At 64.0% G+C, this 56784-nt stretch carries 51 protein-coding genes and 1 tRNA gene (1 of these 52 only partly in view); 32 read left to right on the top strand and 20 right to left on the bottom strand.

The window, feature by feature from the left end; all coding sequences use genetic code 11:
* Positions 1 to 100: 100 nt before the first annotated feature.
* The gene (locus LDB26_RS10495) at positions 101 to 1486 is read left to right on the top strand and encodes a M20/M25/M40 family metallo-hydrolase (protein WP_257538341.1); all 1386 of its coding nucleotides are present in this window, start codon (positions 101 to 103) and stop codon (positions 1484 to 1486) included.
* Positions 1487 to 1563: 77 nt separating this feature from the next.
* On the opposite strand, the gene leuA is transcribed toward LDB26_RS10495, so the two are convergent.
* The 8 genes from leuA to miaA form a co-directional block, all read right to left on the bottom strand.
* Positions 1564 to 3237 (bottom strand): 2-isopropylmalate synthase, encoded by a 1674-nt coding sequence (gene leuA / locus LDB26_RS10490; RefSeq protein WP_257538340.1) that lies wholly within the window; start codon positions 3235 to 3237, stop codon positions 1564 to 1566.
* A gap of 256 nt (positions 3238 to 3493) precedes the next feature.
* Positions 3494 to 4105: a YceI family protein gene (locus LDB26_RS10485; RefSeq protein WP_257538339.1), complete on the bottom strand. Its 612-nt coding sequence runs from the start codon at positions 4103 to 4105 to the stop codon at positions 3494 to 3496.
* A 6-nt stretch (positions 4106 to 4111) separates the two neighbouring features.
* Complete coding sequence (locus LDB26_RS10480) at positions 4112 to 4732, bottom strand: YceI family protein (RefSeq protein ID WP_062066339.1); 621 nt, start codon at positions 4730 to 4732, stop codon at positions 4112 to 4114.
* A gap of 103 nt (positions 4733 to 4835) precedes the next feature.
* Positions 4836 to 5855: a ketol-acid reductoisomerase gene (gene ilvC, locus LDB26_RS10475; protein WP_257538338.1), complete on the bottom strand. Its 1020-nt coding sequence runs from the start codon at positions 5853 to 5855 to the stop codon at positions 4836 to 4838.
* Between the two features lie 134 nt (positions 5856 to 5989).
* Positions 5990 to 6505, bottom strand: a complete 516-nt coding sequence (ilvN, locus tag LDB26_RS10470) for an acetolactate synthase small subunit (protein WP_257538337.1) — start codon at positions 6503 to 6505, stop codon at positions 5990 to 5992.
* A complete protein-coding gene (locus LDB26_RS10465; protein ID WP_062066328.1) occupies positions 6505 to 6855 on the bottom strand; it encodes a hypothetical protein in 351 nt (116 codons plus the stop codon). Before LDB26_RS10465 ends, ilvN begins: the two co-directional genes overlap by 1 nt.
* Complete coding sequence (locus tag LDB26_RS10460; protein ID WP_257538336.1) at positions 6852 to 8600, bottom strand: acetolactate synthase 3 large subunit; 1749 nt, start codon at positions 8598 to 8600, stop codon at positions 6852 to 6854. Before LDB26_RS10460 ends, LDB26_RS10465 begins: the two co-directional genes overlap by 4 nt.
* Positions 8601 to 8700: 100 nt before the next feature.
* Positions 8701 to 9645, bottom strand: a complete 945-nt coding sequence (gene miaA / locus LDB26_RS10455) for a tRNA (adenosine(37)-N6)-dimethylallyltransferase MiaA (protein WP_257538335.1) — start codon at positions 9643 to 9645, stop codon at positions 8701 to 8703.
* On the opposite strand from miaA, the gene serB reads away from it, so the two are divergent.
* The 3 genes from serB (at position 9644) to LDB26_RS10440 (ending at position 12504) form a co-directional block, all read left to right on the top strand.
* Positions 9644 to 10519, top strand: a complete 876-nt coding sequence (gene serB / locus LDB26_RS10450) for a phosphoserine phosphatase SerB (protein WP_257538334.1) — start codon at positions 9644 to 9646, stop codon at positions 10517 to 10519. The genes miaA and serB overlap by 2 nt on opposite strands.
* A 165-nt stretch (positions 10520 to 10684) precedes the next feature.
* Entirely contained in the window at positions 10685 to 10942 is a 258-nt protein-coding gene (locus tag LDB26_RS10445) for a hypothetical protein (RefSeq protein ID WP_062066317.1), read from the top strand.
* Positions 10943 to 11013: 71 nt separating this feature from the next.
* Positions 11014 to 12504, top strand: coding sequence for a murein L,D-transpeptidase (locus tag LDB26_RS10440; protein ID WP_373886199.1), 1491 nt, complete (start codon positions 11014 to 11016; stop codon positions 12502 to 12504).
* A 76-nt stretch (positions 12505 to 12580) separates the two neighbouring features.
* Here LDB26_RS10440 and LDB26_RS10435 read toward each other — a convergent pair whose 3' ends face one another.
* On the bottom strand, positions 12581 to 13327 hold the full coding sequence (locus tag LDB26_RS10435; protein WP_257538332.1) for a glutaredoxin: 747 nt from the start codon (positions 13325 to 13327) through the stop codon (positions 12581 to 12583).
* Between the two features lie 72 nt (positions 13328 to 13399).
* Between LDB26_RS10435 and LDB26_RS10430 the strand changes: the two genes are divergently transcribed.
* A complete protein-coding gene (locus LDB26_RS10430; protein WP_062066314.1) occupies positions 13400 to 13780 on the top strand; it encodes a MerR family transcriptional regulator in 381 nt (126 codons plus the stop codon).
* Between the two features lie 93 nt (positions 13781 to 13873).
* Here the strand turns inward: LDB26_RS10430 and ruvX are convergent, their stop codons facing one another.
* Positions 13874 to 14350 carry a Holliday junction resolvase RuvX gene (ruvX, locus tag LDB26_RS10425; RefSeq protein WP_021246739.1) on the bottom strand — a complete coding sequence of 159 codons (477 nt, stop codon included), beginning with the start codon at positions 14348 to 14350 and terminating at the stop codon, positions 13874 to 13876.
* A complete protein-coding gene (locus LDB26_RS10420) occupies positions 14347 to 15462 on the bottom strand; it encodes a DUF3089 domain-containing protein (RefSeq protein WP_257538331.1) in 1116 nt (371 codons plus the stop codon). Before LDB26_RS10420 ends, ruvX begins: the two co-directional genes overlap by 4 nt.
* Positions 15463 to 15585: 123 nt before the next feature.
* Between LDB26_RS10420 and gatC the strand changes: the two genes are divergently transcribed.
* Genes gatC through gatB form a run of 4 tightly spaced genes read left to right on the top strand, consistent with a single transcriptional unit; the run spans position 15586 to position 19226 of the window.
* Complete coding sequence (gene gatC / locus LDB26_RS10415; RefSeq protein WP_021246737.1) at positions 15586 to 15873, top strand: Asp-tRNA(Asn)/Glu-tRNA(Gln) amidotransferase subunit GatC; 288 nt, start codon at positions 15586 to 15588, stop codon at positions 15871 to 15873.
* Positions 15873 to 17375: an Asp-tRNA(Asn)/Glu-tRNA(Gln) amidotransferase subunit GatA gene (gene gatA, locus LDB26_RS10410; protein ID WP_257538330.1), complete on the top strand. Its 1503-nt coding sequence runs from the start codon at positions 15873 to 15875 to the stop codon at positions 17373 to 17375. Before gatC ends, gatA begins: the two co-directional genes overlap by 1 nt.
* 1 nt (position 17376) lies before the next feature.
* Positions 17377 to 17730 (top strand): trypco2 family protein, encoded by a 354-nt coding sequence (locus tag LDB26_RS10405; protein WP_257538329.1) that lies wholly within the window; start codon positions 17377 to 17379, stop codon positions 17728 to 17730.
* Entirely contained in the window at positions 17730 to 19226 is a 1497-nt protein-coding gene (gatB, locus tag LDB26_RS10400) for an Asp-tRNA(Asn)/Glu-tRNA(Gln) amidotransferase subunit GatB (RefSeq protein WP_257538328.1), read from the top strand. The genes LDB26_RS10405 and gatB overlap by 1 nt, the downstream gene beginning before the upstream one ends.
* Before the next feature lie 430 nt (positions 19227 to 19656).
* Here gatB and LDB26_RS10395 read toward each other — a convergent pair whose 3' ends face one another.
* The 4 genes from LDB26_RS10395 to LDB26_RS10380 all read right to left on the bottom strand — a co-directional run bounded on the left by LDB26_RS10395 (position 19657) and on the right by LDB26_RS10380 (position 26897).
* Complete coding sequence (locus tag LDB26_RS10395; protein WP_257538327.1) at positions 19657 to 22878, bottom strand: autotransporter domain-containing protein; 3222 nt, start codon at positions 22876 to 22878, stop codon at positions 19657 to 19659.
* Positions 22879 to 22974: 96 nt separating this feature from the next.
* Entirely contained in the window at positions 22975 to 25407 is a 2433-nt protein-coding gene (locus LDB26_RS10390) for a TonB-dependent receptor (protein ID WP_257538326.1), read from the bottom strand.
* Positions 25391 to 26329 (bottom strand): FecR domain-containing protein, encoded by a 939-nt coding sequence (locus LDB26_RS10385; RefSeq protein WP_062068880.1) that lies wholly within the window; start codon positions 26327 to 26329, stop codon positions 25391 to 25393. Before LDB26_RS10385 ends, LDB26_RS10390 begins: the two co-directional genes overlap by 17 nt.
* A 55-nt stretch (positions 26330 to 26384) precedes the next feature.
* Positions 26385 to 26897: an RNA polymerase sigma factor gene (locus tag LDB26_RS10380; RefSeq protein ID WP_257542066.1), complete on the bottom strand. Its 513-nt coding sequence runs from the start codon at positions 26895 to 26897 to the stop codon at positions 26385 to 26387.
* Between the two features lie 116 nt (positions 26898 to 27013).
* Here LDB26_RS10380 and LDB26_RS10375 point away from each other — a divergent pair, with 116 nt between their 5' ends.
* Complete coding sequence (locus LDB26_RS10375) at positions 27014 to 28210, top strand: serine hydrolase (RefSeq protein WP_257538325.1); 1197 nt, start codon at positions 27014 to 27016, stop codon at positions 28208 to 28210.
* Positions 28211 to 28265: 55 nt separating this feature from the next.
* Here LDB26_RS10375 and LDB26_RS10370 read toward each other — a convergent pair whose 3' ends face one another.
* Positions 28266 to 28850 (bottom strand): outer membrane protein, encoded by a 585-nt coding sequence (locus LDB26_RS10370; protein WP_062066288.1) that lies wholly within the window; start codon positions 28848 to 28850, stop codon positions 28266 to 28268.
* Between the two features lie 255 nt (positions 28851 to 29105).
* Here LDB26_RS10370 and LDB26_RS10365 point away from each other — a divergent pair, with 255 nt between their 5' ends.
* Complete coding sequence (locus LDB26_RS10365) at positions 29106 to 29468, top strand: hypothetical protein (protein ID WP_062066285.1); 363 nt, start codon at positions 29106 to 29108, stop codon at positions 29466 to 29468.
* 15 nt (positions 29469 to 29483) lie between these two features.
* Here LDB26_RS10365 and LDB26_RS10360 read toward each other — a convergent pair.
* Both LDB26_RS10360 and LDB26_RS10355 read right to left on the bottom strand, forming a co-directional pair.
* A tRNA-Met gene (locus LDB26_RS10360) sits at positions 29484 to 29560 on the bottom strand.
* Between the two features lie 102 nt (positions 29561 to 29662).
* Entirely contained in the window at positions 29663 to 30508 is an 846-nt protein-coding gene (locus LDB26_RS10355) for an alpha/beta hydrolase (RefSeq protein ID WP_062066282.1), read from the bottom strand.
* A gap of 133 nt (positions 30509 to 30641) precedes the next feature.
* On the opposite strand from LDB26_RS10355, the gene LDB26_RS10350 reads away from it, so the two are divergent.
* The 5 genes from LDB26_RS10350 to trxB all read left to right on the top strand — a co-directional run bounded on the left by LDB26_RS10350 (position 30642) and on the right by trxB (position 35727).
* Positions 30642 to 32051, top strand: coding sequence for a circularly permuted type 2 ATP-grasp protein (locus LDB26_RS10350; RefSeq protein ID WP_062066278.1), 1410 nt, complete (start codon positions 30642 to 30644; stop codon positions 32049 to 32051).
* A 4-nt stretch (positions 32052 to 32055) separates the two neighbouring features.
* Positions 32056 to 32988 (top strand): alpha-E domain-containing protein, encoded by a 933-nt coding sequence (locus LDB26_RS10345; RefSeq protein WP_062066275.1) that lies wholly within the window; start codon positions 32056 to 32058, stop codon positions 32986 to 32988.
* A 20-nt stretch (positions 32989 to 33008) separates the two neighbouring features.
* On the top strand, positions 33009 to 33881 hold the full coding sequence (locus tag LDB26_RS10340; protein ID WP_257538323.1) for a transglutaminase family protein: 873 nt from the start codon (positions 33009 to 33011) through the stop codon (positions 33879 to 33881).
* Positions 33882 to 33907: 26 nt separating this feature from the next.
* Entirely contained in the window at positions 33908 to 34645 is a 738-nt protein-coding gene (locus LDB26_RS10335; protein ID WP_062066269.1) for a peptidase, read from the top strand.
* 119 nt (positions 34646 to 34764) lie between these two features.
* Positions 34765 to 35727: a thioredoxin-disulfide reductase gene (gene trxB / locus LDB26_RS10330; RefSeq protein WP_062066267.1), complete on the top strand. Its 963-nt coding sequence runs from the start codon at positions 34765 to 34767 to the stop codon at positions 35725 to 35727.
* A gap of 193 nt (positions 35728 to 35920) precedes the next feature.
* Here trxB and LDB26_RS10325 read toward each other — a convergent pair whose 3' ends face one another.
* A complete protein-coding gene (locus LDB26_RS10325) occupies positions 35921 to 36211 on the bottom strand; it encodes an acyl carrier protein (RefSeq protein ID WP_062066264.1) in 291 nt (96 codons plus the stop codon).
* A gap of 27 nt (positions 36212 to 36238) precedes the next feature.
* The gene (locus tag LDB26_RS10320) at positions 36239 to 37246 is read right to left on the bottom strand and encodes a GNAT family N-acetyltransferase (RefSeq protein WP_062066260.1); all 1008 of its coding nucleotides are present in this window, start codon (positions 37244 to 37246) and stop codon (positions 36239 to 36241) included.
* 49 nt (positions 37247 to 37295) lie between these two features.
* Between LDB26_RS10320 and LDB26_RS10315 the strand changes: the two genes are divergently transcribed.
* The 16 genes from LDB26_RS10315 to LDB26_RS10240 form a co-directional block, all read left to right on the top strand.
* Entirely contained in the window at positions 37296 to 38837 is a 1542-nt protein-coding gene (locus LDB26_RS10315; RefSeq protein ID WP_062066257.1) for an acyl-CoA ligase (AMP-forming), exosortase A system-associated, read from the top strand.
* A complete protein-coding gene (locus tag LDB26_RS10310; protein WP_257538322.1) occupies positions 38834 to 40066 on the top strand; it encodes a pyridoxal-dependent decarboxylase, exosortase A system-associated in 1233 nt (410 codons plus the stop codon). The genes LDB26_RS10315 and LDB26_RS10310 overlap by 4 nt, the downstream gene beginning before the upstream one ends.
* 132 nt (positions 40067 to 40198) lie before the next feature.
* Positions 40199 to 40843, top strand: coding sequence for an XrtA/PEP-CTERM system exopolysaccharide export protein (locus LDB26_RS10305; RefSeq protein ID WP_062066251.1), 645 nt, complete (start codon positions 40199 to 40201; stop codon positions 40841 to 40843).
* A gap of 1 nt (position 40844) precedes the next feature.
* Positions 40845 to 42362: an XrtA system polysaccharide chain length determinant gene (locus LDB26_RS10300; protein WP_257538321.1), complete on the top strand. Its 1518-nt coding sequence runs from the start codon at positions 40845 to 40847 to the stop codon at positions 42360 to 42362.
* A gap of 13 nt (positions 42363 to 42375) precedes the next feature.
* A complete protein-coding gene (locus LDB26_RS10295; protein ID WP_257538320.1) occupies positions 42376 to 43305 on the top strand; it encodes an exopolysaccharide biosynthesis protein in 930 nt (309 codons plus the stop codon).
* A complete protein-coding gene (locus tag LDB26_RS10290) occupies positions 43302 to 44918 on the top strand; it encodes a hypothetical protein (protein WP_257538319.1) in 1617 nt (538 codons plus the stop codon). The genes LDB26_RS10295 and LDB26_RS10290 overlap by 4 nt, the downstream gene beginning before the upstream one ends.
* Positions 44919 to 44963: 45 nt before the next feature.
* Positions 44964 to 46208 (top strand): XrtA/PEP-CTERM system-associated ATPase, encoded by a 1245-nt coding sequence (locus LDB26_RS10285; protein WP_257538318.1) that lies wholly within the window; start codon positions 44964 to 44966, stop codon positions 46206 to 46208.
* Positions 46209 to 46250: 42 nt separating this feature from the next.
* Positions 46251 to 47099: an XrtA system polysaccharide deacetylase gene (locus LDB26_RS10280; RefSeq protein ID WP_257538317.1), complete on the top strand. Its 849-nt coding sequence runs from the start codon at positions 46251 to 46253 to the stop codon at positions 47097 to 47099.
* On the top strand, positions 47096 to 48166 hold the full coding sequence (locus LDB26_RS10275) for a FemAB family XrtA/PEP-CTERM system-associated protein (protein WP_062066233.1): 1071 nt from the start codon (positions 47096 to 47098) through the stop codon (positions 48164 to 48166). Before LDB26_RS10280 ends, LDB26_RS10275 begins: the two co-directional genes overlap by 4 nt.
* Positions 48163 to 49389, top strand: a complete 1227-nt coding sequence (locus tag LDB26_RS10270) for a TIGR03087 family PEP-CTERM/XrtA system glycosyltransferase (RefSeq protein WP_257538316.1) — start codon at positions 48163 to 48165, stop codon at positions 49387 to 49389. Before LDB26_RS10275 ends, LDB26_RS10270 begins: the two co-directional genes overlap by 4 nt.
* Positions 49386 to 50921: an exosortase A gene (xrtA, locus tag LDB26_RS10265; RefSeq protein WP_062066228.1), complete on the top strand. Its 1536-nt coding sequence runs from the start codon at positions 49386 to 49388 to the stop codon at positions 50919 to 50921. The genes LDB26_RS10270 and xrtA overlap by 4 nt, the downstream gene beginning before the upstream one ends.
* A gap of 11 nt (positions 50922 to 50932) precedes the next feature.
* On the top strand, positions 50933 to 52828 hold the full coding sequence (locus LDB26_RS10260) for an XrtA/PEP-CTERM system amidotransferase (protein WP_062066225.1): 1896 nt from the start codon (positions 50933 to 50935) through the stop codon (positions 52826 to 52828).
* A gap of 289 nt (positions 52829 to 53117) precedes the next feature.
* Positions 53118 to 54467, top strand: coding sequence for a sugar transferase (locus LDB26_RS10255; protein WP_062066222.1), 1350 nt, complete (start codon positions 53118 to 53120; stop codon positions 54465 to 54467).
* A 10-nt stretch (positions 54468 to 54477) separates the two neighbouring features.
* The gene (locus tag LDB26_RS10250) at positions 54478 to 55605 is read left to right on the top strand and encodes a glycosyltransferase (RefSeq protein WP_257538315.1); all 1128 of its coding nucleotides are present in this window, start codon (positions 54478 to 54480) and stop codon (positions 55603 to 55605) included.
* A 63-nt stretch (positions 55606 to 55668) separates the two neighbouring features.
* Complete coding sequence (locus LDB26_RS10245) at positions 55669 to 56421, top strand: class I SAM-dependent methyltransferase (protein ID WP_257538314.1); 753 nt, start codon at positions 55669 to 55671, stop codon at positions 56419 to 56421.
* 32 nt (positions 56422 to 56453) lie between these two features.
* A protein-coding gene (locus LDB26_RS10240; protein ID WP_257542064.1) for a hypothetical protein crosses the window boundary here: on the top strand, positions 56454 to 56784 show its 5' portion. The gene runs 962 nt beyond the window's last position; the window shows 331 of its 1293 coding nt (coding positions 1-331); it begins with the start codon at positions 56454 to 56456; its stop codon lies beyond the right edge, outside the window.

The raw sequence follows: 56784 nt of genomic DNA, 5'->3' as shown, positions 1-56784 counted from the left end.
ATGATTACGCGCAAACAATTCTTTCAAGGGCTTCAAAGAGCATTGGCGTCCCTGCTTCACCGTGCCACATGAGTAATACAGGTTGGCAAGGGAGAGAGACATGATGGACAAGGGACGCGTGGGGATCGGCTTGCTGGCACTCACGGGCAGTGTGGCTGCGGCGGCACCTGCCGCCTTGGCTGCGCCGGACATTGCCCTTGCAAAGGCCGTGCTCATGAAATCCGTCGCCTTCCGCACGGTGGAGGGCGCAGGGGAGGTGCCGAAGCTGGCGGCCTATTATGCCTCCGTCCTCAAGGATGCGGGTTTTGCCGACATGGATATAGAGATCACGCCGATCGGCGAAACAGCGACCTTCGCGGCGACATGGCGGGGCACGGACCCGGCGCTGAAGCCGCTGCTGATGATCGGGCATATGGACGTGGTGGCGGCGAACCGGGCGGACTGGACGCGCGATCCTTTCGTGCCGGTCGAGGAAAATGGCTATATTTTCGGGCGGGGTACGGAGGATAATAAATATGACGTCGCCATGATGGTGACCACGCTTGCGGGCCTTAAGAAAGAAGGATGGAAACCGCGCCGGACGATCATCCTGCTGCTGTCGGGAGATGAGGAAACCGATATGCGGACGACGCGGGCGCTGGCGGTGAAATATAAGGACGCCGAACTGCTGCTGAATGGCGATGGCGGCGGCGGATTGCTGGATGAGGAAGGAAAGCCCGTTCTGTATCAATTGCAGGCGGGTGAGAAGACCTATGCGGATTTCCAGATCGGATTCACCGATCCGGGTGGGCATTCCAGCGCGCCGACGCCGGGCAATCCCATCTATCGCATGGCCAAAGCCATTGACCGGATTGCGGCCTACAAATTCGCGCCGATGCGAAACGAACTGACTGAGGCGTCGATGCGGCTATCGGCGGACCGGATCGGCGGCGATATGGGGGCGGCGATGAAGCGCTTTGCCGAGACGGGCGACAAGGACGCGGCGGAGATATTGTCGACGCGGCCGGAATTTGTGGGGCAGGTGCGAACGACATGCGTGGCGACCATGGCGCAGGCGGGCCATGCGCTGAACGCCCTGCCGCAGAGCGCGAAGGTCAGCGTCAATTGCCGCATCTTTCCAGGTGTCGGTGTCGATGCCGTGAAGGCGGAACTGGTGAAGGCTGTCAATGATCCGGGCGCGACCTTTACGACGCTGGGCGATCCGGTGGCGAGCGACGCTTCCCCCCTGCGGGTCGATGTGGTGAAGGCGGTGACAGCGGCGGTCACGGCGCGCGATCCGGGGATACCGGTGATGCCGAGCATGTCGGCGGGCGCGACGGACAGCCTGCATTTCCGGGCGCTGGGCGTACCGAGTTATGGCGTGGGTAGCCTGTTCATGCGGGCGGAGGACGGCTTTGCCCATGGGCTGAACGAGCGCGCGCCGGTGGGCGGGATTCCTTCTGCTCTGCGGCAGTGGGAGAGCGTTTTGAAGGCGCTGGCGAAATGAGAGGCATTCGATTCCATGAACGAAATAGCGAAGGGAAAGCACTTTCCCATCGCTATTTCATTTCGGATCAGTAACGATCAGGCGCCCCCCGCGACGCTGTTGGCGGCGGAGAGGACGGCCTGGACCGATGCGGTCGCGACGTCCGTGTCCGTGCCGATCCCGAAGACCGTGCGACCGTCGGACGTGCGGCATTCGACATAGGCGGCGGCGGCCACGTCCGTCCCCGCGCCGATGGCATGTTCGCTGTAATCGGCGATGTCCAGATCGACACCCAGTTCGTCGCGCAGCGCCGCCAGCACGGACGAAAGCAGGCCGTTGCCGCGCCCGGAAATCGACCGCTCGCCGCCCTGATAGGCGATCTTGCCGGTGAAGATGCGATCGCCCGCCGCGCCGCCTTCATGATAGTCGATCAGCCGATAGGGCTGGTCGCCGGACAGGCGGTAATGATCCTCGAACGCCCCCCATATATCGGCGGCATTGAGTTCGCGGCTGCTTTGGTCGGCCAGAGCCTGCACAACTCGCGAGAAATCCGCCTGCATCCGCTTGGGCAGCTTCAGCCCCTTGTCCTGCTGCAAGACCCAGGCGACGCCGCCCTTGCCGGATTGCGAATTGACGCGGATGACCGCTTCGTAATTGCGGCCCAGATCGGCGGGATCGATGGGCAGATAGGGCACGTCCCAGATTTCGTCGTTGCGAACCTCCTGCGCGGCGAAACCCTTTTTGATCGCATCCTGATGGCTGCCCGAAAAGGCCGTGAAGACCAGTTCGCCGCCATAGGGATGGCGCGGATGGACGGACAGCTGGTTGCAATATTCGACCGTCTGGATGACCTCGTCTATGTCGGAGAAGTCGAGGCCGGGATTGATCCCCTGCGAATACATGTTGAGCGCGACCGTCACGATGTCGCAATTGCCGGTGCGCTCGCCATTGCCGAACATGCAGCCTTCCACGCGATCCGCGCCCGCCATGATGCCCAGTTCGGCCGCCGCGACGCCGGTGCCCCGGTCATTATGCGTGTGCAGCGAGATGACCACGCTGTCGCGCCGCGAAATGTGGCGGCAGAACCATTCGATCTGGTCGGCATAGATGTTGGGCGTTGCCGCTTCGACCGTGGCGGGCAGGTTCAGGATCAGCGGACGGTCCGGCGTCGGCTGGAGAATGTCGATTACGGCCTCGCAGCATTCCAGGCTGAAATCCAGTTCCGCGGTGGAGAAGGTTTCGGGGCTATATTCGAAATACCAGTCGGTATCCGGCTGCCTGGCGGCATTGTCGCGCAGGAGTTTGGCGGCGTGGACCGCGATCGCCTTGATCTCTGGCTGTTCCATGCCAAAGACGATGCGGCGCCATGCGGGCGAAATCGCATTATAGACATGGACGATGGCGCGTTTCGCGCCGCGCAGGGATTCAAAGGTCGTGGCGATCAGATCTTCGCGCGCCTGGGTCAGGACTTGAGGCGTCACATCGTCGGGGATACGGTCGGAACGGACCAGATCCTGAATGAAGTCGAACTCGGTCGCCCCTGCCGAGGGGAAGCCTACTTCGATTTCCTTGACGCCGATCTTCACCAGCAGATCGAAGAAGCGGGTCTTTTTTTCCGCATTCATCGGGTCGATCAGCGACTGATTGCCATCGCGCAGATCGGTCGAGAGCCAGCGCGGCGGCGCGGTGATGATCCGGCTGGGCCACTGGCGGTCGGGCAGGTCGACCTGCGGGAAGGGGCGGTATTTGGCGGAAGGATCGGTCAGCATCATCGGAAAGGCTACTTCTCTGCTACGGGCGTGTGTCTCACATGCCCGATGGAACGACTGTTTGCTTGAAGGTGCCCTTAGGCGTCTTGCCGGCCCATGAAAATGGCGCGCAGCACAAATATCACGCCTAAGGGCGTGTAAGTCGTAGCAGGGGTAGGAGCACGCGCTGCGTCATGAACAGCGCCATAACCCCATTCGGCGGGTTGCGTCCAGTCGTTTCTTGTGCGGCGCCTGTTGCCCTTATTCCCGCCTGCCTGTCTTATAGCTGCCGGAATGTCGCGTCGATGGAGAGATCCACGCGATTGGCGACGAAAGGGCGGCCATAGCTCATGCCGAACTGGCTGCGCTTGACGGCGGCATTGCCGGTAAAGCGCAGCGCGGGCTTCGCGCCGCTCAATATATCGGGATCAAGCCCCATGAAGCGGGTGGCGATGGCGATCGGGCGGGTCTGGCCGTGCATGGTCAGTTCGCCGTGAATCGCCAGCACATTATTGTCGCCGATGGACGCATCGTTCGCAGCGAAACGAACGGTGGGATAGCGATCCATGTCGAAGAAACTCGCGCTCTTCAACATCTGGTCGGTGGAGGCGTCCCCGGTGGTGAGGCGATCGACCGGGAAGCTGATGTCGATATCCGCGTGGCCGGAACGGCGCGGGTGGATGACAACGGTGCCGCCAGGCTCGATAAAATCGCCCTGATAACTGCCAAACAGCGATTTCACCTGGAAATGGACGCGAGTGCGATGGGAGTCGACCGCATAGGTGCCGGGCGGATAGCGGTCCTGATCCAGCCCGGCCGTGGCGGCGGGCGTCGCCGGAACGAGCGGCAGCATGATGAGACATGCCGCCGCCCGCGTCGGGAGCGCCCGCATGGCCGCCTACTGCTTTTCGAAGGCGGCGACGATCTTCAACTCGATCGTATCGCCGACCATGGGGACGCCATAGCTCATGCCGAAATCGCTGCGCTTGACCGCGGTGGTGGCGGTGAAGCCGATATTCTCCTTCTTGGACATCGGATGGATGCCTGCGCCGTAGAAATCGGCATCCAGCGTTACCGGCTTCGTGATGCCCTTGATGGTGAGGTTGCCCGTGATTTCGGCATCATCGCCATCGACCTTCACGCCGGTCGACACGAAGGTCGCCTTGGGGAATTTGGCCGCATCGAAGAAATCCGCTTTCATGAGATGCGCGTCGAGCTCGGTCACACCGGTCTTGAGGTTCGCGACGGGAATATCGACCGAAACCTTTGCGGCGGCAGGATTTTTCGGGTCGAGCGTCAGCGTGCCGGTGGGCTGGGCGATGATCCCCAGATTGTTGCTGAATCCCATATGGTCATAGGCGAAAACGATCTGCGTATGAGTGGGTTCGATCACATAGTTGCCGCCGGTGACCTTTGAGACATCCTTTGTACCGGGCGCGGGGGGCATCTGCTGCGCGACGACAACGGAGCCTCCGGCAAGCGCGACCAGGGCGGCGGCGGGGATCAGATATTTCCGCATTTCGCAAACTCTCCAAAACGTTCAAGGGGCGCAGCCAGAATAGGCCACGTCCCTTGATTGTTCCAGTGCGGAAAGCGGAAACGGATCGTTCCCGCGAACAGATTTAGTTCTTGTCTTTGTCGACCAGCTTGTTCGCGCCGATCCAGGGCATCATGGCGCGGAGCTGTTCGCCGGTCTTTTCGATCGGGTGCTGGGCCTGAAGCTTCCGCTTGGCCTTCATTTCCGGATAACCGGTCTTGATGTCGGTCATGAAGCGCTGAACGAACTTGCCCTGCTGGATGTCGGCGAGGACGCGCTTCATTTCGGCCTTCGTCTCGTCGGTGATGACGCGCGGGCCGGTGTGGTAATCGCCATATTCGGCGGTGTTCGAGATCGAATAGCGCATGTTCGCGATGCCGCCTTCATACATCAGGTCGACGATCAGCTTCACTTCATGAAGGCACTCGAAATAGGCCATTTCCGGCGAGTAGCCCGCTTCGGTCAGGGTTTCGAAACCCGCCATGATGAGGTGCGTCAGGCCGCCACACAGCACCGCCTGCTCACCGAACAGGTCGGTTTCGCACTCTTCCTTGAAATCGGTCTCGATAACGCCCGACCGGCCGCCGCCGACGCCGCTGGCGTATGACAGGGCGATGTCATGGGCGTTGCCGGTCGCGTCCTGGTGGATGGCGATCAGGCAGGGCACGCCGCCGCCGCGCTGATATTCGCTGCGGACGGTGTGGCCGGGGCCCTTGGGCGCGATCATGATGACGTCGACGTCGGGGCGCGGTTCGATCAGGCCGAAATGGACATTGAGGCCGTGCGCGAAGGCGAGCGCCGCGCCGGGCTTCAAGTTCGCGTGGATGTCGGCGGCGTAGATTTCAGCCTGGAACTCGTCGGGGGCGAGGATCATGAGGACGTCGGCCCATGCGGCGGCTTCGGCGTTGGGCAGAACCTTGAAACCCGCGCCTTCGGCCTTCTTGGCGCTGGCGGAACCGGGGCGGAGCGCGATCGCGACTTCCGCGACGCCGCTGTCGCGCAGGTTCTGGGCGTGGGCGTGGCCCTGGCTGCCGTAACCGAGAATGGCTACCTTCTTGCCCTTGATGAGGCCGATGTCCGCGTCGCGATCGTAATAAACCTTCATGTGACGTTCCTTCTTTCTGTCCTTTTGCTCCCTGATGGAGCTGTGATTGCTGTGGTGAGCGGGGTGGCCCTCACCCTCCCATCGCGGTGCGATGGACCCCTCCCTCTCCCGCTCGCGGGAGAGGGGCGATAATGTCAGGCCAACTCCTTGCCGCGCGTCAGGCCGACCACGCCGGTGCGGCCGACTTCCACCAGGCCGATCTGGCGCATCAGGGCGACGAAATTGTCGATCTTGTCCGTCGTGCCCGTGATTTCGAAAATGAAGCTTTCGATGGTCGTGTCGACCACCTTGGCGCGGAACACATCGGCGAGGCGCAGCGCCTCGATCCGCTCCTCGCCCGTGCCCGCAACCTTCACCAGAGCGAGCTCGCGCTCCACGAAGGGACCGGCTTCGGTGAGGTCCGTCACCTTGTGCACCGGCACCAGCCGTTCCAGCTGAGCGATGATCTGGTCGATCACCTTGGGCGGGCCGCCGGTGACGATGGTGATGCGGCTGATCGCATGATCGGTGGTGATGTCCGCCACCGTCAGACTGTCGATATTATAGCCGCGCGCGGTGAACAGCCCGGCGATGCGGGCCAATATGCCCGCCTCGTTCGCGACCGTCAGCGACAGGACGTGCCGCTCGCTCAGTTCTTCCTGGATATGCATCAGATGCCTGTTCCGTTGTCCGGTTCTTCTGTGCGCTCATGGCGCTGTGAGATCATGCCCGCAAAGGCGTAGTGCCATGCTCCATCATCGCGATAGGCGAGGCGGACGGGAAAGCCCGCCACCGCGTCGAACATCCGCGTCAGATGCTCGCCCACATAGCGCGGCCCGGCCAGAAGGCGGCCGATGCGGCGCTCATGGAAATCGAACCCTTCGTCCAGATGCACTTCCCATTCCTCATTGTCCGGATCGATATGATCGATGGTCCAGCCCGTCAGTTCAGCCGTGCCCGCGGATCGTTCGAAATCCCAGGGCTCGCTTACATGGACGCGGAGCTTGAGATGCTGCGTCACACCAGAGCCTTCGCCTCGTCCGACAGGCTGCCCGACACCTGGCTGGGATCGAGCAGCATGTCGGTATGCGCTGCGCCCGACGGGATCATCGGGAAACAGTTGGACAGTTTCGCCACGCGGCAATCCACGATCACCGGGCCGGGCGTGTCGATCATCTGGCGGATGCCCGCCGCCAGTTCCTGCGGCCCTTCGATGCGGATGCCGGTCCAGCCATAGGCTTCGGCCAGCTTCACGAAGTCGGGCAGGCAGTCCGAATAGCTGTTGGAATAACGGCTTTCATAGGTCAGTTCCTGCCACTGGCGGACCATGCCCATATATTCGTTGTTCAGGATGAAGAGCTTGACCGGCGTGCGATACTGGCTGGCGGTGCCCATTTCCTGAATGTTCATCTGAACCGAAGCGTCGCCCGCCACGCAGATGACGAGGCTGTCGGGATTGCCGACCTGCGCGCCGATGGCGGCCGGGAAACCATAGCCCATGGTGCCCAGCCCCCCGGAAGTCAGCCATTTGTTCGGCGCGTCGAAACCGAAATGCTGGGCCGCCCACATCTGATGCTGGCCCACTTCGGTGGTGATGATCACATCCTTGGCCGAGCGCGTCGCCTTGTAGAGTTGCGCGATCGCTTCCTGCGGCATGATCTCTTCGCGGCTTTCGGGATAGGCGAGGCTTTGCTTTTCGCGCCAGCCGTCGATCTGCTTCCACCATGCGGACAGGTCCGCCCTATGATGGCCCCGCGATTTCCAGAGCGCGATCATGTCGGCCATGGCGCTGCCCACGTCGGCGACGATGGGCAGATCAACCTCGACCGTCTTGTTGATCGAGCTGCGGTCGATGTCGATATGAACCTTGCGGCTGTTGGGTGCGAAGGCGTCCAGGCGGCCGGTCACGCGATCGTCGAAGCGCGCGCCGATGCACAGGATCAGGTCCGCCTGATTCATCGCCCAATTGGCTTCATAGGTGCCGTGCATCCCCAGCATTCCGAGCCATTGCGGCGAGGAGGCGGGGAAGGCGCCCAGACCCATCAGCGTCGAAGTGACGGGCGCGCCGGTGATGGCGGCCAGTTCGCGCAGCAGACGGGTGGCTTCGGGACCGGAGTTGATGACGCCGCCGCCGGTGTAGAAGATCGGGCGCTGCGCCGCCGCCAGCATTTCGACTACCGTGTCTATGGCCTTCGCGTCCGCCTTGGTCTGCGGGCGATAGCTGGCATGGGCGATGCCTTCGGGCTTCTTATAAGGCGCGGTCGCGATCTGGACATTTTTGGGAATGTCGATGACGACCGGGCCGGGGCGGCCGGTAGTGGCGATGTGGAACGCTTCATGAATGACGCCGGCCAGCTTGCCGGGGTCTTTCACCAGATAATTATGCTTGGTGCAATGGCGCGTGATGCCGACCGTATCCGCTTCCTGAAAAGCGTCGGTGCCGATCAGCTGCGTGGGAACCTGCCCGGTGATGACGACCATCGGTATGGAATCCATCAGCGCGTCGGTGATGCCGGTGACGGCGTTGGTCGCACCGGGGCCCGAGGTGACGAGCACCACGCCGGGCTTCCCGGTCGAGCGGGCATAGCCTTCCGCCATATGGGTCGCGCCCTGTTCGTGACGGACGAGGACGTGGCGGATCTTCGGATGGTTGAAAAGCGCGTCATAAATGGGCAGCACCGCGCCGCCCGGATAACCGAACACGACTTCGACGCCCAGATCGATCAGGCATTCAACCAAAATGTCCGCGCCGCTCTTTTCGGCCACGATGAAATCCTTCCCTTGCGTGCGAGGCAGCCCTTTGCGCCCGGATGAGCGGAAAGGCAAGGTGGGTGCCTCTATTGGATATAAAATGGCAAGTCAACAGTCATTGTTGTAATTTAATTACTAATTCAGCAATTAATCCTGCATCTATATGTCCTATTTCGCGATGCCAGCCGAGCGGGGGCTGGCGGGAGAACCAGGTATATTGGCGTTTGGCATATTGGCGGGTGGCGATGCGGCCACGTTCCATCATGGTGGCGCGGTCGATTGTCCCAGCCAGCCATGCGGCGATTTCCGGCACGCCGATGGCGCGCATGACGGGGAGGTCTGGCGACAGGTTGCGGGCGAGGAGAGCTTCGACTTCCTTGACCGCGCCGGTGTCCACCATCTGCCCGAAGCGCAAGTCACAGCGGGCGATCAGCCAATCGCGCGGAGGCAGGAGGATAAGGGGGGAGAGCGTGATGCGGTGAGCGATGCCGCCGCTTTTATGCCTTTGCCATTCCGAGAGAGGCTTGCCGGTGGAGCGGATCACTTCCAACGCACGGGCGATGCGCGTGGTGTCGGCGGGGGCGAGCCGAGCGGCGGCGTCCGGGTCTTCCTGCGCGAGGGCGGCATGGGCCTGCGCCACGGGGAGGGCGCGGACGGCTTCGCGGATGGCGGGGTCGATGTCCGGCACCGGCGCCAGGCCGTCGAGCAGGGTGCGGATATACATGCCCGTTCCGCCGACGAGGATGGGGAGGCGGCCTTCGCCATGGGCGTGGTCTATTTCCGCGCGCGCCTGAGCGGCCCAGCGGGCGGCGGTGCAGGCTTCCGCCCCGTCGATATGGCCGAAGAGGCGGTGCGGAGCCTGCGCCATATCCTCCGCGCCGGGACGGGCGGAGAGGATTTGCAGGTCGGCATAGACCTGGCTGGCGTCCGCATTGATGACGGTGCCGTTTGCCGTTTGAGCGAGCGCGATGGCAAGCGCGCTCTTGCCGCTGGCGGTAGGCCCGGCAATAAGCGCGACGCGCGGGCGGGATTCGCCCGCTTCGGGATCGGGAGTGTTCATGTTCGTCGCGACCTTAGTGGCAAGTGCGTCCTTGAGTCAGGGGGATATTGCGGAAGCGGTCGGGCGGCTCTCCGTCGCCGGTTGCGCGCCGGTCGATAGCGCATGGCTGGACGAGGGCAAGGCGGCGGACATCTTCTTCGGCGCGGACCCGGTGACGGCGCGGGCTGTTCTCGCCGATCTGGGCGCGGTGGACGTGATCGTCCAGCCCGCCCAGGGGCGCGAAAAGAAGCTGCTGATCGCGGACATGGATTCCACCATGATCACCGTCGAGTGCATCGACGAACTGGCCGACTATGCCGGGATCAAGGCGCAGATCGCGGAGATCACAGAACGGGCGATGCGCGGCGAGCTGGACTTTGCGGGCGCGCTGCATGAACGGGTGGCGCTGCTGAAAGGACTGGAGGATGCGGCCATCGACCGCTGCCGGGACGAACGGGTCGTCATCATGGGCGGCGCCAAGGCACTGGTCCGAACGATGAAGGCGCGGGGGGCGCGGACGCTGCTGGTGTCGGGCGGGTTCACGCGCTTCACCGGGCCGGTCGCCGACGAGATCGGCTTCGACAACGCGGTCGCCAATGTGCTGGAGATTGCGGATGGGGCGCTGCTGGGCACGGTGACGGTGCCGATCGTGGATGCGGCGCGCAAGCGGGCGGAACTGGAAGCGGCGATCGCGGGCGGGATCGACCGGACGCTGACTCTGGCGGTGGGCGATGGCGCGAACGATATTCCGATGATCGAGGGAGCAGGGCTGGGCGTCGCCTATCATGCCAAGCCCAAGACGCGGGCGGCGGCCGATGCGGAGATCGTGCATGGCGACTTGTCAGTGCTTCTCTACGCGCAAGGCATCGCATCGGCGGAATGGGCGCAGGACTGATAGGGCGGGTTTTAACGGTTGATCTCGGTTAAGGCTCCGTTCGCCGTCATTGCGGTTCGGTAATGGAATCCTTTCCGCCTCTGGGTCGTTGGAGGTCGGCTGCGTCCTGCAGCATTGAGTAGTGTAGGGCTTCCGCCGTTGGTGCGGACGCCACAGGGAGATGCTATGAATATTCGGCAAATGGCTCTGGCCGCCGCAGGGGTGCTCGCTTTGAGCGCCTGCGCCTCCACCAAGGATGAACCCGTAGCGCCAGCGCCGCCGCTGGGGCCGGGTGCGATAGCCGGCACGGTCGCGGCAGACCGTGATGGAGACGGTATCATCGACGGATATTACACCGCCGACGGCATCTATAATGCGATCCAGGGGCCGCCTTGCCCGCCGCCTCCGCCGCCCATGCCTTCCCGCCGGGGAGAACGCGGCTGATCACCCGACCTTTCAGGGCGCGGCATATCCGCCGCGCCCCTTCCTTTGTCCCAATCCTGATCCTTGGTCTGATGGTGAGCGCGGGCGTCGCGCCGGTTGCGCGTGCCCAGGATGCCGCCGTGAAGGGAAACCCCGCGCGATCGAGCGTGGCGGCGGAAATCCGCGCGCAGGTCGGCGGCAAGCTGCGAGACTTCTACGGGCCGCGCGGATTTTGGCCGGTGTGGGTCGAGAAGGACGCCGTGGGGCCGCAGGCGGATGCGCTGCTGAAGCTGATCGACAGCGCGGAGGCCGATGGGCTGAAACCCGGCAACTACGATCCCAAAGGGTTGCGCCGCGCCATCGAGGACGCGAACGGCAGCGGCGATCCCAAGGCGCTGGCCCGCGCGGAACTGGCGCTGTCCAAGAGTTTCGCGAAGCTGGTCGCCGATATGCGGGCGCCTTCGCGGGCGGTGAAGATGCGCTATCTGGACCCCGAAGTGGAACCGCGCGATCCCGGCCCGGCGGACATATTGCGCGCCGCGGCGGTGACATCCTCATTCGAGGAATATGTGGCGCAGGCGGGCTGGATGAGCCCTTTCTACATGCAATTGCGAAAGGCGCGGGCAGGTTATGGCAAGACATGGGCAAATCTGCCCGATGTGGCGGTGCCCACGGGCCTGAAATGGAAACCGGGCGCGAAGGGGCCGGGCGTTGGCGCACTGCGCGAGCGGCTGGGGCTGTCGGCAGGCGGCGGGTATGACAAGGCGCTGGCGGCGAAGGTCAAGGCGTTTCAGGACGACCATGGCCTGACGCCCGACGGCATTGCGGGCACGCAGACGGTGACGGCGCTCAATCGCGGGCCGAAATATTATGCGCGGGCGCTGGCGCTCAATATGGAGCGGACGCGGCTGTTGCCGGGGCCATGGGTGCGGCATGTGGTGGTGGACGCCGCTTCGGCGCGGCTCTGGTATTATAGCGGCGGTAAGCTCGACGGCACGATGAAGGTCGTGGTCGGCGCGAAGGAAAGCCAGACGCCGATGATGGCGGGCATGATCCGCTATGCGACGCTCAAGCCCTATTGGAACGTGCCGCCCGATCTGGTCGAGCGCAAGATCGCGCCCAAGATACTGGACGGCGCCTCGCTCCGGAAAATGAACTATGAGGCTTTGTCGGACTGGAGCGCCAACCCGCAGAAGCTCGACCAGAGCAGCATCGATTGGCAGGCTGTGGCGTCCGGGCAGCAGGAACTGCGCGTGCGGGAACTGCCGGGGCGGGCCAATTCCATGGGGCGGATGAAGTTCATGTTCCCCAACGATCTGGGCATTTATCTGCACGACACGCCCTCGCGCGATCTGTTCGGCAAGCCCGCGCGGCAGTTCAGCAATGGCTGTGTCCGGCTGGAGGATGCGCCAAGGCTGGGCAAATGGTTCTTCGGCAAGGCGCTGACCACCGATTCCGACAAGCCGGAGCAGCACAGGCCGCTGCCCCAGCCGGTGCCGGTCTACCTCACCTATCTGACCGCTACGCCGGGGAAGGATGGCGTGGGATTCCTGCCCGATGTCTATGGCAGGGATGGGGAATAGGAGTTCATTCCGGGCGAAGTCGAGAAAGGAGAGAATGGCTCCGTCGTTTTTCGACAGGCTCAAAACGAACCGGGTCTTAAATTCCCGCCAGCATCCAGAGCGCCATCGCCACCATCATGACGTTTTCGGTGAGCGAGACGAACCCCAGCGGCACATTGCTGTTGCCGCCGACGCAGGCGCATTTGAGTTCGCGCCCGTCGATATAGACCGCCTTGAACACCGACACCGCGCCGATGCCGCCGATGAACAGGGCGACGGGGATCGACAGCCAGCTGAGCGAATGGGTGAGCATCAGCGTGCCCGCGCCCAGTTCCAGAAAGGGATAGGCTTTGCCATAGGGCGGCAGGCGGCGGGCGAGCAGGTCATAATTCAGGAACATGGTCGCGAAACGGTCCACATCCTGTAGCTTCAGCATGGCGAGCAGCATCATGGCGGCGGCGATGAAACGCTCGACCGTCAGGATGCCGATGAGCGGCGCCAGGGTCAGCCAACTGATCGACAGGGCGAGGAGCGCCGCCACCGCAAAGACCGCGAGCACGGGCACATAGCTGGTCGCGCCCGGATCGCGGACCTTTAGGCCCAGATAGCGGCGCAGGTCGTCATGGCCGCCGATCCGCCGGCCGTCGATGAAGATTTGCGGCGTCGTCTGGACGTCATGCTGCGCCTTGAACGCATCGGTTTCCTCTCGGGTGGTGAGCCAGTGATCCTCGACTGCATAGCCGCGCCGCCGGAGCAGCCAGCGCGCGTTGATGCCATAGGGGCAGATATGTTTGGGCATCACCATCCGATAGAGGACGGCCTTCTTTTGCGGGGCGCTGGTCATGAGCATCCTTTTCTTGCGCGTAATACGGATGCTTCCCATATAGGTTCCGTACCATGGTACGGAGTCAAGGGCATGACGACGATTTCCGGTTTGGCGAAGGAAGGCGGCGTCGGGGTGGAGACGGTGCGCTTCTATCAAAGGCGCGGTTTGCTGGGAACGCCGGAGCGGGCCGGTGGCGTGCGGCGATACGGCGCGCAGGACGTGCGGCGGTTGAAATTCATTCGCGGCGCGCAGGCGGCGGGCTTCACGCTGGAGCAGATCGGGGAATTGCTGACGCTGGATGCGGGACAGGACCGGGCGAGGGCGCGGGAACTGGCGGCGGAGCGGCTGGCGGCATTGGATGCGAAGATCGCGGAACTGGAGGCGGCGCGGATGTCGCTGCGGCGGCTGGCGCGGGAGTGCGGGGCCAGCGAGGAGGGGCCTTGTCCGATCATATCGGCGTTTGAGGGGTGAGGGTGGTTAATGGGGTGAGGTTTGTGTTCCAGGGGCAATGACCATTTCCGGCCACTGGCGGTCATCCACCCATAACCGCCCCCAGCGCGGACTTTAGAAGCCCGCCATCAGCCCGTCTATCGCGCCTTGCAGGATGTAGCTTGCCGCCAGCTTGTCGACCAGTTCGTCGCGGCGGGCGCGGCTGGCGTCGGCTTCCAGCAATGTGCGCGTCACCGCCTGCGTGGACCAGCGTTCGTCCCAGAGGAGGATCGGGCGGCCAAGGTCCGCTATGTTGCGGGCGAAGGCGCGGCTCGCCTGACAGCGTGGGCTTTCGCTGCCGTCGAGGTTGAGGGGGAGGCCGATGACCACGCCCTTCACCTGCTGCTGGTCCATGAAAGCGGCGAGCGCGATTTTGTCCTTGCTGAACTTCCCGCGCGAGACGGTGTGGGCGGGGCTGGCGATGGACCAGCCCGCGTCGCACAGCGCAAGGCCGATGGTCTTGGTGCCGACGTCCATGCCGATCAGGCGGCCGCCTTGCGGCAAGGCTTCACGGAAGACGGCGCGGTCGGTGGTGAGGATGGGGGCGCTCATTTCAGGAACGCCGCCAACCGCGCGCGGGCGTCTTCGCGCACATCGGCCCAGAACAGGTTGTAGTCATAGACGTGGTAATTGTTGCCGGGCAGGGTGAACGGCCCCATGTCCACCGGCTCCCCGATCAGCAGGAAGCCATTGTCCGCGCAGCGTGCGGGGACGGCGGCGGAGACGAGCAGGGCGGGCTTGTCGTCCTCCCTGCTCTGGAGCGTGCCGCGATTGGCGCTGGCGGGAGCCGCGCCGTTGCGCGTGCCGGTCAGCGGGTTGGTGCAGAGCATGTGGGTGCCTTTGCGCGGCTTTCCGGTGAGGCTCTTATGTGCGTCGAACAGGGTGAGGACGGCGGAGGGATCAGCCGGTTCGGCATAGCTTTGCCAGCTCAGGATGCAGCGCGCCTGATCCCGCTTCACGCAAGCGGGCAGGCCCAGGGCGGGCAGATCCGCTTCGACCGAGATGGGCCAGCCGACGACATAGGCGGCGACGATCCTTGCCGCGACGGGCTTGCCCGCGACCTGATCGCGCATCAGGCGGAGCAGGTGGAGCGATCCCTGACTATGCGCGGCGAGGATGATGGGGCCTGTGGGATTGGCCTTGAGGAAGGCGGCGAAGGCTTGCGAAACGTCGCGATAGGCGGCGTCGATGGCCTGATCGCCTGCGGGCTTGTCGGTCAGGAAGGCGCCGTAATTGGCCTGACGGTAGCGCGGCGCCCAGATCGCGCCTGCCGCATTGAAGGCGCTGGCCTGTTCCTTCACGAAGCGGCGGGCGGTGCTCAGCGAATCCTTGTCGTCCAGCCGCATGTTCCAATGCGCGTCGCCCAGCGCGGTGATGTAGGAGGTGGGGTGGATGAAGAAAACCGCCGCTTTTTGCGCGGTCGGCGCGTCCTTGACGCCCGCGGGGGTCCAGAGGGCCGGATTGTCCCGAGCGATGTCGGGGCGGGCGATCCACATCTTCGGATCGTCATAGGCGTTGGCGGGCAGCGGCTGGAGCGGAGCGAAGGCTTCGCGCGGGACCATGACGGCGCGGATCATCTGATTGCCCCAGAGGCGATAGGCCAGCAAAGCCGCGATCACCAGAAAGATGAGGGTCGCGACGATATAGAGGAATTTGCGGGCCACCCATGCTCTCCGTTGCGTGGGCGCGGCGGCCCTGTGCGTCGCGGCCTGTCTGGCGCAAGGGCGGGGCGCTGGCAAGTCGCGAAACGGCTTGAAGCGGGCAGGTGCGGATGCTAGCGGCGAGCCATGTCTATAGACCTTCAGACCGTCAAGAAGATCGCCAGCCTCTCACGCATTTCGGTGAGCGATGCCGAAGCGCAGGCCATGGTGCCCGAACTCAACAACATCCTGGGATGGGTGGAGCAACTGGGTGAGGTGGACGTGACCGGCGTTCAGCCGATGACCGCCGTCATCCCCAACCATCAGCGCCTGCGCGAGGACGTCGTGACTGACGGCGATGTGCGCGACAAGGTGCTGGCGAACGCGCCACAGGCCGAACATGGCTTTTTCGCGGTGCCCAAGGTGATCGAATAATGCCGAATTCCACAGATAAGAACGCTTTGACCGATCTGACGGTCGCGGAAATCCGCGACGGCTTTCGTGGCGGCGCTTTTTCGGCGCGCGAAGTGGCCGAGGCGTTCAACGCCAATGTGGCCGCGGCGAAGGCGCTCAATGCCTTTATCGTCGAGACGCCGGAAAAGGCTCTGGCAGCCGCCGATGCCGCCGACAGGGCGAAGGCGGCGGGCGAGGCTTTGAAGCCGCTGGCGGGCGTGCCCATCGGCATGAAGGATTTGTTCTGCACCAAGGGCGTGCAGACCACCGCCGCGTCGCACATGCTGGAAGGCTTTACGCCGACCTATGAATCCACCGTGTCGAAGAAGCTGTGGGATGCGGGCGCGGGGATGCTGGGGAAGCTGAACCTCGACCAGTTCGCCATGGGGTCGTCCAACGAGACGAGCTATTTCGGCAATGTGATCTCTCCCTGGAAGCGCAAGGGCGGGGATAATGCCGCGCTGGCGCCCGGCGGGTCTTCGGGCGGGTCTTCGGCCGCGATCGCGGCGCGGCTGTGCCCGGCGGCGACGGGGACCGATACGGGCGGATCGATCCGTCAGCCCGCGGCTTTCACGGGCATTTCCGGGATCAAGCCGACCTATGGCCGCTGCTCGCGCTGGGGGATCGTGGCGTTCGCTTCGTCGCTCGATCAGGCGGGGCCGATGGCGCGGACGGTGCGGGACAATGCCATCCTGCTGGAAACGATGTCGGGCTTCGATCCCAAGGATTCGACGTCGCTCGATCTGGCGGTGCCGCAGTGGGAAGCGGGGCTTTCGAGCGACCTGCGCGGCAGGAAGGTTGGCATTCCCAAGGAATATCGCCCCGACGGCCTGAATGCCGAGATTGCGGCGCTGTGGGACCGGGGCATTGAATGGCTGAAGGATGCGGGCGCGGAAGTGGTCGAGGTGTCGCTGCCGCATACGCAATATGCGCTGCCGACCTATTATATCATCGCGCCGGCGGAGGCTTCGTCCAACCTGGCGCGCTATGATGGCGTGCGCTATGGCCAGCGCGACCTGCCCGATGGGGCGGGGTTGCAGGACATGTATGCCGCGACCCGCGCCGCAGGGTTCGGGCCGGAGGTCAAGCGCCGGATCATGATCGGCACCTATGTGCTGTCGGCGGGCTTCTACGACGCTTATTACACGCAGGCGCAGAAGGTCCGGGCGCTGATCGCGCGCGATTTCGAACTGGCTTTCGAAAAGTGCGACCTGCTGCTGACGCCGACCGCGCCGAGCGCTTCCTTTGCGCTGGGCGAGAAGCAGGCCGATCCGCTCGCCATGTATCTGAACGATGTGTTCACGGTGCCGGCTTCGCTGGCGGGGCTGCCTGCCATGGCGGTGCCGGGCGGGCTGGACGCGCAGGGGTTGCCGCTGGGCTTGCAGATCATCGGCAGGGCGCTGGACGAGCAAACCGTGCTGAACGCGGGCCTCGCCATCGAGGAACGCGCGGGCTTTGCGGCGCGGCCGGAGAAGTGGTGGTAAGATGGCTGACGAGGTCAACAATACATCCGACAATGATGCGGATGCGAATGAGCTTCGCGTGTTCGTCTCGGAAACGTTGAGCGCAGTCATGGCGGGGGTGGGTGATGTAAGGACCTCGGCCTCGATTGTTTCGCCGAAAGGTAACGGACGTTACGTGTTTAAAGCTCCGACAGAGATTGAATTCGATATTGCTGTCACTGCGAAACGATCAGCCCAAGCTGGTGGAAAGTTAAAGCTACAGGTCTTTTCTGTAGGCCTTAACGGCGGTGGTGAAAGTCATTCTGAAACTTCTACTGTAAGCCGAATTCGGTTTTCTGTCCCTCGGGCCTATTTAGAAAACGGGCGTGACGAATAATGAGCACATATAGAATCCAGGGCGCAACCGGCGAGTGGGAGGTCGTGATCGGCCTGGAGGTCCACGCGCAGGTGACGAGCAACGCGAAGCTCTTTTCCGGGGCGGCGACCGCTTTCGGGGCGGAGCCGAACACGCAGGTGAGCCTGGTCGACGCGGCGATGCCGGGCATGTTGCCCGTGCCGAACCGCGAATGCATCCGACAGGCGGTGCGGACCGGCATGGCGATCAATGCCCAGATCAACAAATGGTCGCGTTTCGACCGCAAGAATTACTTCTACGCCGATCTGCCGCAGGGATATCAGATCAGCCAGCTTTATCACCCCATCGTGGGCGAGGGCGAGATCGAGATCAATCTCGATGAAAAGAACCCCGACGCGCAAACCAAGGTGATCGGCATCGAACGCATCCATGTCGAACAGGATGCAGGCAAGCTGATGCACGATCAGCATCCGACGCGCTCCTATGTCGACCTCAACCGTTCGGGCGTGGCGCTGATGGAGATTGTGTCGAAGCCGGATATGCGTTCTCCTGCCGAAGCAGGGGCTTATCTGTCGAAGCTGAGAACGATCCTGCGCTATGTCGGGTCGTGCGACGGCAATATGGATCAGGGGTCGATGCGCGCTGACGTGAACGTTTCGGTCCGCAAGCCGGGCGAGGCGTTCGGGACTCGCACAGAGACGAAGAACGTCAATTCGGTCCGCTTCGTCATGGCGGTGGTCGAATATGAAGCGAGCCGTCAGGTCGATGTGCTGGAGGCCGGGGGCACGGTGGTGCAGGAAACCCGCCTCTATGATCCGGACAAGAATGAAACGCGCTCCATGCGGTCGAAGGAAGACGCGCATGACTATCGCTATTTCCCCGATCCCGACCTGTTGCCGCTGGAACTGGAGGATGCGTTTCTGGAGGAATGCCGCCAGTCGCTGCCGGAACTGCCGGACGCCAAGCGCAAGCGTTATGAACAGGATCTGGGGCTGAGCGCCTATAATGCCGCCACGTTGACGGCCGACGCGGATACCGCGCGCTGGTTCGAGGCGCTGCTGGCGGAAGGCGCGCGCATCCAGAAGAAGAGCGAGGGCGAAGTGGCCAAGGCTTCGGCCAACTGGCTGCTGTCGGAGCTTTATGGCGCGCTCAACCGGCTTGGGCGGACGCTGGAGGACAGCCCCGTGACGCCGGAGGATGGCGCGGAACTGCTGGCGCTGGTCGCGGACGGCACGATTTCGGGCACCATCGCCAAGCAGGTGTTCGAGATCATGCTCGAAACCGGCGGGAAACCCGCGAAGATCGTCGAGGAAAAGGGCCTTAAGCAGACCAGCGACACCGGCGCGATCGAGGCAGCGGTGGCCAAGGTACTGGCCGACAATGGCGACAAGGTCGAGCAATATCGGGGCGGCAAGGAAGCGCTGTTCGGCTTCTTCGTGGGACAGACCATGAAGGCGATGCAGGGCAAGGCCAATCCGCAGGTGGTGAACGAACTGCTGAAGAAGGCGCTGGGCTGACGGAACAAGCCTTGGTTCCATGTTGGCTGGTTTGGGGCTAGTTGCGGATGTTCTTTTTCGCTTCTCCCTCTGGGGAGAAGTTGGAAGAGGGGGGAGGAAGGTGAAGCTGCGCGCTATCCAGCGAGCGGCCCATGCTCCCTTACCCAGCTACGACCAGCCAGCAAGCCGCCAAGTCTCCGCAACCTCGGCCAGAGTTACGCGCCTCTGGCCGACCCCCAAGGGCGAGGGATAAAATTATGCCCGCAATCCACCCAAGCCCACCATTCGGCACAGGTTTCAAAACGGCATAATCTGCAAAAAAAGAAAGGGCGCCGTCATGGGGGACGGCGCCCTTTCCCTTTCAAGGCCATGATCCCCGGGGGAGGGGACATGGCATGACCGGCGGATCTGGAGGGTCTGGGGTTCGATCCGCCGGTTCATCTTCAAGACGTCACAGGATGAAGTTTACCGTCGCGCGAAATGCGATGGCGACGTGGTTTTGCTGTTCCTCGGCGCTGAACTCTCCGCCCACGCGGAAGCTGTCGGTGCCGCCGATCAGGCGCGCGCGCCCGGTCCAGCCATTGGTGCGATCATCCGCGACCAGCGTGAACTGCTCGCCGCCCTTGAAATAGGCCACGGTGTCACCAAGCGATCCGCCGATTATCTGGCGGCGTCCGCCCTCCAGTTCGAAGCGGACCCAGCCTTCCTGCGGATCGAGGCTGCCGAAATCATAGCCGGCCGTGACGGTGCCGTTGGCTGTCAGTTCGTCGCTGGTGCGGCCGAGCACGGTCAGGTTGAACGCATCGCCGCCGCCGCTTTCGGCATAGCCCTTTTCCTTGAGGCGGTAATAGTCGATCCCAGCCGCCGGACGCAGCGACAGGCGGCCCATCCGTTTCTCATAAGAGACGCCCGCCGTGGCGGAATAGAGCTTGCCCGACCAGTCGCCCTCGGTTGAGCGCGATACGGTCCCGCTGGCGAAACGACGTGTGCCCGTGAAGTCGATATGCGCGGCCGAGACGCGGGCAAAGGCCTGAAGCGGACCGAAATCGCCACGCCAGTGCGCCGCCAGTTCGAACTGGTCGGAATCGACCGCAAGGTTGCTGCCGCCCTTGGAATCGCTGCCGTGGATATAGGCGAAGGAGCCGCCGAACGCGCCGATGCCCGTCAGATATTCGACGCCCGCATTCGCGCCCCAGCCGTTGATGTCATAGGATGCGGTGTTGCCCACGCTCTTGGAACTGCCGAATGCGACCTGTTGCAGCCAGAAGCCCAGCCGTCCGTCCTTGGTGCGATAGATGCCGCCCGGATCGGAGAGGATGCGCGCGGTGGCGCGGGAACCGGATGTGACCGCTTCGAACGTGCCGCCCGCATGATCCGGCAGCATCTGTTGCAGATTGGCCTTGAGCGCATCGCCGTCCGCGACCGCCAGATAGGCGTTGGCGACCGCGCTGTCATTGTCGAGCGCGTTGAAGACCGCCTGATAGGCGCGCGCCTGAGAGCCGGACAGGCCAAGCTCCGTCACGCTTTTCGCCGCGACGCTCAGGGTGACTTCGCCCGTGCCGTTGTCGGCGGTTACGCTACCCTTGAACATATAGGGAAGCAGTGTCGTGCCGGACAGCGAGGGCGAACCGTTGAGCGATCCAGCCCGGACGATGACATAATCGCCCGCCGCGCCCTTGACGTTGGTCATGGTCGCCTTGACCTGCGAGCCGTCCGCGAAGCTGGCCGCACCGGCCACGTCATAGGTGGTGTGCGTCCCGTTCGCGCCGTCGATGGTCACGCCGATGATGGAGCCGGAGCCAGCCTGAAGCGAGGCCAGCGCGATCGATCCGGTGTTGGTGGCATTGAGCGTGCCGCCGTTCAGCACCAGCGCGGTCTGGCCGCTGTTCAGCAGTTTTCCGGTGAAGCTCGCCGTGTCGGACAGCGTCATGCTGCTGCCCTGGCCCGCAAAGTCGACATCGCCCGTCACTTTCGACGTGTTGGTAAGGCTGAGCGTGCCGGTCCCCACCCCGAAAGAGATGTTGCCGCTATGGCTGGCGCTGCCCGACAGGGCCAGGCTGTCATCGCCCGCGCCCATGCTGATGTTACCGGCGACCGATCCCGCCGATACGGTCATGACGTCATTGCCCGATCCCAGCCGGACATCGCCGACGATGGACGGCGCATCAGCCTTTTCCGACGCCAGGGATTGTCCCAATGTCACGCCGCTGCTGTTGGCGCTGAGGTCGATGGCGACATTCGATCCGGCCTTGCCGCCCGTCGCGCTGATCTTGCCGCTGTTGGTCAGGGTGGAAACGGTGCCGGACGAATCGACAATGGCGACCGCCGTGCCTTTTTCATCGCTGCCCGCCTTGGCCTGCACCGTGCCGCTGACGGCAATGGTGCTGGCATGTGCGCCCGCATCGATCACGATGCCGCGGGCGGAGGTGCCGTCCTTGCTGGAGCCGTTCGCGCCCACGGTGCCGGAAATCTCCAACTTATCCGCTGTGGCCCCCGATCCAAGGCGCAGCGCGGTCGCGTTGCTGTCATAGGATGTGGCGGAAATAGACCCTGCGACGAGCACGCCTTTTGCAACGGTGACGTCGCCGCCCAGCCCGCCGATGACCAGACCATTGGCGTCGACGCCATCATAGACGCCGGCGCCGCCGATCGCGCCCTTCACGATCAGGCCGTATCCGGAACTTTCCGCAGCGACGGCGCCGATGCTGGTGTCGCGATCCGCCGCGCCGATCTGGACCGCGGCGGCCGAACCATAAGTGAGGATGGAGGCGCTGCCTTCGTTGCTGTCGGTCAGGCCGTCATCATCGATGTCGGTATCGTCCTCATCATCCTGGTCGGTGCGGGTGGGGGGAACGTCGAAGATGATGCCGCCCGTCACATTGCCCGCGATGCGAACCGCCGAACCGCCCTGAAGCAGGTCGTCGGCATCCAGCTTGCTGGTATCGCTGGGCCGAGTGGTGGAGCGATAGCCGGAACTGGCGATGGTGCCCTGAATCTTGATCGCGCCGTCGACATCCCCCAGCAACGCCGCGCCGACGCTGTTCGCGCCCTGCACGGTGGTCGATCCACGCAGCGTGACGTTGCCGGTCACGTCATTGGCAAGCACGCCATAGCTGTTGTCGCCCGCCACATTGATCGTGCCGCTGGTGGAAAGATTACCCGTCAGCGGGGCGTCCAGGCGGATGCCCGCCGATTGATTGCCCTCGATCGTGATGGTGCCGCTATGGTCGATCGCGCCGTTATGGGCAGTGCCGGACTGGACCCATATGCCCTTCTTGTTCGATCCCTTGGCGAAGGGGCCGTCCAGATCGCCGTCATCGTCGTCGTCCTTGGCGGTATAATCTTCCGTCAGCGTGATCGTGCCGCTGTTGGTGATGGCGCCCGTCGTGCCGGGGGCCACGATGATGCCGGTCACATTGTTGGCGTCGTTGATCGTCAGCGTGCCCGCATTAGTGACCTTGTTGTTGCTGTCCATCGTGATGGCCGCGCCGCTGGTCAGCTTGATGGAGCCGCCTGACGTGACATTGATGTCGTCCGCCGCGCCATTGGCGACGGTGGAAGTCTTGACCGCCGTGGTCGTGCTGGAATCGATCTTGGTTTCCGCCGAAGCAGGAGCAGCCGCCAGGGCCGCCAGAACGGGCGTGATGGCCGTGCAGGCCAAGAGATGTCGCATGATGTCTCCTCTGCGTGGGCGCGCTTTCTTTCGTGCGCCTGTGCGAGAGGGACGCTGCCGTCCGATCAAACCCGTCCTGAAATATTCACCCGGCGTTCAGAAGGCGAAATCAAGCCCGACGCGGACGGTGCGCGGCCGCAGCGGCGTATAATAATCGCTGTGCAGGTCGAAGGGCGTTCCCAGCGAAAAGCGGTTTCCGTTGCTGTCGAACAGATTGGACAGGGAAAGCGACCATTGCATGGGGCCGCGCGTCAGGCTCGCGGAAAAGGCGGTGTCGACATAATCGCCCTGGGTGCGGCCCAATATCGGGCCGACGCCCAGCCGCGATTTTCCGACATAACGTGCGGAGGCTGACAGATGGAGCGAGAGGAGGTCGCTTACCGGCGTGCGATAGTCGACCGCCAGCCGCCCGCTGAGATCAGCGACATTGGGCAGCGAAAGCCTGCGGCCGTCATAGGAGAGCGTCCGCAGGAACTGCGCGGGCTGATTGAGGCGGCTGTCATTGTAGATCATGCTGGCGTCGAGCGTGATCTTCGGCATGGGGCGCAGCACCACGCGTCCCTCTATCGTATAGATGCGGCCGTCGCCGATATTGGCCGTGGTCGGCAGCCCGATCCGGTCGGTCACGTCCGCCTGGATGTCGCGCCAGTCCGTATAGGCGATGTTGGCGGAAATCGCCACGGGATCGCGGCCCGGCACGCCTTTGCGGAAACCCGCTTCCAGCGTCGAGACGCGATCATTGCGGAAGCGTTCGATGCGCTGGTCGTCCACGGCCAGACCGCCAGGACGAAACCCCTGCTGGAACCGCGCGTAGAGCGTGATGCCGGGCAGGGCGTCGCTCAGCAGCGAGGCGGAAGGCAGGAACATGGTTTCGCTGCGGTTGGCCTGCGCTTCGGCATAGGCGATATCGGCCGCGGCGAGCAGGGAGATGGGATCGTTCGCCTCACCCGACAGGCGGCTGTTGGTCAGCCGTCCGCCCAGCGTGGCGATCAGCCCCTTGACCGGTTCGAATGAGGCTTCGGCGAAGATCGTCGCTTCCTTGATCCGGTTACGCACGCCTGTTGCCGTCGCCGCCATGCCCCGCCCGAACATGGGGACGCCGGGAATGATCTGCGGTTGGAAAGCCGCCGTGCCATAGGATGTGAGCGACCGGCGGATGTCGGACGTGCTTTCGAGATAGGATGCGCCCAATATCCAGCCCAGCCCATTGTCCAGATCGCGCACCAGCCGGTTTTCGGTCGAAAAAATCTCCACCTTGTTCCTCTGTCGGAACAGGGCGGGCGGTCCGCCGGGCTGGGTCGCGTCATAGCTTTCGGCGAGGATGTTGCGGACATAGCCGGTGGACGACACGAAGCGCATATCGTCCCATTGCCGCTCCACCCGTGCGTTGAGGAGCAGATAATCGGAATGATAGGGTTGGGCGACGCTCGAATCCCGTGTCAGGCGTCCGCTGTTCCGGCTGGCATATTGCGCGTCCCGGCCGTTGATCCGCTGGTAGAGGCCGCTGAGGTCGATGGTCCAATCCTCGTCGGGCGCAAAACGCAGCGCCGCCCGCGTGCCGTAAATGCGCGTCCGGTTAACGTCGTCGCGATCCCGTAGCCGGTCGTCGATATAGCCGCCCTCCTGCACGCCATAGCCCACGACGCGCAGCGCGATCTTCTCCGGCACGATGGGCAGGTTGAGCACCGCCGACAGGTCGCCGCCCGGATCGCCATGCTGCGTGGCGGAGACGCCCGCCGAAATCTGGCCGCCCGTTTCGCCCAGATTGGGCGGATTGGGAATGATGCGGATGATGCCGCCCAGCGATCCCGCGCCGTAAAGCGTGCCCTGCGGCCCTTCCAGCACTTCGACGCCGCGCATGTCGTAAAGGCGCAGGTCCGGGTCCGGCGCGGCGTAGTTGAGGCGCATGTCGCCCAGATATTGTCCCGTCGTTGCCTGCGTCGGCCCCGCCACGCCCGAATCCGCGATGGCGCGGATGAAGAGCTTGTTGCGGCCCGATCCGGCATGGGTGGAACTGAGGCTCGCCACGCGAGAGAGGAGCGCCGCCGATCCGCCCGCTGCTTCGCCGCTGTCGAACAGGCCGCCGCTCACCATGTCCACCAGGCCCGCATAGCGCGGCAGCGGCACGTCACGCTTGGAAGCGGTGACGATGATCTCCGCTGGCGGCGGCGCTGGCGGGAGCGCGGCGGCGCTGGCGGGACGATGAGGGATGGGCCGCGCCGGAAGATACGCGCGCACGATACGGAACGTCCGGTCGTCGATCCGGCGTATGGAGGCATGGCTACCCTTGAGCAGGCGCTTGAGCGCGGCTTCCGCAGACATCCGTCCGCGCACGGCAGGGGTGGCGATGCCTGCGAGCGACTGATCCGACATGCCGATGCTGGCGCCCGTTTGATGGCCGAGCGCGATCGCCGCCTCGCCCAGCCTGCCGGGAGTGAGGTTTATATTCTGTCTGTCCGCCGCCCGCGCAGGCGTTGCGGCCGCTATGGCGAGGGCGGTGACGAAAAGGACGTCAGCTTTGCGGACCATCCCCTTCTTTCAGCAGCCATCCGTCCCCTTGACGAACGGCGGTCAATCCCATGAGCGGCGCGGCGCCGGTGAAGAAACGGGCCGGGTCCTTGTCCAGCGCAATGGTGCCGGTGAAGCGCATCGCCGCAGCGCCGGGCGTCGCGGTCAGGCGCACGCCGATGGAGCGCGCAATATCCTCGCCGATCTCATCGATCCGGGCGTTGGCATAGACCAGCCGGCCGCTGCGCCAGCTTGCCACGGCTTCGGGCGCAATGGGCATGACGTGCAGCCCCGTGGCGTCCTGGGTCAGGGCGCGGCCTGCGGGCAGGGCGATGGCCTGCGCGGAGGGGTTGTATATTACCTTGCCTTCCGACACCCCGATACGGGTCGAAGCGCCGCTATGGACGATGTTGAAAACGGTGCCCGCATCCTCGAACACATCGTCGCCCACCATCACGCGAAAGGGATGGGTATCGTCATGCCGCACGGTGAAGGCCGCCTCGCCCTTATCGAGCGCGGCGAAGCGCGGATCCTTGCGGTCGAGCCGCAGCGTCGTGCCGCCGTTCACGTCGATCCGCGTGCCGTCGTCCAGCGCAATCATGCGGCTTTCGCCGGGAGCGGTCGTGACGGTGTAGATGTCGCTCCGGTTCACGACGCTGAGCGAAACCACCGCAACCAGCGCCGCCGCCACCGCGCCGCCGCCGATCCAGCGCATCGGCCTCCAGCGCCGTTCGCCCGGATCACCGGCGTCGTTCGCGGGCGCGGGCATGTGCACGGGATCGGCGGGGATGAGCTGTTCCAGCCCCGCATCCTGCGCCATCAGCGCGTCATAGGCCGCCGCATGGGCCGGATCGACCTCCAGCCATGCGGTGAAGCCTTCCCAATCGACAAATTCCGGATCGCGCGTGCGGATCACCCACATGAGCGCATCCTCATGGATCATGGCATCAGCCCTGTTCATTTTTCACCCCTTGCAGGCTGTGACGCCACCATCGCGCTCATTCCGTCTCCAGCCTCTGCTTGAGGGCGATCATGGCGCGATAGGCCTTCTGCAAATCCTTCTCCACGGTGGTGAGGCTTACGCCCAGTTCCTGCGCGATCTGTCGTTGGCCGACCCCCTCGATACGGAAGCGGCGGAACACCAGTTCGACACGCGGGCCAAGGTCGCGCAGCACGGCGCGCGCTTCCCCCAGCCGCTGCGTCAGGATCATCCGTTCGTCCACGGCCATATCGCTCGTCGGATCGGCCACCACGCCGCCCGCACCCTCCGCCCAGTCCTGCTCGCGCTTTGCGCGGCGGACGGTGGAGCGGTAGCGGTCCAGCATCAGATTATTGGCCATGCGATAAAGATAGGGCAGGGGATCGGCCACCGGGCCGAGATCCTTCGCCTCCAGCTTCATCCACATGTCCTGCAACATGTCCTCCGCATCGTCGCCAGCGCCGCGACCCCGCAGGAAACGCAGCAGGGCAGGGCGGTTCTGGAGGAAGATTGCGGAAAGGCCCGTGGCCATGTCCATTCAGGGTCCAGTGCTTGCCGTTCAGGCCGGTTGCAATAGAGGCGTGGGCGGGGTCTTGGCAAGGTGATGACGGTTTACCTGAGCGCGGCGCTGCTTTAGCGATCGCGGACATGGCACAAGCGCATATGACAGGATTTGCCGATCGGGATGCGGCGCGGGACGTGGGGATGGACCCGGACCGGATCGACGCGCTGGTGGCGTATTTCGACCGGACCTATGTGGCGAGCGGGAAATTGCCGCATTTGCAACTGCTGCTGTCGCGCGACGAGCGGATCGTCCTGTCGGTGAGCGGGGGACGCGCGCGGGCCAGCGGGGAGCCGCTGTCCGAGGATGCGCTGTTCCGTATCGCATCCATGACGAAGCCGGTGACGTCGGTCGCCTTCATGATGCTGGTGGAGCAGGGGCTGGTGGCGCTGGACGATCCGGTGACCGATGTGGTGCCCGAATTCGCCCGGCTGCGCGTGGGTATGGAGGAGAAGGCGCTCAAAAGGCCGATGCGGATGATCGACCTGCTGCGCCATACATCAGGCTTTACCTATGGCTTGCAGCGGCGGACAGCCATCGACGCGCGCTACCGCGAACTGGGGCTGGACGAGTTTCAGCAAAAGCGGTCATCCGACGATTTCATCGCTGCGCTGGCGGATATTCCGCTGGAATTTTCGCCGGGGGAAAACTGGAATTATTCGGTTTCGACCGATGTGCTGGGGGTCGTGGCCGAACGGCTGACGGGGATGGATCTGGAAAGCCTGTTCCGTGCCCGGATATTCGATCCGCTGGGGATGCCCGACACCTTCTTCACCGTGCCTGCCGATCGGGTGGACCGCCTGACCGATGCATGGCGTTTTGTCCCGGGCGGCGGGTTGGCGCTGGGCGATCGCGGCGCGCGGAGCGGTTGGAGCCGTCCCCTGCGATTCCGCGCGGGCGGCGGCGGGCTCGTTTCCTCGACCGGGGACTATCACCGTTTCGCGCGGATGCTGCTGCGCGGCGGAGAATTGGATGGCGTGCGGCTGCTGCGGTCCGAAACGGTCGAAGCGATGCGGACCAATCAGTTGCCGGGCGGCCGTGATCTTACCAGCATGTCGACGGGCATGTTCAGCGAAGTGGATTATGCGGGATTGGGCTTTGGCCTGGGTTTCGCCATGGAGCTGGGAACGCAGGTCTATAGCTGGGGCGGCATTTTTTCGACGCATTTCTTCATCGACCCGGTGGAACGGATGATCGCCATCCTCATGACCCAGCACCTGCCGTCGAACATCCACCCCATCCGCAATGAACTGCGCGTGGCGGCAAGGGCGGCGATAAAATGAAACAAGCCCCGCACGATGGCGGGGCTTGCAACATTGTTTTCCGATAACCGGTCGATCAGAAGCGGTAGCCGAGGATCAGCGCCGCCTGATGGCGTTCCGGCTTTACGCCCACGATATGCTCATAGCTCGAATAGCGATATTCCGCGCGCGCCGTAAAGCCATTGAAGGTGGTTTCCACACCGGCGCCCAGACGATAGCCGTCCAGATTCTTGCTGGCGCGCGAAAGGTCGACGCCATCGTCATAGACCGCCTTGACGCGGGCATTGGTGTAGCCGCCCTTTGCATAGAGCATGACGTTGTTGACTATTTCGCCGCCGATGCGGACGCCCGCATAAAGATCGCGGCCGGTCTTCAGCGAAGCGCTGTCGCCGGGGATCAGGATATTGGTTGCGCGATCTTTGGTGTCGGAATCGGCATATTCGCCCTCGATGCCGAACACGGCGCCGTTCAGGTTGATGTCATAGCCGACCACGCCGCCATAGAGCAGGCCGCTGTCATGGGTGCGGGCATCGAAATCGGTGTGGTCGAGGCCGACGACGGCGCCGATATAGGGTCCCGAGAAAGGCGTGGCGTCCTGCGCGAAAGCGGGAGCCGCGACGCCGGCGGAAAGCAGTGCGACCGCTGCGATAAGTTTCTTCATTGTTTCTACCTCATTCATCATTCCATGAAAGCGATGCGTCCTTAAGAGGAATAATGATCGAGCGTAAAGTGCTAGTGTTATGTTTATGCCTATATTGACATTTCTTATGTTGTAATTTTACATCATCCCTTGAATTCGGGGAATGTAATTCCAAGTCAGTGACATGTTTGCCATTAATCTGCCATTCATCTTTGGCTTACTGTGAAAAGTGATCCATGGCCGAAGGGGTGTATCGCAGGAGGAAAGTGGCTGCGGATGGGCTGGGCCAAATTGTCCATCCTCGCGACATATGGCGAAGCCGAAACGATCGACGATCTACTCGACGTGGCGGAGGACTGCACCGCCCACGAGTTGAAGATGTATTCCGCGATGGCAATCGATCCCGATGGCCAGACGGTCGTGTTGCACCTCGACAGCGAGCAGTACGCCCTGCTTGAACAGGCCCTGCTGGCCGAAGGCGCTAGACTGGAGCTCAAGGATGTGGGGGCAATCCTCGATAGTCACTATCTGAATCGCGATAGCGCGCTGGGGGATACGCCATTGGGAAGGTCGAAAGGGGAACAAAGACTCCCAACTGATGTGGGCGTGTCCGGCGACGATTTAGGGAAAACCGTGTAATTCAATATGTTGGAATGGTAGCGGAGGAGGGACTTGAACCCCCGACACGCGGATTATGATTCCGCTGCTCTAACCAGCTGAGCTACTCCGCCCCATGGGCCTCGCGTGGCGTGTCGCCCTGCGGTGAGGGCGCGCTATACGCAGCGGGGGCGGACCGGTCAACGGGGTTTGAAAGAGGCCGTGAAATTATCGCTTCATTTCCGGCGGACCGTCCATCCCGATGGTGGCGAAGTGGGATAAACGGTCAGCTTGCCTGTATCGATCGCCTGCACCGCCTGCGTCACGAGCGGACCGATGCGGCTCATGTCCGGTGCGTGGCCCGCGCCCGGCATCATGATTTCAACGGCCGGAGTCCGGGCGGTGGCAAAGAGCGCCGCAGCCTGGCCCAGATCGACCCGGTCATCGGCGCTCCCCTGGAACATGATGAAGGGCGCGCCGATCTTCGTCACTGCATCCAGATTGTTCCATTTGTCGGGCAGCAGCGCGCTGACGCCGCCCGGCGCCGATTCCTCCAGCTTATCGAAGGTGGAAAGCGTGACCACGCCGGCCACCCGAACCGTCGCGGCGACATGCAGCGCGACTGCGCCGCCCAGAGAGTGCCCGACCAGAAAGATGCGGGCCTTGGGCCCCACAAGCGCTTTTGCCTTGGCAACAAAAGCGCGACCGTCCGCCACAAGGCCCGCCTGCGTCGGCTTGCCCGGATTACCCCCGAACCCGCGATAGGAGGCGACGATCACATGGTCGCCATGGCCGGTCAGATGTTCCGCATAGCGTGCGCCCACGCCCTGGTTCGATCCGCGTCCATGAAAGAAGATCAGCACATCATGATCGTCGGCCGCGCCGGGCCAGTAATAGCCGGTCAATGCCAGTCCGCCTTCGCTTTGCACGGTCAGGGGCTGCGACGGCTTTTTCGTCCAGCTTTCGACGCTGATGGGGGTGTTGTCCGCCTTGTAGATCTGTTCGCGCACCGTGGCGGCGCAGGACGTCAGGGCGAAAGCGGCCAGTAATACGCCGCCGATAGCGCGATTGCGAGAAGGCATGATAATCCTTTCAGCCGGGCGGGCGAACAATGCCAATGGGATGCCTGACACATTTTTGTCTTGCAATCCCTCGCCAGCATTGCACTAATGCTGCAATGCACAATTGGCCTTTGGCCGAGGGAGGATCGACGCTTTGCCCTTCCATGAAATGTTTGAGCCTGATGGTTCCGTTCGCGCCTGTTACGACGAAGTGCAGAAATGGGTGGAGCGGACCGGTATAGCCGGGCTCAATCGTCGCATGGAGGAAGCCGAAGCGATTTTTCGCCGCATCGGCATTACTTTCGCCGTCTATGGCGAAGGCGGCGATCCGGAAAGGTTGATCCCCTTCGATCTGCTCCCCCGCATCTTCACCGCGCAGGAATGGCGGGTGTTGGACCGGGGCATCAAGCAGCGGGCGCGGGCATTGAATGCCTTCCTGCTCGACGTCTATCATCGCGGAGAGATCATCAAGGCGGGGATCATCCCGGCCGACATCATTTATCGGAACAGCGCCTATCTGGCCGAAATGGTGGGTTTTACGCCGCCGGGCAGGGTTTACAGCCATATCGTGGGCATCGACATCGTGCGGACGGGGTCGGCGCGTTTCGAGGTGTTGGAGGATAATTGCCGCACGCCTTCGGGCGTATCCTACATGCTGGAGAACCGGGAGATCATGACGCGCATGTTCCCGGAGCTGTTTGGCGAAGGACTTGTCGCGCCGGTGGATGATTATCCCGCCGAACTTCTCAAAAGCCTCAAGGAGGTCGCCCCGCCCGCCTGCAAGGGCGATCCGGTCGTGGTGGTGCTGACGCCCGGCGCGCTCAACAGCGCTTATTATGAGCATAGTTTCCTCGCCGACCTGATGGGCGTGGAACTGGTGGAACCGGCGGACCTGTTCGTGGACGATGGCCGGGTCTGGATGAAGACGACGCTGGGGCCAAAGGCGGTCGACGTGATCTATCGCCGGATCGACGACGAATATCTCGACCCATTGACCTTCCGGCCCGACAGCCAGCTCGGTATTCCCGGCATCTTTCATGTCTATCGCAGCGGCGGCGTGACGCTGGCCTCCGCGCCGGGCGCGGGGATCGCGGACGACAAGGCGGTCTATATTTACGTGCCGGAGATGATCCGCTTCTACCTGGGCGAGCAGCCGATCCTCGACAATATCCAGACATGGCAATGCTCCAGGCCGGACGAATGCGCCTATGTGCTGGAGCATCTGCACGAACTGGTGGCGAAGGAAGTCCATGGGTCGGGCGGGTATGGCATGTTGATCGGGCCAAAGGCGTCGACGGCCGAGGTCGAAGCCTATGCCGACCGGATCAGGGCCAATCCCGGCGAATTCATCGCCCAGCCGACGCTGGACCTGTCCACCGTTCCGACGCTCGGCCCCGCCAGCGTGGTGGGCCGCCATGCCGATTTCCGTCCCTATTGCCTCGTTGGCAAGCAGATCCGGCTGGTGCCCGGCGGGTTGACCCGCGTGGCGTTGACCGAAGGGTCGCTGGTCGTGAACTCCAGCCAGGGCGGCGGGGTCAAGGATACATGGGTGCTACAGGATTGATGCGATGCTGAGCCGGACCGCTGAAAACCTTTTCTGGATGGCCCGCTATATGGAGCGGGCCGAAGCCACCGCGCGCCTGCTGACGATGGGGCAGCGCATGACGATCCTGCCAGGCGCGCATCACCGCGACGAATGGCGGTCGGTTGTCCGCGCGGCGGGATGCGAGGGGCAGTTCCCCGCAGGAACGCCCGTCACCGAAAGCGATGTCGTATCCTATCTGATGCTGGACCCGGACAATCCATCCTCGATCCGGTCCTGCCTGCTCAAAGCGCGGGCCAATGCGAAGTCGGCGCGCACGATGCTGACGCAGGACATGTGGGAATCATTGAACGAGGGCTGGCGCAAGCTCGACAGCTATGACCTGGCCGAGGCGCGGCAGCAGCTTCCCGCGCTGATCGACTGGGTCAAGACACGGGTGATGACTTTCCGGGGCGCGGCCGATGCGGGACAGCTTCGCAACGAGGGCCATGATTTCCTGCGGGCCGGGGCCGCGCTAGAGCGGGCGCAGATGACGTTGCGGCTGCTGGACGTCAAATATTATGTCCTGCTCCCCGAAACGGAGGTCATCGGCGGCAACCGCGATCATTATCAATGGACATCGGTGCTTTATGCCCTGTCCGGGGTGCGGGCCTATCATCATGTCTATGGCGGCACCTATACGCCCTGGCAGATCACTGACTTCCTGATGCTCAACCGGCTGTTCCCACGCAGCGTCGCCTTTTGCGCCGATCAGCTTGCCTACCGGCTCAACCGGCTGGCGGGATGGCATGATTCGCGGGGGCCATGCCACGATACCGTGCAGGAAATGGTCGGCGTCATGGAAGGGCTGGATAGCGGAGAGATTTTCCGCCGCGGCTTGCACGAAACCGTGCAGATGGGGCTGAAGATGACCAACAAGCTGGGCCATGAAATCGCCCAGACCTATTATTTCATTTAGCAAAGGTAGAGCGTTCCGTCATGAAACTGCTCATCCGGCACCAGACTGTCTATCGCTATGCCCAGTCGGCGGGCCGCGTCGCCATGCGGCTGAAGCTGATGCCCGTCGACACGCCGCAGCAAAAGGTGCGGGAGTGGCGTGTCAGCATCAATGACGAACCGGTCACCGGCTTTCACCTCAACGGCAATGGAGAGAAGGAGGCGGTGTGGATTTGCCATGGTCAGATCGACCATGTCACCGTCGTGGCGGAGGGACTGGCGGAGACGACGGAAACCCATGGCGTCCTTGGTTGGCCGTCAGGGCAGGTCGATCCGCGTTACTTCCTGCGCGATACGCCGCTGACGCGTGCATCCGACGGGATTCGCGATCTGGCCCTTTCCGTGGGGCAGCAGGGGTCGCCGCTGGATCAGCTCCATGCCCTGTCCGCGGCAATCAGGGAAGCGGTCAGTTATCGCTCCGGCGTGACGGCGGCGGACACCGCCGCCGCCGAAGCCTTTGCCCTGGGCGCGGGCGTCTGTCAGGATCATGCCCAGATATTCATCGCCGGCGCGCGGGCGCTGGGGATGCCGGCGCGCTACGTTTCGGGCTATCTGCTGGCGGAAGAAGGCCATGCCCTGCACGAAACCCATGGCTGGGCCGAAGCGTTGGTGCCCGATCTTGGCTGGGTGGGGTTTGATCCGTCCAACCAGGTCTGCGTCACCGAAAGCTATCTGCGCGTGGCGTCGGGGCTGGACGCGGATGCCGCCGCGCCGATCCGGGGTTCGGTCACGCTGACGGGCGATATGTGGATTGACGCGGACGTCCGGATCGCGCAGGCCGAGGAAGGGCTGGAGGCGCGGCAGTTGCAGCAACAGCAGCAGCAAAGCGCGCGCTCGTCCATCCTGAAGAGATAGGCAGGCATTCGGGGAGCCGCAGGGGCATGACATATTGTGTGGCGGTGCGCGTCGACCAGGGACTGGTCATGCTGTCCGACACCCGCACCAATGCGGGCATGGACAATATCGCTCGTTTTCGGAAAACCTTCACCTATGTGAACCCCGGCGAGCGCGCCATCGCCCTCATGTGTTCCGGCAACCTGTCCATCACGCAGGGCGTCAAGACGATGCTGGGGCGCGCGATCAAGGATTCTGCGCTTGATCCCGATGTCGAAACCATCCTCAACTGTCCGACCATGCACCGCGTGGCGGAGATTGTGGGCGACGCCATGTGTTCGATGCAGGGGCAATATCGCAACACGATCGAAATGCAGGGATCGGCCGCCGACGCTTCCATCCTGATCGCTGGACAGCGCAAGGGCGGGAAGCCGCGTCTTTATCTGGTCTATTCCGCCGGCAACTTCATCGAGGCGACCGAGGACACGCCCTTCTTCCAGATCGGCGAACATAAATATGGCAAGCCGATCCTGGATCGCATCATTCAGCGCAAAACCAGTCTGGAGGACGCTGCGAAGGCGGTGCTGGTGTCGATGGATTCGACGCTGCGTTCCAACCTTTCCGTGGGGATGCCGCTCGACCTCGCCGTGATCGAGCGGGATGCATTCGATTTCCGTGTCCGCACCCGTATCGAGGCGGATGACAGGCAATTTTGGAAAATTTCGAAGGGCTGGTCCGCCGCGTTGCGGAAGGGGTTTCAGGCCCTGCCCAATGTGCTGGACTGAACGCCGGCTGATCGCTGGCCTATCAGGGGCAGAGGGAAATCCATGGCCAACTGATGCTTGCGCGAAGGCAGGCGGGCCTTATCTCCTTGCCCACAACGAATCGCAGCTGAAAGACCATCATGACCGCTACCCATTCGACCCGCATGCTCATCCTCGGTTCCGGCCCTGCTGGCCTGTCCGCCGCCATTTACGGCGCGCGCGCGGGTCTGGCGCCGATCGTGGTGCAGGGGATGCAGCCGGGCGGGCAGCTTACCATCACGACGGATGTAGAGAATTATCCCGGCTTCAAGGACGTGATCCAGGGGCCTTGGCTGATGGAGCAGATGCAGGCGCAGGCCGAACATGTCGGCGCGCAGATGGTCTATGACATGATTGTCGATGTCGACCTTTCGCAGCGCCCTTTCCGCCTGACCGGGGATAGCGGCACCGTCTATGTCGCCGACAGCCTGGTGATCTGCACCGGCGCGCAGGCCAAATGGCTGGGCGCGGAGGGCGAGCAGTTGCTTCAGGGCAAGGGCGTGTCGGCCTGCGCCACCTGCGATGGCTTTTTCTATCGCGGCAAGAAAGTGGTTGTGATCGGCGGCGGCAATACGGCGGTCGAGGAGGCGCTCTACCTCACCAATCACAGCCATGACGTGACGCTGATCCATCGCCGCGATTCATTCCGCGCGGAAAAGATCCTGCAGGAACGCCTGTTCGCGCATCCGAACATCAAGGTCGTCTGGAACCAGAAGGTCGAACGCTTTGTGGGCGGCGGCGATCCTGAAGGTCTGGTCGGCGTCGACCTGATCGACACGGTGACGGGCAAGGCCAGCCATATCGAGGCGGACGGCGCGTTCGTGGCCATCGGGCACCAGCCCGCGACCGAATTGTTCGCGGGCAAGCTGCCGATGGACGATGGCTATCTGCTGGTGGAAAAGGGCACGACCCGGACCGCCATCCCCGGCGTGTTCGCGGCGGGCGACGTCACCGACAAAATCTATCGGCAGGCCGTGACGGCGGCGGGCATGGGCTGCATGGCCGCGCTGGACGTGGAGAAATTCCTTGCCGAAGCCGATTTCGAGGCGCTCGCGGCGGAGTAGAGTCGCCTTTGTTCGGTGGCGGTGGGGTTATGATGCGGCCATAACCCCCTCCGCCATGCTGAATTTAGCTTCGCTGGCCTTCGGCTCAGGGTCCGTTTCGCTGGATTGAGTGGAGGTTGCGAGGCGCGATGGATACTGAAGCAAGTTCTGCATGACGGTGAGGGTTATGGCCCCTCATGGCTGAAAACTGGCCTTAACCGCCGATCTTCATCCGCGCGAAGGCGACCAGCGTTCCGAATGTCTCGAACGTATCGCCGTCAATATCCTCATCGTCGATCAGGATGTGGAAGCGGTCTTCCATTTCGGTGAGCAGGCCCGCGACAGCCATGGAATCCAGTTCCGGCAGCGCGCCGAACAGCGGCGTATCGACTTCGAAAGCGTCGACCCGTTCCTGCGACAGGCCCAGCACGTCGCGCAGCAGCGCTCGCGTCAGGCCATCCACATCGTCCATCCGGTCGACCGGCTGAGAATCTTCTGCCCGCATGATGGGCGCCCTCTAATCGTTCCCGGTCTATCCCACAAGCGCGGAAATGGCTGTCCGTGCGGCCGGCAGCCATGTGGAGGCGTGACGCGGATTGAAACAATCGATGCGATGTAGCGTCGCCCGGTCTTCCATCCAATCCTTCTTATAGGGATTGTCGCCCGTGCCATAATCGATGACCGACACACGATCCGTGTCGATCGCGTGGGCGAACATGGCATGGCTTAGCAACGTGCCGGGCGAAGCCTGATCGAAAGCCTGATCGTGCGATAGCTTGTGGATCAGCGCGATGTCGTTTTCCACGGTCCAGATCTGCGTGGCGACCGGCATATCATCCCGTCGTGCAAAGCCCATCCGCAACGTGCCCGCCGCGCTTTCCCGCTCGGCCAGTTCGCGCAGGAAGGAGAGGCCCGGTTCCGCGTCCTTCCAGCTCCGGGCATGGACATGCTGGTAATCGGTCCACAAGGCATCGTTCAGGCGACCGGTTATCTCCATGACAAAGGGATGACCGCGCCCCTTGCGCCTGACCTGGCTGCGAAGGCGTCCGGGGCGCTGCGCCCAATAGCTGGCGAAATCGCGCCCTTTGACGTTCAGCAAATGCCGCCCGCCCATGGGGCGGCGCACCGCGAACCATCCGGCGCGGCGAAAGGCGGACAGCATCCGGTCGGCTTCATCCTGCATCGGATAGAAATCGATCTGGGCGTGACGGCTCAACAGATGGCGAGCGGCTGCCTCCAGCAATTCCGTCTGCAATGGGGGAGCGGGCGAGCCAAGGAAGATCGGTCGCCAAACGAAACTATACCAGTTAGCGAGAGCCGAAAGACGGCGCGCATCGGATGGCAGCAGGAACAGCCAAAGCTCCGCATCCGCCTGCATCACCTGAAGAATATAAGTGGGCTGACCGGCAAAACAGTGGTTCTGGAGCGATTCGAACCAGTCGATCCGGTCGAACAGGCAGGGCGTCGCGGCGCGATCCAGCCGCCCGGCCAGCGCCGGACGGACTTCCGCGAAGCTGCGATATTCCCTTGTGACCGCCAAACCACTATCTCCCCGGCACGCCCCACGCGCCTAAAGGAAAAGTCTGGAGATGAAGTTAAGCGATCCCCTCTATGGCCTCCGCTATGGCGATGGGAAATTGCAGCCTATCGACCATGTGCTGCTGCGCGGTGAGCCCATGCATCCGGCGCTGGACGGCCGTTCAGGCAGCTATAATTTCTCCGAACTGGAGCAAACTTTGGCGCGTCTGGCGGGCTGGCTCGCCGGATTCGGGCTGGAGCGTGGCGCGCGCGTGGCAAGCTGGATCGCCAAGGGGCCGGTGGCCGCGCTGATGCCGCTCGCCGCGCCGCGTGCCGGGTTGGTCCATGTGCCGATCAATCCGCTGCTCAAACACACGCAGGTCGCGCACATATTGGCGGACAGCGGCGCGGCGCTTTTGATCGGCACGGCGGCCCGGCTGGATACGCTGGGCGAGGGCGATGTGCCGTCCGGCTGTCATCTCCACCGTGAGGATGACGCCGCTGCCGGGATGAGTGGGGGAGAGGGGATCGGCCCTTCCGATGCCGCGCCCGACGATCTGGCCGCCATCCTCTATACCAGCGGTTCGACCGGGCGGCCCAAGGGCGTGATGCTCAGCCATGCCAATCTGTGGCTCGGCGCGGTGGCTGTGGCTGATTATCTGCGCCTGTCGCCGCAGGATCGCACGCTGTGCGTCCTGCCGTTCAGCTTCGATTATGGGCAGAACCAGCTTTTTTCGACATGGTATGCGGGCGGATGCGTCTATCCGCTTGATTATCTGACGCCGCGTGACGTCATGAAGTCGGTGGACCGGCGCGACATCACGACCTTGGCAGGCGTGCCGCCGCTCTGGGTGCAACTTACGGAACTGGATTGGCCCCCCGAAACCGCGGCGAAGCTGAAGCGCCTCACTAACAGCGGCGGCGCGCTGACCCGTCCGCTGGTGGCGAAGCTGCGGGCGCTGTTCCCGCAGGCGGATCTTTATCCCATGTATGGTCTCACCGAAGCCTTCCGCTCCACCTATCTCCCGCCCGCGCTGGTGGAGAGCCATCCCGACAGCATGGGTTCGGCCATCCCCTTCGCGGAGATATTGGTCGTGCGCCCCGACGGCAGCCTGACCGATGACGAGGAGCCGGGCGAACTGGTCCATTGCGGTCCGCTCGTCGCGCAGGGCTATTGGCGCGACGCCCAGCGCACGGCGGAGCGTTTCAGGCCCGCGCCGCCTGCGTCCCGCTATGGCGGCACGGCGGTCTGGTCGGGCGACACGGTGCGGCGGGACGGGGAAGGGCTGCTCTTTTTTGTCGGACGGGACGATGCGATGATAAAGTCCGCCGGAAACCGGATCAGCCCGACCGAGATCGAGGAAGCCGCCGTCACGGTCGAAGGGGTGGCGGAGGCTGTTGCGCTGGGTGTGAAAGACGACCGGCTGGGGCAGGCGGTGCTGCTGCTGTTGCGCGCGGGCGATGAGGGTGTAAAGGCGCAAGTGGAAGCGCGGCTCAAGGCCGAACTCCCCAATTTCATGCAGCCCAGGGAGATTGTCGTGCTGGCCGAATTTCCGCGCAATCCCAATGGGAAGATCGACCGCGTGACCCTCGCAAAGGACTATGCGGCATGAAACCGATGGGCCCCATTCCGCCGCATTTCTCCGCCGAGGACGGCATGTTGCTGATCGGCGGCTGTGGCGCGGCCAGCCTTGTCGATGAAGCGGACGACACGCCTCTGTTCGTCTATGACATGGGTATCGTGGAAGCGCAGGTCCGCGCCTTGCGCGATGCCATGCCCGATGTGCTGGCGATCCACTATGCGATGAAGGCCAACCCCTATGCGCCATTGCTGGCACGCATGACGGGGCTGGTGGATGGCTTTGACGTGGCCTCGGGCGGGGAACTGGCGCTGGCGCTGGAGGCGGGCATGGACCCCGCGCACATCAGCTTCGCCGGGCCGGGCAAGCGCGACGACGAACTGACCGCCGCGATCCAGTCCAGCGCGACCATCAATCTGGAGTCGGAGGGGGAAGCACGCCGCGCACTGGCGATTGGCGACCGTCTGGGGATCACGCCAAAGCTCGCCATCCGGGTAAACCCGGACTTCGATCTCAAGGGGTCGGGAATGAGGATGGGGGGCGGATCCAAGCCCTTCGGCGTGGACGCGGATCGCGCCGCTGCGCTCGCCCGCTCGGTGATGGAGGCGGGCGCGGAATGGCGCGGCTGGCATATCTTTGCGGGCAGTCAGGCGCTCGACCCGCAGGCGATCACCGACATGCAGGTCGCGACCCTCGGCCTTGCGGCGCGCCTGTCGGAGGAAGTCGGCGCGACCCCGCCGCTGGTCAATCTGGGCGGCGGCTTCGGCCTTGCCTATTTCCCCGGCGATCAACGGTTGGATATCCGCCCCATCGGCGCGGCGTTGGAAAGCGCGCTGGAAGGGCGCGCAGACATGCTGCGCGACAGCAGCTTCGCCATGGAACTCGGCCGCTGGCTGGTGGGGGAGGCGGGCGTCTACCTGACCCGCGTGATCGACGTGAAGCAAAGCATGGGCGAAACCTTCGTCGTCGTGGACGGCGGGCTGCATCACCAGCTCGCCGCCAGCGGTAATTTCGGCACGGTGGTCCGGCGCAACTATCCGATCGCTGTCGCGAATCGATTCGACATAGAACCAAAGAATGAGCCGGTGACTATCGTTGGATGTTTATGCACCCCTATCGATCGTCTGGGTGATAAAGTCGCGCTGCCACCGGTTAACGAGGGCGATCTGATCGCGATTTTCCTCGCCGGAGCCTATGGCGCGTCGGCCAGTCCTGCGACATTTCTGGGTCATCCCCCCGCGCGCCAGCTTCTGATCGGCTGAATCCGGGATGATTTAAATCCTAACGGTATCTTTACCCTTTGCGGGCATGAGAGAGGCTGAAGCCATGTGCTGATCCGGCCTGCCTCACCTCTTTGGCGGTCGCCAGCGCGTGACGCATAAAGAGGTGAGATTATGGGTTTTCAGCGGATTTCCAGGCTCGTTATCGGTGCATCCCTTTCCGCCATGGTGCTGTCGGGCTGTGCATCGAGCGCCAACGGCCCGCAACTGCCGCCCGCATCCTTCGTCGCCACGGAAGAAAAGCCGGGCGAGGAATATGTCATCGGCCCGCTCGACGAACTCACCATCTTCGTGTGGCGCAATCCCGAACTGGGCGCGAAGGTTCAGGTGCGCCCCGATGGACGCATCACCACGCCGCTCATCACCGACCTGCCCGCCGTCGGCAAGACGCCCAAGATGCTGTCTGAAGACATCAAGCAGGCGCTGTCCAAATATATCGAAAATCCGCTGGTTTCGGTGATCGTCAATAATTTTTCCGGCACGTTCAGCCAGCAGGTGCGGATCGTCGGCGCGACGGAAAAGCCCGCCTCCATCCCCTATCGCGCGAACATGACGCTGCTCGATGCGATGATCGCGGTGGGCGGCCTTTCCGAATATGCGGCAGGCAACAAGGCGCGTCTGGTCCGCTTCGACAAGGAAAGCGCCAAGCAGACCGAATATCAGGTTCGCATCGGCGACCTGCTGAAGCGCGGCGACAGCAAGGCGAATGTCATGCTGGCGCCCGGCGACGTCATCATCATCCCGGAAAGCATGTTCTGATATGGCAGGACTTTACGACGAGCTTCTGGTCATCCTCCACGGCATCTGGAACCGGCGCTGGATGGCGCTGGCGGTGGCGTGGGGCGTGTGCATGCTGGGCTGGCTGGCCGTGGCGCTCATCCCCAACAGCTATGAATCGAAGGCTCGTGTCTATGTGAACACGCAGTCGCTGCTAGAGGACAAGGTCGGCATCACGCAGGTCCAGTCCCAGCAGGACCTGGATCGCCTTCGCCAGACGCTGGCCAGCGCGGAAAATCTGGAAAAGGTCGTGCGCGGCACCGATCTGTCGCAAGGCATTTCCGGCCCCCGCGACATGGCCGCGAAGATCAGCGCCCTGCGCGAGAACATCTCCATCATGGCGCAAGCCGATCCCAGCATGATCGACATCAGCGCCGTGTCCGCCGACAGCAGCCTGTCGGACGGCGCCAATGCCCGCATCGCGCAGCAGGTCGTGCAGAAGATGATCGACATCTTCCAGGAAGCGAACCTGACCAGCGACCGGACGGAAACGAAACAGAGCCTCGCCTTCCTCGACCAGCAGATCGCGCAGCGCGGCAAGCAGCTTGCCGCCGCCGAACAGCGCCGCGCCGAATTCGAACAGCGTTTCATTGGCCTGCTTCCCGGCGCGGGCACCATCGGTCAGCGCATGGACGCGGCCCGGCAGGAAATCAGCAATATCGATTCGCAGCTCGTGCAGGCGCAAAGCGCGCTGACGGCGATGAACGGCCAACTCGCGGGCACGCCGCAGACGCTGCCGGGCGTTGGCGCTTCGGGCGGACCGTCCGCTCTGGCGCAGGCGCAGGCGGACCTGGCCTCCATGCGTTCGCGCGGCTGGACCGCCGACCATCCCGACGTCATCGCCATGCAGAGGCAGGTCGATGCGCTCCGCAAGCAGGGCGGCGGCGCGGCTGGCGCCGGCGGCACGCCCAATCCCGCTTATCTGTCGGTCAAGTCCATGCAGACCGAACGCGCCGCGACCGTGCAGGCGCTGGGCGCCCGCAAGGCGCAGTTGCAGGCCGACCTCAACGTCATGACCTCGCGCCAGACGAACGAACCCGGCATCGCCGCCGAGCAGGAAAAGCTCGCCCGCGACTATGACGTGCTCAAGGCGCAATATGATAAGCTGCTGTCCGACCGTGAGGAAATCCGCCTGCGCGGCGAGGTAAAGACCGAAACCGGCGCCGTGCAGTTCCGCGTGCTCGCGCCGCCCAGCGCGCCCAGCGCGCCCGTCGCGCCCAATCGCCCGGTCCTGCTGATCGGCGTGCTGGTGCTGGGGATTGGCGCGGGTGTGGGCGTCGCGTTCGCCATCGGCCAGCTCAAGGGCACTTTCCCGACCGCCGCCCGTCTGGAGCGCGCCGCCGGCATCCCCGTCATCGGATCCATCAGCCAGACGTTCAGCGCCGGGCAGGCCGTGATCGAACGGCAGAGGCTGAAATGGTTCGCTGGCGCAAGTGGCGGTCTGGCGGCGGTCTGCCTGCTGCTGATCGCCATCGAATTCATTCAGCGCGGCATGGCGTGAGGAGGCTTCATTCATGAACAAGCATAGCTCCCTGTCGGCCAGCGGTTCGCTGTTCGAGCGCGCGACGAAAATCTATGATTTCGACGCCGCGCTGAAAGGCCGCGCCGCGCCTGCCGTGGAAGCGCCCGTGGAAGCGCCGCTCCCGGCTGCCGGAATCGCGCCGGAACTGGCTGTCCCCGCTTTCGAGGAACCGCAGTTCCGCGCGCCCGCATGGACCGGCCCGGTCCAGCATGTGGACCGCGAGAAGCTGGCCGAAGAAGGCTATTTGCTTCCCGGCGGCCCTGTCACGACGATGAGCGAGGAGTTTCGCCTGCTCAAGCGTGACCTGCTGACCCAGCTTCAGGACAATGCGCGGGGCAACCGCATCCTCCTCTGCTCGCCCCATAGCGGGGAGGGGAAGAGCTTCTGCGCCATCAACCTCGCGATCAGCCTGGCGGCGGAAAAGGACCGCGAAATCCTGCTGGTGGACGCCGATTTCGGCAAGCCCGGCATTCCTGACGCGTTGGGCCTGACCGCAGGCCCCGGCCTGATGGATGCGATCAGCAATCCCGCCATCGCGATCGAGGATTGCGTGATCCGGACGGACATTCCCGCGCTGTCCGTGCTTCCAGCCGGTCAGCCGAGCAACAATGACACGGAATATCTCTCCTCCGCCCGCACCGAAATGCTGCTCCGGCGGCTGGCGGAAGGACGGCCCGAACGCATCATCCTGTTCGATTCGCCGCCTTTGCTGGCGGCTTCGGCGGCGGCCGTGTTGGCGGGCCATGCCGCCATCCCTCTGCTCGTCGTCCGGGCGGACAGGACCAACGAAAACGCCCTGCGCGAAGCCGCCGCCATGCTGAAAGGCGGAACGCAGGTGCAGCTTCTGCTCAATGGCGTCCGCTTCGCTTCGGGCGCGCGCCGTTTCGGCGGCTATTATTCCAAGGAAGGCAGCAGTTCATGACCACCCAGCGGCTTGCAGGGCGTGTGCGATGGATCGCATGGGGCGCGGCGGCTACGCTTGCCTGCGCCACGCCTGCTTTCGCCCAGTCGGGCGGCAACGGGCAGCGCACTGATGTGACGCCCTATCTGGGGGTCGATCAGGTCGTTCTCGCGCCGCTCAAGGGCGATGGCGACGTCCTGACCTACACCAATGTCACGGCGGGCGTCACCGCGCAGTTTCAGAGCCGCCGCGTCGAAGCCGCCATCGATGTGCAATATAGCCACCTTTTTGGCTGGAGCGATGATTTTGCCGATCAGGATGTCATCAGCGGCATCGTCAGCGGTCGGATCAATGTCGCGCGCGGGCTTGCCATCGACGCGGGCGCGCTGGGAACGCGTGCGCGGACCGATGGCTATTCGGGCGCTTCGACCTTCGGCAGCAGCGCCACCAGCCAGGTCTATGCGGGCTATGTCGGCCCGACCTATGCCGACAAGCTGGGCATTTTCGACGTCACCGCCGCCTATCGCCTGGGCTATGCGCGGGTGGAGGATAATCTCAACCGGGATTTCTCCGGCGCGGAACGTGGCGGATCGTTCGACGATAGCTGGTCGCACATGCTCACTGGATCGGTGGGCGTCGGGCCGGGCGTCGTGTTGCCGGTCGGTCTGGTCGCGAGCGGCGGCTATAGCCGGGAAGACGCCAGCCAGCTCGACCAGCGGTTCGAGGATAAATGGGGCAGGCTGGACGCCATGCTGCCGGTGTCCCCGACCGTCGCGGTCGTGGGCGGCATCGGCTATGAAAATATCGAGATCCGCCAGCGTTCGCCGCTGCTGGACACGAACGGGGTTCCGGTCATTTCCAACGGCCGCTTCGTGACCGACAAAAGCTCGCCGCGCGCGCTGCTTTACGACTTCGACGGGATCATGTGGGATGTGGGCGTGCTTTGGCGGCCCAGCCATCGCACCTCGCTGGAAGCGCGGGTCGGCCGCCGTTACGGCTCCATGACCTATCAGGGCAGCTTCACATGGCAGGGGCGCGACAGTTCCTTCGCCGTCATCGTCTTTGACGGAATCGACAGCTTCGGCCGCATGATAACATCCGACGTGGCAAGCCTGTCGCGCAGCAATCTCAATGTGATGCGTAACCCCTTCACCGGCGATCTGACGGGCTGCGCTTTCTCGCCGACGGGCGGTGGACAGTGCTTCAACGATGCCTTGAGCGGGATCGCCGAAGCCAATTTCCGCTATCGCGGCGTCGCGATGCAATATGCAAAGCGGCATGGCCCGTGGGATTTGGGCATCGGCGCGGGCTATTCGCAGCGCAAGTTCATCACGCCGTCGGGAGACACCATCTATATCCGCGGCACGAAGGATGAGAACTGGTATGCCGACGCCTCGCTCAACTATGCGCTCAGCGAGCGGGACAGCATCGGCACCGGCGTCTATATCAACTATTTCAATGCCAGCGGCGGCCGCCCCGACGTGCTGAACGGGGGCGCCTTCACCGGCTATTACCGCACCATTTCCCGCCGCCTGACGGCATCGGCGGCCCTTGGTGTCGATGGCGCGAAGGGAGATGATCTCGACACGGTCATCACCGCCATGGGCCAGCTTGGCCTGCGTTACAGCTTTTAAAGGGTTTCCGGTCACGATTGCGACGGGCCGGATGGAGACGACAAGATGTACGATCAGTTCTATGGATTGCAGGGCCGACCGTTCCAGCTCACGCCGGACCCGCATTTCTATTTCGAGAGCGCGACGCATCGCAAGGCGCTGTCTTATCTGGGCTATGGCCTGGCGCAGGGCGAAGGCTTCATCGTCATCACCGGCGACATCGGCGCGGGCAAGACGACGCTGGTCGGCCATCTGATGAACACCATCGACCCGCAGCGGCTGACGGCGGTGAAGATCGTGTCGACGCAGGTGGAGGGCGACGACATGCTCCGCCTTGCCGCGCAGAGCTTCGGCCTTGCCGTCGATGGCCTGCCCAAGGCGCAGATATTGCGTCAGATCGAAGGCTTCCTCCACGCGCAGGCGCGGTTGGGTCGCCGTTCGCTGCTGATCGTCGATGAAGCGCAGAACCTCCCCATTTCCGCGGTCGAGGAATTGCGGATGCTCTCCAACTTCCAGCTTGGCGGGCAATCGCTGCTCCAGATTTTCCTTCTGGGCCAGCCGGAGTTTCGCGACCTGCTGAAATCGCCTCAGCTTGAACAGCTTCGCCAGCGCGTCATCGCCACCCATCATCTGGAACCGATGATGGCAAATGAGGTCGAACCCTATATCGTCCATCGCCTCTCGCTGGTCGGCTGGACCGGCAATCCGCATTTCACCGCCGAAGCCTTTGCCGCGATCTATGCCGCGACGGACGGCGTGCCTCGCCGCGTCAACGCGCTGGTCAGCCGTCTGCTGCTGCTGGGTGCGATCGAACAGCTTGGCGAGATCGACGGCGATGCCGTGCAGGCCGTGATGGCCGACATGGGCATTGACGAGGCTGAACCGGAAGCGGTCGCGCCCTCCGCCCTGGACACTGTGGCCGATCCGGTCGCGCCTGTTGCTGACATCGTTGACGGGGAGAGCGAAGGGCCGGACGCCGATCCTGCACCCGAAACGGAGGCGGAGCATACCGAAGCGGTGGACGTCGCGCCGGCCCGGGAAGCACTCCCTTCCGCCCTGCTGGATGAGATCGCCGCGCTGCGCGCTGAAATATCGTCGCTGCGCGCGGTGCAGGCGCATATCTCCATGACGCCTTCGGTCGACCCCGAAGCGCTCAAGGACTGCTTCACGCTGATCGAGGAGCGGCTGAGCGGCCTTGAATCCCGCGCGCAGGAACAGGATACCGCCTTGCGCCGCGTCCTCACCCTGCTGATCGACTGGGTCGAGCGCGAAGAGCGCATGGCTCCCTTGCAACAGGACGCCGCCGCCTGATCGCGGCTTGCCGGATGTGTGCGGAGCGGCGAGGGGAAGGGAATGATACGCAACGCCTTGTCTGTCGATGTGGAGGACTGGTTCCAGGTCGGCGCGTTCGAGCGCACGATTCGCCGCGATGACTGGGACAGCCTGACCCACCGCGTCGAGCGCAACACCGATGCCGTGCTGGAGCTGTTCGACGCGGCAGGCGTGACCGCGACCTTCTTCACCCTGGGCTGGGTGGCGGAGCGCTATCCCGCGCTTCTGCGCCGCATCGCCGCTGCGGGTCATGAGGTGGCGAGCCATGGCTACGACCATGCCCGCGTCTTTACCTTCACGCCGGAGCAGTTTCGCGCTGATCTCCGCAAATCCCGCGCCATCCTTGAGGATGCGAGCGGACAGGCCGTGACCGGCTATCGCGCGCCCAGTTTCTCCATCGACCCGCGCACGCCATGGGCGCACCGGATTCTGGCTGAGGAGGGCTATCGCTATTCCAGCAGCGTCGCGCCGATCCGCCACGATCATTATGGCTGGCCCGATTCTCCGCGCTTCGCATGGAAGCCGGTGAAGGACGCGCCGCTGGTGGAGCTTCCCGTTACGACAGCGCGCCTTGCCGGACGGACGCTGGCGGCGGGGGGAGGGGGCTTTTTCCGCCTGTTGCCCTATGGCTTTTCGCACTGGGCGATCCGGCAGGTGAACGGGCAGGAAAATCGTCCCGCCATTTTCTATTTCCATCCGTGGGAGATTGATGCCGGCCAGCCCCGCGTGGCGGGTGCCCCGCTGCGCTCGCGGGTGCGGCACTATAGCAATCTTTCGGCCATGGCGGGCAAGCTGCGCCGCCTGACGCGCGATTTCGCGTGGAGCCGGGTGGATGCGCTGGCCGATCAGGAAGCGGAGCGCGCGTCATGAGGACAGGCAATCGGGCCGACCTGGCGGTGACGGCGCTGGACCTGCGCGATCCGGCGCAGGGGCAGGCGGCGGACGATTATGTGCGGGGCCATGCCGATGGCACGCCTTTCCATCGGCCCGCGTGGCTGCTGGGCGTGGAAGAAGCTACCGGGCACCGCTGCCATCTGTTGGCGGCGGTTGCGCCTTCGGGCCGGATCGTGGGCCTGCTGCCCCTGCATCACGTAAAGAGCCGTCTTTTCGGACAGGCGCTGGTATCCTCCGCCTTCGCGGTGGATGGCGGCATATTGGCGGATGATCCTTCCAGCCTTGCTGCTCTGGTCCGGTCGGCGGAAGATATTGCAAGGGCGAAGGGAGGGCTGTCGATCGAACTGCGGGGCGGCCCATCCCCCGCGGCGCATTGGGAACGTCGCGAGAATGAGCATCTGGGCTTCGTCCGCCCGCTTGCCGCCGATGACGAAGCGGAACTGCTCGCCGTTCCGCGCAAGCATCGCGCCGAACTTCGCAAGGCGCTCGCCAATCCTGCGCTGCGCGTCGAACATGGCCGCGAACCGCGCCATATCCGCGACCATTACCGCGTCTATGGCGAAAGCGTCCGCAACCTTGGCACGCCGGTCTTTCCCGCCCGGCTGTTCCGCGAAATATTGGCCCGTTTCGGCGAGGACGCGGATTTCACCATCGTCTATGAAGGCGACCGCCCGGTTTCCGCCGTGCTGACGCTTTACCATGGCGACCGGGTGATGCCCTATTGGGGCGGCGGCGTGCAGGATGCGCGGCGGCTGCGCTCCAACGAACTCATGTATTACCGCCTGATGAGCCACGGCCGGGCGCGCGGGATGCGGCTGTTCGACTTCGGCCGGTCCAAGGCGGGCAGCGGGCAGGCGGCATGGAAGAAAAGCTTCGGCTTCGATCCCCAGCCGCTTTCCTATCATAGCTGGTCCCCCACCGGCGAGAAGCGCGACATCAGCCCGCAAAGCGCCAAATATCAGCGCCGTATCGACCTGTGGAAGAAGCTGCCGCTGCCTGTCGCCAACCTCATCGGTCCCTATATTTCGCGGGGGCTGGGATGACCGGCGAGATACTGTTCCTTTGTCATCGCATCCCCTTTCCGCCGGATCGGGGTGACAAGATCCGTTCCTATCATCTCCTGAAAAGGCTGGCGGAGGTCGGGCCGGTTCATGTCGGGTGCTTCGCCGATGACCAGCGCGACATGGGCTTCGCGCAGGAAATGGCCGCCTTCACCGCCAGCCAGTGCGTGCTGATGCGCGATCGTTCGCGCGTGACGGCGGGCCTTTCCGGCCTTGCCAAGGGGCAGCCGCTGCTGGTTTCCCTGTTCGACCATCCCGGCCTGCATCGCTGGGTCGCCCGGGTCATGGCGGAAAGGCCCATCGCCGCCGTCGTCGCTTATTCCGCGCAGATGGCGCATTTCGTGCCCGCCTTGCCGCAGGGCGTACGCTTCCTGATGGATTTCGTCGACTTCGACTCCGCGAAATATGCCGCCTATGGCGCGGAAGGCTCCGGCCCGATGGCGTGGATCAACCGGCGCGAAGGCCGCCTCCTTCTCGATTTCGAGAAATCCGTCGCCGCCCGCGCCGACATCTGCGCCTTCGTCAGCGAAGCCGAAGCCGCTCTGTTCCGCCAGGCAAGCGGGCAGGGACCGGCCAAGGTCATCGCCATCGAAAATGGCGTGGCGCTGGACTATTTCGATCCCGCCGCCGGCTTCCCCGCTGTCGAAAAGGGCGGGGGACCGCTGCTCGTCTTCACCGGCCAGATGGACTACCGCCCTAATGTCGAAGCGGTGGAGAGCTTCGCGCGTGAAAGCTTCCCCGCCATCCGCTCCGCCCATCCGCAGGCCCGTTTCGCCATAGTCGGCCGCAATCCCGCCAAATCCGTCGAAGCTCTCGCCGACCTTCCGGGCGTGATCGTGACCGGCTCCGTCCCCGATGTGCGCGGCTGGCTGGCGGCGGCGGATGTGGTCGTCGCGCCGCTCCGCATTGCGCGGGGCATCCAGAACAAGGTGCTCGAAGCCATGGCCATGGCCCGCCCCGTCGTCGCATCCCCGCAAGCCGCCGAGGGGATCGACGCGCAGGATGAAATCCATTTCCTGATCGCAGCTGATCCGGCCGAGGAAGCCGCGAAGATCATCGCCCTGCTTGCCGATCCCACCAAAGCGGCGCGCCTGGCGCAGGCGGCCCGCTTCCGCATGGAGCAACGCTATCGCTGGTCGGCGACGCTGCGCGCCGTGCCCGGCCTGCTGTTGGGCAAACAGGAAAAGGACGCGCGCGCGGCATGAACGAACAGGCTCTTTCCTTCATGCAGGCGCGCCGGATGGAACTGACCGGCTGGCGCGGCCATCTGACCGCGCTGGGCGTGGTCGCACTGGTCATCGTGACGCTCTTCTTCGCCGATGTTCAAAGCATGGCGGCGATCTGGTGGAACAGCTCCACCTTCGGCCATTGTCTGTTCGTGCCGTTGCTGGTCGGCTGGCTGGTGCAGCAGCGCATTCCTGGCCTTCGGCAGTTGCAGCCGGTTGCCTGGCCGCCTGGCCTGCTCTGGCTGGGCGCTGGCGTGCTGGCATGGCTGGTGGGCGAAGCGGCGGGCGTCGCCCTGATCCGCCATGGCGCGCTGGTCGTCATGCTTCAGGGCGCGACGATCGCCCTGCTGGGGCCAATGGTGGCCCGTGCTTTGGCCTTTCCACTTTTCTACGCCTTCTTCATGGTGCCCTTTGGCGAAGAACTGGTCCCGCATCTTCAGCTTGTGACGGCGCGCCTTTCCATGCTGTTCCTGACCGGGGCAGGCGTCCCCGCGCATCTGGACGGCATCTTCATCACTACGCCCACCGGCTATTTCGAAGTGGCCGAAGCCTGTTCCGGCGCGAAGTTCCTGATCGCGATGACGGCTTATGGCATGCTGGTGTGCAATGTCTGCTTCCGCACATGGCCCCGCCGCCTGATCTTCATGGCGGGCGCGTTGTCGCTTTCCGTGCTGGCGAATGGAGTCCGCGCTTTCGCGACCATTCTCGTCGCCCATATGACCACGGTGGATGCAGCGGTCGGTTTCGACCATGTCGTTTATGGTTGGGTGTTCTTCGCGATCATCCTCGCCATCGTGATGGCGACCGCCTGGCCCTTTTTCGACCGCAAGCCAGGCGACCCCTGGTTCGATCCCCGCGATTTGCAGGGCAAAGTACGCGCAGTCGCTCCTACGGGGACCATCGCCGGAGCCGCGCTGGCGCTCATCGTCGCGGCCCCGCTATGGCTCGCGGCGACCGCGGCGGGGGGCGAACCTCTCCCGTCAACGCTTCGCCTGCCTGAAGTCAATGGATGGACCCGCGCCGACGCGCCGCAACGCTATCCATGGAGGCCGCGCTTCGACGGCGCGGATCATTTTGTCATGGCCCGCTATCGGAATGCGGCGGGGCAGGTGGTGGACCTCGCCATCGCGACCTATGATCGGCAGGAGGAGGGGCGCGAACTGGTTGGCTTCGGGCAAGGCGCCGTCGATCCCGACCGGCAATGGGTCTGGTCCTCCCCCGCATCCGCGCCGAAAAACGCGCTCGGCGAGCAGATCACCGCTCCGGGCCCCGTCGTGCGCGATGTAGTCAGCGTCTTCACGGTCGGCTCCGGCGAGCCCACCGGAAGCAAGCCACAGGTCAAGATGGCGACCATGCAGGCCCGCCTGCTCGGCGGCGACCAGCGCGCCGCCGCCATATTGGTGTCGGCGGAAGAACGGGAAGGCCAGCCCGCCAGCAAGGCGATATCTGCTTTTCTGGCTGATCTCGGCAATGTGAAGGATTTGGCTGACCGCAGCGTCGGCATACGCTAAAGCCCTTTCGCATGTGCGGGATAGCGGGTATTTTTCATCTTGAAACGGCAAAGCCGGTCGATCCGTCGCGGGTACGGGCGATGCTGGACGCGATGCCCTATCGCGGCCCGGACGGCAGCGGCGTCTGGACAGCGCCTGGCGTGGGCCTTGGCCACCTTCGCCTTTCCATCATAGACCTTGCCGCCGGCGCGCAGCCGATGCTGACGGAGGATGAAAGCCTTGCCGTCGTTTTTAATGGCGAGATCTACAATTTCGCGGAAGTGCGGGCGGAACTGGAGGACAAGGGCCATGTCTTCCGCACCCACAGCGACACCGAAGTCATCCTCCACGGTTATCGGCAATGGGGCGAAGCGTGCGTCGAACGCTTCCACGGCATGTTCGCCTTCGCCCTGTTCGACGCGCGGGCGCAGTCGCTCTGGATGGCGCGCGACCGGCTGGGGGTGAAGCCGCTGCATTATGCGTTGCTGTCGGACGGTAGCCTGATCTTTGGATCGGAACTGAAAAGCCTGCTCGCCCATCCGCTGCTCCGCCGCGCCCCGGATATTTCGGCGGTCGAGGATTATATGGCCTATGGCTATATTCCCGACGACGCCTGCCTCGTCGCGGGCGTGAAGAAGCTGGGCGCGGGGGAAACGCTCCGCCTCGTGCGCGGACGCCCCGTGTCGAATCCGCAACGCTATTGGGACGTGAGCTTCGCCGACCGCACAAAGTCGAAACCGGCCGAACTGGAAGAGGAACTGGTCGCCCTGATGCGGCAGGCGGTGCGGTCCCGCATGGTGGCGGACGTGCCGCTGGGCGCATTCCTCTCCGGCGGCGTGGACAGTTCCAGCGTCGTGGCGCTGATGGCCGAAGCGTCGAAACAGGCGGTCAAAACCTGCACCATCGGCTTCGACGTCGCATCGCTGGACGAAACGGCCTATGCCGACCGCATTGCCCGCCGCTTCGCCACCGATCACCGCTCCCGCATCGTCTCGCCCGACGATTATAGCCTGATCGACACGCTGGCCTTCCATTTTGATGAGCCTTTCGCCGACGCCTCCGCGCTTCCCACCTATCGCGTGTGCGAACTGGCGCGTGAGCAAGTGACGGTCGCCCTGTCCGGCGACGGCGCGGACGAAGCCTTCGCAGGCTACCGCCGCCACCGTTTCCAGATGCAGGGGGAGCGTGTGCGCGCCTTGCTGCCCGCCCGATTGCGCCAATCCGTATTCGGCACGTTGGGCCGCTATTATCCCAAGGCCGATTGGGCGCCGCGCCCGCTGCGCGCCAAATCGACCCTGCTCGAACTGGCGGGGGAGGGCGGGGAAGCCTATGCGGCCTCGGTCGGCGTCACCCCCTATGACCTGCGCCGCCGTCTCTTCACGCAGGATGTGAAAACGGCGCTGGGCGCTTACCGGGCGGAGGATCGTTATATCGCGGCGATGGCGAATGCGCCCGCACGCGACGCGCTGGACCGGGCGCAATATGCCGACATCCGCATCTGGCTCCCCGGCGACATACTCACCAAGACCGACCGGATGAGCATGGCCGTCAGCCTGGAGGCGCGTGAGCCGCTGCTCGACCACCGTATCGTCGAGTTCGCCGCCCGCCTGCCGGTATCGCAGCGCATCCGGGGCAATAGCGGCAAATATCTGATGAAGAAGGCGATGGAGCCTTATCTGCCGCAGGATATTCTCTACCGCCCGAAAATGGGTTTCGTGACGCCCATCAGCGACTGGTTCCGTGGGCCGCTGGCGGGGGAAGCGACGGCGGTCGCGGGCGGATCTGCACTGGCCAAGACGGGCTGGTTCGACACCAAGCTGCTGGGCAAGGTCGCCGCCGACCACAGATCGGGCCTTGCCGACCATGGCCGCCTGCTCTGGCAACTGGTGATGCTGGACAAGGCTCTGGGGCGGCTTTTCGGGCTTTAGGTTTCGCGCGACGCTGAATGACGGTTGGGGGTGGATCGCGGATTGCGCGCTTTGTGGACCTCCGTTCGTCGTGAGCCTGTCGAAGGACGCGCGCAACGGCCCGGTTTTATCATGTGCTTCGGCTCGTTCAGGACGAACGGAGGTGGGTGCGACGTCCCCAACTGGCCGAAAATCGCCGCCGCATCCGTGTGAGCTTGCAAACTCGCGGCATCCTCTCGCCCTAAACCCTTGCAACCATCGCCCCACGGTGCCACGGAGCGCCGGAAGAGGGAACCGATTGGGCGCACCAGTGACCATCTCCAAGGAAATCGTGCGGCTGAGGCTTTATTTGCTGTGTCTGTTGTCGGACATGGCTGCGCTGTTCCTGTCCTTCCTCATTGCCAATTTCCTCGTGCTGGGCGCCTGGGCGGGCGAACCGGGCAAGCCCCATGGCCTCGTCATGTTCGCCATGATCGCGCCGCTTTATACGCTGCTTGCCGTGCAGGGCGGGGCCTATGGCATTCACATGCTGGAGGATGTGCGCCGCGCTGCCTTCCGCGCGCTGCTGGCCTTGGCGCAGGCGGCCTTGCTGATGCTGCTCATCGTCTATCTGGGCAAGATCGCGGAACAGCTTTCGCGCCTGACCTTCCTGACCGGCTTGCTGCTGTCGGCCGTTGGCGTAGCCATGGTGCGCCTCGCCATTGCGCGCCTTGGCGACAGGCTGCTGGGCGAAGTGCCGCATCTGACCGCCGTCATCATGGATGGCGTGGCGATCGATACCGGCCCGCACATGCTGGTCATTGCCGCCGACGCCGCCAATCTCCACCCCGAAAATCACGATGCCGACATGGCGGCCCGCCTCGCCGCTGCGGTGGGCATGGCGGAGCGGGTCATCGTTGCCTGCCCGCTCGAACGCATGGATGACTGGTCGGTGGCGCTCAAGTCCCTGTCGGCGCGAGGTGAGATCGTCGTGCCAGAAATGCTCCGCTTCGCTCCGGCGCGAGTGGACGAGTGCGATGGCCAGCCCACCATCGTCGTCGCCGGCGGTCCTTTCCAGTTTCGCGACCGCATCATCAAGCGGCTGTTCGACGTGGCAGTGGCGAGCGCCGCGACCATCGCCCTGTCGCCCGTCCTGATCGCCGCCGCGCTGGCGGTGAAGCTCACCAGCCCCGGTCCGGTCCTCTTCCGCCAGCCGCGCATCGGCCGCGACGCCCGCCCCTTTAACATCTACAAATTCCGCTCGATGCGGACGGAGGCCAGCGACCGCAAGGCGGACAAGCTCACCGCCCGCGACGACGATCGCCTGACCCCGGTCGGCCGTTTCCTGCGTCGCACCAGCATTGACGAACTGCCCCAACTCTTCAACGTCCTGCGCGGCGACATGAGCATCGTAGGCCCGCGCCCTCACGCCGCGGCGGCCAAGGCGGGGGACAGCCTCTATTGGGAAGTCGACGCCCGCTATTGGGAACGCCATTGCATCAAGCCCGGCATGACCGGCCTCGCGCAGGTGCGGGGGCATCGCGGTTCGACCGATCATCATCAGGATCTGATCGACCGCCTCCAGTCCGATCTTGAATATGTGACCGAATGGTCGATCCTGCGCGACATCCGCATCATCGTCATGACGCTGGGCGTGGTCGTCCATCACAAGGCCTACTGAACGGGTGACGATGGTCGATCTGATCCTCGTTCTTATCCTGCTGCTGGCGCTGGCGGCAGTGGCGTGGCCGTTCCTGTTTTATCCGTTGATCCTGCGCGCGCTTCCGGCAAAGACGGAGCAACCGCTTCCCGGCACGGCCCCAACCGCCTCGCTCCTTTTCTGCGCCTATAACGAAGCCGCAGCGATGCCGGAAAAGCTCGCCAATCTGGCGATGCTGAAGGCCCGTCACCCTGGCCTTGAAATATGGGCCTTCGACGACGGATCATCGGACGATACCGCCGCGCTGATCGAAGGGCCGGGCGATCTTGTCACCCTGATCCGGGGGCCGGGCCGCAGCGGCAAGGCGCACGGCATGAAGCAACTTGCCGCCCGGGCGCGTGGCGATGTGCTGATCTTCACTGACGCCAACGTGCTGCTGGACGCCGACGCCGTCGACAATCTGCTCGCCCGCTATGCGGACCCTGAGATCGGCGGTGTGCTGGGATCGCTGCATTATGTGGGAGAGGACGAAAGCGCCACCGCCTCGGTCGGCTCCCTCTACTGGCGGATGGAGGAACGGCTGAAGGACGAGGAATCGCGCACCGGCAACGTGCTGGGCGCGGACGGTTCGATCTTCTCCATCCGCCGTTCGCTCTACCCGGATTTCCCCGACAGCGTGCTGGATGACCTTACCGTGTCGATGGCCGTGATCTTCGCGGGGCGGCGTCTGGTCAAGGCGAAGGATGTGATCGCCCGCGAACGGCTCGTAGCTGCGCGGGGCGACGAATATCGGCGCAAGGTCCGCATCGCCGCCCGCGCATGGCACACCCACAGCCATTTGCGCCCGCAACTCCGCCGCATGAAGGCGCTCGACCGCTTCAAATATGCCTCGCGCAAGATCATCCGCTGGTTCGGCGGTCTGTTCATCCTGACGGGCGGAGTGGCGGCGGCGGCGCTGGCATGGCGCATTTCGCCCTTGCTCTTCGGCGCGGCCCTGCTGGCGGCGGCCCTGCTCGCAGGGATCGCCTTTCGTGCCAGAGGCGGCCCGCTTGCGGCGCTCGCGGACATTCTCATTGCCTATGCCGCCACCTTGCAGGGCGTCATGAAGGCGATGCGTGGCCGCACCGTCACCATATGGAATCCGGCCAAGTCGCGCTGATCCCCCTCGCCAAAGCCGGTGCATATTGTATAGGCCGGTCCCTGTCCTCATGCGGAGAATGGCGTGATTACTGTTCAGCGGGTCGCAAAAGCCGCCGGCAAGCATCTGACGAAAACGGGGCTGAAACTCCGCAAGGCGCTGGGCGCGCGTCCTGATCGCGGCTGCCCGGCCTGCGGGCGGACGGTCATTGGTTTCTTTCGCTATGGCGACAATGCCGAATGGGGTTGCCCGGAATGTGGCGCTTCCCCGCGTGAGAGGCTGATGAACCACCTGATCGCGCAGGGCGTTCTGAGCGTGCCCGTCGATGGCGCGATCCTGCACATGGCGCCCAATGAAGCCAGCCTTGTCCGCCGTTTTTCCGCCGCGAAAGACTATGTCCCCGCTGACATTGACCCCGCCCGCTACACGGTCCCGGCCATGCGGCGCGTCGACCTCATGGAACTCAGTGAGACGGATCGCTACGACCTGTTCTACGCCAGCCATGTGATGGAGCATGTGCCCGATGACCGCGCCGTGCTCGGCAACATCCTGCGCGCATTGAAACCGGGCGGCGAGGCATGGCTGATCGTGCCCCTCTGGGACAGGCCGACCGAGGATGGCAGCTTCGACATCCCCCCGCGCGAGCGGGAGCGGCGTTTCGGCCAATGGGACCATGTGCGTCAATATGGTCCCGATTTCGCCGATCGCATCCGGCAGGCGGGTTTCGACCTGGAGGAAATCGACGCGGCCTCCATCGGCGCCGATATGCGCCGTCTCTACGCGCTGGACGACCGGCTGTTCCGCGCCCGCAAGCCTGGCGGAGCATCGCTCCGGTGAGCGCCCAGGCAGCCGGAGGGCTGCTCGCCCGCATGGAGGGGTCGGCGCGCATCCTGGCGCTCGTGAAGCTCGCCAATGTGGGATTGGTGCTGATCTGGGGTTTCGCCGTCACCTATGTCTTTGTCCGCGTGTTGCCGCTGACGGAGTTTCAGGCGTTCCTGCTGCTCGTCGCGTTCGGCAATTTCACCATCTCGGCGGAGTTTGGCCTCACCAGCATCATCTACGCCCGGCTGCGGCGGCACTGGCTGGGCAGCGATGCGGCGACGGAGGACAGCGGCTTCCGACTGGAGGAAATGGGCATCCTGTTCCTCTTCCTGGGCCTGCTGATCACGGGCGGCGTGCTGATCTTGCTGATCGCTCTGG

The sequence above is a fragment of the Sphingobium sp. CFD-1 genome, from assembly GCF_024611115.1.
Classification (GTDB): domain Bacteria; phylum Pseudomonadota; class Alphaproteobacteria; order Sphingomonadales; family Sphingomonadaceae; genus Sphingobium; species Sphingobium baderi_A.
Note: the sequence above shows the minus strand (reverse complement) of the source record. Positions and strands in the feature narration are given on the sequence as shown.

What these genes read in the sequence shown, in the direction of transcription:
- LDB26_RS10260 (WP_062066225.1), top strand. Translation starts at nt 50,933, where the DNA reads ATGTGCGGGATAGCGGGTATTTTTCATCTTGAAACGGCAAAGCCGGTC.
- LDB26_RS10325 (WP_062066264.1), bottom strand. Translation starts at nt 36,211, where the DNA reads ATGCGGGCAGAAGATTCTCAGCCGGTCGACCGGATGGACGATGTGGAT.
- ruvX (WP_021246739.1), bottom strand. Translation starts at nt 14,350, where the DNA reads ATGAGCGCCCCCATCCTCACCACCGACCGCGCCGTCTTCCGTGAAGCC.
- gatC (WP_021246737.1), top strand. Translation starts at nt 15,586, where the DNA reads ATGTCTATAGACCTTCAGACCGTCAAGAAGATCGCCAGCCTCTCACGC.
- LDB26_RS10340 (WP_257538323.1), top strand. Translation starts at nt 33,009, where the DNA reads ATGAAACTGCTCATCCGGCACCAGACTGTCTATCGCTATGCCCAGTCG.
- xrtA (WP_062066228.1), top strand. Translation starts at nt 49,386, where the DNA reads ATGAACGAACAGGCTCTTTCCTTCATGCAGGCGCGCCGGATGGAACTG.
- LDB26_RS10495 (WP_257538341.1), top strand. Translation starts at nt 101, where the DNA reads ATGATGGACAAGGGACGCGTGGGGATCGGCTTGCTGGCACTCACGGGC.
- LDB26_RS10445 (WP_062066317.1), top strand. Translation starts at nt 10,685, where the DNA reads ATGAATATTCGGCAAATGGCTCTGGCCGCCGCAGGGGTGCTCGCTTTG.
- serB (WP_257538334.1), top strand. Translation starts at nt 9,644, where the DNA reads ATGTTCGTCGCGACCTTAGTGGCAAGTGCGTCCTTGAGTCAGGGGGAT.
- LDB26_RS10380 (WP_257542066.1), bottom strand. Translation starts at nt 26,897, where the DNA reads ATGGCCACGGGCCTTTCCGCAATCTTCCTCCAGAACCGCCCTGCCCTG.
- LDB26_RS10250 (WP_257538315.1), top strand. Translation starts at nt 54,478, where the DNA reads ATGGTCGATCTGATCCTCGTTCTTATCCTGCTGCTGGCGCTGGCGGCA.
- LDB26_RS10485 (WP_257538339.1), bottom strand. Translation starts at nt 4,105, where the DNA reads ATGCGGGCGCTCCCGACGCGGGCGGCGGCATGTCTCATCATGCTGCCG.
- LDB26_RS10290 (WP_257538319.1), top strand. Translation starts at nt 43,302, where the DNA reads ATGACCACCCAGCGGCTTGCAGGGCGTGTGCGATGGATCGCATGGGGC.
- LDB26_RS10375 (WP_257538325.1), top strand. Translation starts at nt 27,014, where the DNA reads ATGGCACAAGCGCATATGACAGGATTTGCCGATCGGGATGCGGCGCGG.
- leuA (WP_257538340.1), bottom strand. Translation starts at nt 3,237, where the DNA reads ATGATGCTGACCGATCCTTCCGCCAAATACCGCCCCTTCCCGCAGGTC.
- trxB (WP_062066267.1), top strand. Translation starts at nt 34,765, where the DNA reads ATGACCGCTACCCATTCGACCCGCATGCTCATCCTCGGTTCCGGCCCT.
- LDB26_RS10300 (WP_257538321.1), top strand. Translation starts at nt 40,845, where the DNA reads ATGGCAGGACTTTACGACGAGCTTCTGGTCATCCTCCACGGCATCTGG.
- LDB26_RS10310 (WP_257538322.1), top strand. Translation starts at nt 38,834, where the DNA reads ATGAAACCGATGGGCCCCATTCCGCCGCATTTCTCCGCCGAGGACGGC.
- LDB26_RS10315 (WP_062066257.1), top strand. Translation starts at nt 37,296, where the DNA reads ATGAAGTTAAGCGATCCCCTCTATGGCCTCCGCTATGGCGATGGGAAA.
- ilvN (WP_257538337.1), bottom strand. Translation starts at nt 6,505, where the DNA reads ATGCATATCCAGGAAGAACTGAGCGAGCGGCACGTCCTGTCGCTGACG.
- LDB26_RS10370 (WP_062066288.1), bottom strand. Translation starts at nt 28,850, where the DNA reads ATGAAGAAACTTATCGCAGCGGTCGCACTGCTTTCCGCCGGCGTCGCG.
- LDB26_RS10440 (WP_373886199.1), top strand. Translation starts at nt 11,014, where the DNA reads ATGGTGAGCGCGGGCGTCGCGCCGGTTGCGCGTGCCCAGGATGCCGCC.
- gatB (WP_257538328.1), top strand. Translation starts at nt 17,730, where the DNA reads ATGAGCACATATAGAATCCAGGGCGCAACCGGCGAGTGGGAGGTCGTG.
- ilvC (WP_257538338.1), bottom strand. Translation starts at nt 5,855, where the DNA reads ATGAAGGTTTATTACGATCGCGACGCGGACATCGGCCTCATCAAGGGC.
- LDB26_RS10345 (WP_062066275.1), top strand. Translation starts at nt 32,056, where the DNA reads ATGCTGAGCCGGACCGCTGAAAACCTTTTCTGGATGGCCCGCTATATG.
- LDB26_RS10355 (WP_062066282.1), bottom strand. Translation starts at nt 30,508, where the DNA reads ATGCCTTCTCGCAATCGCGCTATCGGCGGCGTATTACTGGCCGCTTTC.
- LDB26_RS10390 (WP_257538326.1), bottom strand. Translation starts at nt 25,407, where the DNA reads ATGGTCCGCAAAGCTGACGTCCTTTTCGTCACCGCCCTCGCCATAGCG.
- LDB26_RS10365 (WP_062066285.1), top strand. Translation starts at nt 29,106, where the DNA reads ATGGGCTGGGCCAAATTGTCCATCCTCGCGACATATGGCGAAGCCGAA.
- LDB26_RS10275 (WP_062066233.1), top strand. Translation starts at nt 47,096, where the DNA reads ATGAGGACAGGCAATCGGGCCGACCTGGCGGTGACGGCGCTGGACCTG.
- LDB26_RS10335 (WP_062066269.1), top strand. Translation starts at nt 33,908, where the DNA reads ATGACATATTGTGTGGCGGTGCGCGTCGACCAGGGACTGGTCATGCTG.
- gatA (WP_257538330.1), top strand. Translation starts at nt 15,873, where the DNA reads ATGCCGAATTCCACAGATAAGAACGCTTTGACCGATCTGACGGTCGCG.
- LDB26_RS10280 (WP_257538317.1), top strand. Translation starts at nt 46,251, where the DNA reads ATGATACGCAACGCCTTGTCTGTCGATGTGGAGGACTGGTTCCAGGTC.
- LDB26_RS10430 (WP_062066314.1), top strand. Translation starts at nt 13,400, where the DNA reads ATGACGACGATTTCCGGTTTGGCGAAGGAAGGCGGCGTCGGGGTGGAG.
- LDB26_RS10295 (WP_257538320.1), top strand. Translation starts at nt 42,376, where the DNA reads ATGAACAAGCATAGCTCCCTGTCGGCCAGCGGTTCGCTGTTCGAGCGC.
- miaA (WP_257538335.1), bottom strand. Translation starts at nt 9,645, where the DNA reads ATGAACACTCCCGATCCCGAAGCGGGCGAATCCCGCCCGCGCGTCGCG.
- LDB26_RS10435 (WP_257538332.1), bottom strand. Translation starts at nt 13,327, where the DNA reads ATGACCAGCGCCCCGCAAAAGAAGGCCGTCCTCTATCGGATGGTGATG.
- LDB26_RS10480 (WP_062066339.1), bottom strand. Translation starts at nt 4,732, where the DNA reads ATGCGGAAATATCTGATCCCCGCCGCCGCCCTGGTCGCGCTTGCCGGA.
- LDB26_RS10405 (WP_257538329.1), top strand. Translation starts at nt 17,377, where the DNA reads ATGGCTGACGAGGTCAACAATACATCCGACAATGATGCGGATGCGAAT.
- LDB26_RS10305 (WP_062066251.1), top strand. Translation starts at nt 40,199, where the DNA reads ATGGGTTTTCAGCGGATTTCCAGGCTCGTTATCGGTGCATCCCTTTCC.
- LDB26_RS10270 (WP_257538316.1), top strand. Translation starts at nt 48,163, where the DNA reads ATGACCGGCGAGATACTGTTCCTTTGTCATCGCATCCCCTTTCCGCCG.
- LDB26_RS10385 (WP_062068880.1), bottom strand. Translation starts at nt 26,329, where the DNA reads ATGATCCATGAGGATGCGCTCATGTGGGTGATCCGCACGCGCGATCCG.
- LDB26_RS10395 (WP_257538327.1), bottom strand. Translation starts at nt 22,878, where the DNA reads ATGCGACATCTCTTGGCCTGCACGGCCATCACGCCCGTTCTGGCGGCC.
- LDB26_RS10285 (WP_257538318.1), top strand. Translation starts at nt 44,964, where the DNA reads ATGTACGATCAGTTCTATGGATTGCAGGGCCGACCGTTCCAGCTCACG.